Source organism: Sporosarcina gallistercoris (assembly GCF_014836415.1).
Taxonomy (GTDB): Bacteria; Bacillota; Bacilli; order Bacillales_A; family Planococcaceae; genus Sporosarcina; species Sporosarcina gallistercoris.
In genome coordinates, this window is sequence record NZ_JACSQY010000010.1 from 57,672 (window position 1) to 115,342 (window position 57,671).

The 57,671-nt window shown below is 47.3% G+C and carries 59 protein-coding genes (1 of these 59 only partly in view); 6 read left to right on the top strand and 53 right to left on the bottom strand.

What is annotated here, in order from left to right; all coding sequences use genetic code 11:
- From H9659_RS12470 to H9659_RS12480, 3 genes are all read left to right on the top strand, one after another.
- Positions 1–218: the final stretch of a helix-turn-helix domain-containing protein gene (locus tag H9659_RS12470; protein ID WP_191691055.1), read on the top strand. Its footprint begins 280 nt before the window's first position; only the last 218 of its 498 coding nucleotides appear in the window; the start codon falls outside the window, past its left edge; its stop codon occupies positions 216–218.
- Positions 219–311: 93 nt separating this feature from the next.
- A complete protein-coding gene (locus tag H9659_RS12475; RefSeq protein ID WP_191691057.1) occupies positions 312–1,892 on the top strand; it encodes a hypothetical protein in 1,581 nt (526 codons plus the stop codon).
- Positions 1,889–4,630 (top strand): DEAD/DEAH box helicase, encoded by a 2,742-nt coding sequence (locus H9659_RS12480; protein ID WP_191691059.1) that lies wholly within the window; start codon positions 1,889–1,891, stop codon positions 4,628–4,630. Before H9659_RS12475 ends, H9659_RS12480 begins: the two co-directional genes overlap by 4 nt.
- 61 nt (positions 4,631–4,691) lie before the next feature.
- Here H9659_RS12480 and H9659_RS12485 read toward each other — a convergent pair whose 3' ends face one another.
- Both H9659_RS12485 and H9659_RS12490 read right to left on the bottom strand, forming a co-directional pair.
- Positions 4,692–4,853 carry a hypothetical protein gene (locus H9659_RS12485; RefSeq protein ID WP_191691061.1) on the bottom strand — a complete coding sequence of 54 codons (162 nt, stop codon included), beginning with the start codon at positions 4,851–4,853 and terminating at the stop codon, positions 4,692–4,694.
- 343 nt (positions 4,854–5,196) lie between these two features.
- Complete coding sequence (locus H9659_RS12490) at positions 5,197–5,625, bottom strand: single-stranded DNA-binding protein (protein ID WP_318240728.1); 429 nt, start codon at positions 5,623–5,625, stop codon at positions 5,197–5,199.
- Between the two features lie 261 nt (positions 5,626–5,886).
- Here H9659_RS12490 and H9659_RS12495 point away from each other — a divergent pair, with 261 nt between their 5' ends.
- On the top strand, positions 5,887–6,312 hold the full coding sequence (locus tag H9659_RS12495; RefSeq protein ID WP_191691063.1) for a YwpF family protein: 426 nt from the start codon (positions 5,887–5,889) through the stop codon (positions 6,310–6,312).
- Positions 6,313–6,356: 44 nt separating this feature from the next.
- Here H9659_RS12495 and H9659_RS12500 read toward each other — a convergent pair whose 3' ends face one another.
- The 41 genes from H9659_RS12500 to H9659_RS12700 all read right to left on the bottom strand — a co-directional run bounded on the left by H9659_RS12500 (position 6,357) and on the right by H9659_RS12700 (position 42,090).
- Positions 6,357–6,761: a hypothetical protein gene (locus H9659_RS12500; protein ID WP_191691065.1), complete on the bottom strand. Its 405-nt coding sequence runs from the start codon at positions 6,759–6,761 to the stop codon at positions 6,357–6,359.
- A gap of 72 nt (positions 6,762–6,833) precedes the next feature.
- Positions 6,834–7,220, bottom strand: a complete 387-nt coding sequence (locus H9659_RS12505) for a hypothetical protein (RefSeq protein ID WP_191691067.1) — start codon at positions 7,218–7,220, stop codon at positions 6,834–6,836.
- Between the two features lie 148 nt (positions 7,221–7,368).
- Entirely contained in the window at positions 7,369–7,800 is a 432-nt protein-coding gene (fabZ, locus tag H9659_RS12510; protein WP_191691069.1) for a 3-hydroxyacyl-ACP dehydratase FabZ, read from the bottom strand.
- Between the two features lie 36 nt (positions 7,801–7,836).
- Positions 7,837–8,280 carry a DNA-directed RNA polymerase subunit beta gene (locus H9659_RS12515; protein ID WP_191691071.1) on the bottom strand — a complete coding sequence of 148 codons (444 nt, stop codon included), beginning with the start codon at positions 8,278–8,280 and terminating at the stop codon, positions 7,837–7,839.
- Positions 8,281–8,300: 20 nt separating this feature from the next.
- The gene (locus H9659_RS12520) at positions 8,301–9,128 is read right to left on the bottom strand and encodes a flagellar hook-basal body protein (RefSeq protein ID WP_191691073.1); all 828 of its coding nucleotides are present in this window, start codon (positions 9,126–9,128) and stop codon (positions 8,301–8,303) included.
- Between the two features lie 36 nt (positions 9,129–9,164).
- Positions 9,165–10,001, bottom strand: a complete 837-nt coding sequence (locus H9659_RS12525; protein ID WP_191691075.1) for a flagellar hook-basal body protein — start codon at positions 9,999–10,001, stop codon at positions 9,165–9,167.
- A 51-nt stretch (positions 10,002–10,052) separates the two neighbouring features.
- Positions 10,053–11,048, bottom strand: coding sequence for a rod shape-determining protein MreB (gene mreB / locus H9659_RS12530; RefSeq protein WP_191691077.1), 996 nt, complete (start codon positions 11,046–11,048; stop codon positions 10,053–10,055).
- A gap of 188 nt (positions 11,049–11,236) precedes the next feature.
- Entirely contained in the window at positions 11,237–11,524 is a 288-nt protein-coding gene (locus tag H9659_RS12535; RefSeq protein ID WP_116017965.1) for a sporulation transcriptional regulator SpoIIID, read from the bottom strand.
- Positions 11,525–12,076: 552 nt separating this feature from the next.
- Entirely contained in the window at positions 12,077–12,736 is a 660-nt protein-coding gene (locus tag H9659_RS12540) for a M23 family metallopeptidase (protein WP_191691079.1), read from the bottom strand.
- A 32-nt stretch (positions 12,737–12,768) separates the two neighbouring features.
- The gene (spoIID, locus tag H9659_RS12545; protein WP_225217828.1) at positions 12,769–13,656 is read right to left on the bottom strand and encodes a stage II sporulation protein D; all 888 of its coding nucleotides are present in this window, start codon (positions 13,654–13,656) and stop codon (positions 12,769–12,771) included.
- Positions 13,657–13,888: 232 nt separating this feature from the next.
- Positions 13,889–15,190: a UDP-N-acetylglucosamine 1-carboxyvinyltransferase gene (gene murA, locus H9659_RS12550; protein WP_191691083.1), complete on the bottom strand. Its 1,302-nt coding sequence runs from the start codon at positions 15,188–15,190 to the stop codon at positions 13,889–13,891.
- 365 nt (positions 15,191–15,555) lie between these two features.
- Positions 15,556–15,789 (bottom strand): DUF1146 family protein, encoded by a 234-nt coding sequence (locus tag H9659_RS12555; RefSeq protein WP_404828983.1) that lies wholly within the window; start codon positions 15,787–15,789, stop codon positions 15,556–15,558.
- Between the two features lie 107 nt (positions 15,790–15,896).
- Positions 15,897–16,295, bottom strand: a complete 399-nt coding sequence (locus H9659_RS12560) for a F0F1 ATP synthase subunit epsilon (RefSeq protein ID WP_318240731.1) — start codon at positions 16,293–16,295, stop codon at positions 15,897–15,899.
- 21 nt (positions 16,296–16,316) lie between these two features.
- Positions 16,317–17,732: a F0F1 ATP synthase subunit beta gene (atpD, locus tag H9659_RS12565; RefSeq protein ID WP_191691089.1), complete on the bottom strand. Its 1,416-nt coding sequence runs from the start codon at positions 17,730–17,732 to the stop codon at positions 16,317–16,319.
- 43 nt (positions 17,733–17,775) lie between these two features.
- Positions 17,776–18,633, bottom strand: a complete 858-nt coding sequence (gene atpG / locus H9659_RS12570; protein ID WP_191691091.1) for an ATP synthase F1 subunit gamma — start codon at positions 18,631–18,633, stop codon at positions 17,776–17,778.
- Between the two features lie 48 nt (positions 18,634–18,681).
- Positions 18,682–20,193: a F0F1 ATP synthase subunit alpha gene (atpA, locus tag H9659_RS12575; RefSeq protein WP_191691093.1), complete on the bottom strand. Its 1,512-nt coding sequence runs from the start codon at positions 20,191–20,193 to the stop codon at positions 18,682–18,684.
- A 27-nt stretch (positions 20,194–20,220) separates the two neighbouring features.
- Positions 20,221–20,757: a F0F1 ATP synthase subunit delta gene (locus tag H9659_RS12580; protein WP_191691095.1), complete on the bottom strand. Its 537-nt coding sequence runs from the start codon at positions 20,755–20,757 to the stop codon at positions 20,221–20,223.
- Entirely contained in the window at positions 20,754–21,305 is a 552-nt protein-coding gene (gene atpF, locus H9659_RS12585; RefSeq protein WP_191691097.1) for a F0F1 ATP synthase subunit B, read from the bottom strand. Before atpF ends, H9659_RS12580 begins: the two co-directional genes overlap by 4 nt.
- Positions 21,306–21,562: 257 nt before the next feature.
- Complete coding sequence (gene atpE / locus H9659_RS12590; protein ID WP_040287550.1) at positions 21,563–21,787, bottom strand: F0F1 ATP synthase subunit C; 225 nt, start codon at positions 21,785–21,787, stop codon at positions 21,563–21,565.
- A 64-nt stretch (positions 21,788–21,851) separates the two neighbouring features.
- Complete coding sequence (atpB, locus tag H9659_RS12595) at positions 21,852–22,562, bottom strand: F0F1 ATP synthase subunit A (protein WP_191691099.1); 711 nt, start codon at positions 22,560–22,562, stop codon at positions 21,852–21,854.
- 29 nt (positions 22,563–22,591) lie between these two features.
- The gene (locus tag H9659_RS12600; protein ID WP_191691101.1) at positions 22,592–22,963 is read right to left on the bottom strand and encodes an ATP synthase subunit I; all 372 of its coding nucleotides are present in this window, start codon (positions 22,961–22,963) and stop codon (positions 22,592–22,594) included.
- A 735-nt stretch (positions 22,964–23,698) separates the two neighbouring features.
- Complete coding sequence (wecB, locus tag H9659_RS12605; protein ID WP_404828986.1) at positions 23,699–24,802, bottom strand: non-hydrolyzing UDP-N-acetylglucosamine 2-epimerase; 1,104 nt, start codon at positions 24,800–24,802, stop codon at positions 23,699–23,701.
- Between the two features lie 41 nt (positions 24,803–24,843).
- Positions 24,844–25,473 (bottom strand): uracil phosphoribosyltransferase, encoded by a 630-nt coding sequence (upp, locus tag H9659_RS12610; RefSeq protein WP_025785593.1) that lies wholly within the window; start codon positions 25,471–25,473, stop codon positions 24,844–24,846.
- A gap of 542 nt (positions 25,474–26,015) precedes the next feature.
- Positions 26,016–27,269, bottom strand: coding sequence for a serine hydroxymethyltransferase (gene glyA / locus H9659_RS12615; protein WP_318240729.1), 1,254 nt, complete (start codon positions 27,267–27,269; stop codon positions 26,016–26,018).
- A gap of 58 nt (positions 27,270–27,327) precedes the next feature.
- Complete coding sequence (locus tag H9659_RS12620) at positions 27,328–27,873, bottom strand: TIGR01440 family protein (protein WP_191691105.1); 546 nt, start codon at positions 27,871–27,873, stop codon at positions 27,328–27,330.
- Positions 27,874–27,890: 17 nt separating this feature from the next.
- Positions 27,891–28,331 carry a ribose 5-phosphate isomerase B gene (gene rpiB, locus H9659_RS12625; RefSeq protein WP_191691107.1) on the bottom strand — a complete coding sequence of 147 codons (441 nt, stop codon included), beginning with the start codon at positions 28,329–28,331 and terminating at the stop codon, positions 27,891–27,893.
- A gap of 172 nt (positions 28,332–28,503) precedes the next feature.
- Complete coding sequence (locus tag H9659_RS12630; RefSeq protein WP_191691109.1) at positions 28,504–29,796, bottom strand: methyl-accepting chemotaxis protein; 1,293 nt, start codon at positions 29,794–29,796, stop codon at positions 28,504–28,506.
- Complete coding sequence (locus H9659_RS12635) at positions 29,793–30,239, bottom strand: low molecular weight protein arginine phosphatase (RefSeq protein ID WP_225217829.1); 447 nt, start codon at positions 30,237–30,239, stop codon at positions 29,793–29,795. The genes H9659_RS12630 and H9659_RS12635 overlap by 4 nt, the downstream gene beginning before the upstream one ends.
- 51 nt (positions 30,240–30,290) lie before the next feature.
- On the bottom strand, positions 30,291–30,791 hold the full coding sequence (locus H9659_RS12640) for a manganese efflux pump MntP (RefSeq protein ID WP_191691111.1): 501 nt from the start codon (positions 30,789–30,791) through the stop codon (positions 30,291–30,293).
- A gap of 111 nt (positions 30,792–30,902) precedes the next feature.
- Positions 30,903–31,931 carry an L-threonylcarbamoyladenylate synthase gene (locus tag H9659_RS12645; RefSeq protein ID WP_191691113.1) on the bottom strand — a complete coding sequence of 343 codons (1,029 nt, stop codon included), beginning with the start codon at positions 31,929–31,931 and terminating at the stop codon, positions 30,903–30,905.
- A 60-nt stretch (positions 31,932–31,991) separates the two neighbouring features.
- Complete coding sequence (locus H9659_RS12650) at positions 31,992–32,576, bottom strand: stage II sporulation protein R (protein ID WP_191691115.1); 585 nt, start codon at positions 32,574–32,576, stop codon at positions 31,992–31,994.
- Positions 32,577–32,623: 47 nt separating this feature from the next.
- The gene (prmC, locus tag H9659_RS12655) at positions 32,624–33,475 is read right to left on the bottom strand and encodes a peptide chain release factor N(5)-glutamine methyltransferase (protein WP_191691117.1); all 852 of its coding nucleotides are present in this window, start codon (positions 33,473–33,475) and stop codon (positions 32,624–32,626) included.
- Positions 33,468–34,544 carry a peptide chain release factor 1 gene (gene prfA / locus H9659_RS12660; RefSeq protein WP_191691119.1) on the bottom strand — a complete coding sequence of 359 codons (1,077 nt, stop codon included), beginning with the start codon at positions 34,542–34,544 and terminating at the stop codon, positions 33,468–33,470. The genes prmC and prfA overlap by 8 nt, the downstream gene beginning before the upstream one ends.
- Before the next feature lie 161 nt (positions 34,545–34,705).
- Complete coding sequence (locus H9659_RS12665) at positions 34,706–35,308, bottom strand: thymidine kinase (RefSeq protein WP_191691121.1); 603 nt, start codon at positions 35,306–35,308, stop codon at positions 34,706–34,708.
- Positions 35,309–35,409: 101 nt separating this feature from the next.
- Complete coding sequence (gene rpmE / locus H9659_RS12670) at positions 35,410–35,622, bottom strand: 50S ribosomal protein L31 (protein ID WP_191691124.1); 213 nt, start codon at positions 35,620–35,622, stop codon at positions 35,410–35,412.
- 618 nt (positions 35,623–36,240) lie between these two features.
- Complete coding sequence (gene rho / locus H9659_RS12675; RefSeq protein ID WP_191691126.1) at positions 36,241–37,524, bottom strand: transcription termination factor Rho; 1,284 nt, start codon at positions 37,522–37,524, stop codon at positions 36,241–36,243.
- A 114-nt stretch (positions 37,525–37,638) separates the two neighbouring features.
- On the bottom strand, positions 37,639–38,604 hold the full coding sequence (glpX, locus tag H9659_RS12680; RefSeq protein ID WP_191691128.1) for a class II fructose-bisphosphatase: 966 nt from the start codon (positions 38,602–38,604) through the stop codon (positions 37,639–37,641).
- 98 nt (positions 38,605–38,702) lie between these two features.
- Positions 38,703–39,986, bottom strand: a complete 1,284-nt coding sequence (locus H9659_RS12685; protein ID WP_191691130.1) for a UDP-N-acetylglucosamine 1-carboxyvinyltransferase — start codon at positions 39,984–39,986, stop codon at positions 38,703–38,705.
- Between the two features lie 19 nt (positions 39,987–40,005).
- A complete protein-coding gene (gene fsa, locus H9659_RS12690) occupies positions 40,006–40,653 on the bottom strand; it encodes a fructose-6-phosphate aldolase (protein ID WP_025785577.1) in 648 nt (215 codons plus the stop codon).
- A gap of 104 nt (positions 40,654–40,757) precedes the next feature.
- Positions 40,758–41,615 carry a class II fructose-bisphosphate aldolase gene (locus H9659_RS12695; protein ID WP_191691132.1) on the bottom strand — a complete coding sequence of 286 codons (858 nt, stop codon included), beginning with the start codon at positions 41,613–41,615 and terminating at the stop codon, positions 40,758–40,760.
- Positions 41,616–41,727: 112 nt separating this feature from the next.
- Positions 41,728–42,090 (bottom strand): response regulator, encoded by a 363-nt coding sequence (locus H9659_RS12700; protein ID WP_191691134.1) that lies wholly within the window; start codon positions 42,088–42,090, stop codon positions 41,728–41,730.
- A 150-nt stretch (positions 42,091–42,240) separates the two neighbouring features.
- Between H9659_RS12700 and H9659_RS12705 the strand changes: the two genes are divergently transcribed.
- Together H9659_RS12705 and H9659_RS12710 are read left to right on the top strand one after the other, a co-directional pair.
- Positions 42,241–42,756 carry a DUF2529 family protein gene (locus H9659_RS12705; protein ID WP_191691136.1) on the top strand — a complete coding sequence of 172 codons (516 nt, stop codon included), beginning with the start codon at positions 42,241–42,243 and terminating at the stop codon, positions 42,754–42,756.
- Between the two features lie 26 nt (positions 42,757–42,782).
- Positions 42,783–42,983, top strand: a complete 201-nt coding sequence (locus H9659_RS12710; RefSeq protein ID WP_191691138.1) for a hypothetical protein — start codon at positions 42,783–42,785, stop codon at positions 42,981–42,983.
- A gap of 84 nt (positions 42,984–43,067) precedes the next feature.
- Here H9659_RS12710 and H9659_RS12715 read toward each other — a convergent pair whose 3' ends face one another.
- The 10 genes from H9659_RS12715 to H9659_RS12760 all read right to left on the bottom strand — a co-directional run bounded on the left by H9659_RS12715 (position 43,068) and on the right by H9659_RS12760 (position 57,148).
- Positions 43,068–44,669 carry a CTP synthase gene (locus tag H9659_RS12715; RefSeq protein WP_191691140.1) on the bottom strand — a complete coding sequence of 534 codons (1,602 nt, stop codon included), beginning with the start codon at positions 44,667–44,669 and terminating at the stop codon, positions 43,068–43,070.
- Between the two features lie 182 nt (positions 44,670–44,851).
- Complete coding sequence (gene rpoE / locus H9659_RS12720) at positions 44,852–45,409, bottom strand: DNA-directed RNA polymerase subunit delta (RefSeq protein WP_191691142.1); 558 nt, start codon at positions 45,407–45,409, stop codon at positions 44,852–44,854.
- A gap of 51 nt (positions 45,410–45,460) precedes the next feature.
- Positions 45,461–45,628, bottom strand: coding sequence for a hypothetical protein (locus H9659_RS12725; RefSeq protein ID WP_191691144.1), 168 nt, complete (start codon positions 45,626–45,628; stop codon positions 45,461–45,463).
- 272 nt (positions 45,629–45,900) lie between these two features.
- A complete protein-coding gene (gene icmF, locus H9659_RS12730) occupies positions 45,901–49,170 on the bottom strand; it encodes a fused isobutyryl-CoA mutase/GTPase IcmF (protein WP_191691146.1) in 3,270 nt (1,089 codons plus the stop codon).
- Positions 49,171–49,212: 42 nt separating this feature from the next.
- Entirely contained in the window at positions 49,213–49,845 is a 633-nt protein-coding gene (locus H9659_RS12735) for a TetR/AcrR family transcriptional regulator (RefSeq protein WP_191691148.1), read from the bottom strand.
- A 15-nt stretch (positions 49,846–49,860) separates the two neighbouring features.
- A complete protein-coding gene (locus H9659_RS12740; RefSeq protein WP_191691150.1) occupies positions 49,861–51,000 on the bottom strand; it encodes an acyl-CoA dehydrogenase in 1,140 nt (379 codons plus the stop codon).
- A gap of 321 nt (positions 51,001–51,321) precedes the next feature.
- Complete coding sequence (locus H9659_RS12745) at positions 51,322–52,458, bottom strand: acyl-CoA dehydrogenase (protein WP_191691152.1); 1,137 nt, start codon at positions 52,456–52,458, stop codon at positions 51,322–51,324.
- A gap of 14 nt (positions 52,459–52,472) precedes the next feature.
- Complete coding sequence (locus H9659_RS12750; RefSeq protein WP_191691154.1) at positions 52,473–53,324, bottom strand: 3-hydroxybutyryl-CoA dehydrogenase; 852 nt, start codon at positions 53,322–53,324, stop codon at positions 52,473–52,475.
- 290 nt (positions 53,325–53,614) lie between these two features.
- Positions 53,615–54,808, bottom strand: a complete 1,194-nt coding sequence (locus tag H9659_RS12755) for an acetyl-CoA C-acetyltransferase (protein ID WP_191691156.1) — start codon at positions 54,806–54,808, stop codon at positions 53,615–53,617.
- 189 nt (positions 54,809–54,997) lie between these two features.
- On the bottom strand, positions 54,998–57,148 hold the full coding sequence (locus H9659_RS12760; protein ID WP_191691158.1) for a heterodisulfide reductase-related iron-sulfur binding cluster: 2,151 nt from the start codon (positions 57,146–57,148) through the stop codon (positions 54,998–55,000).
- Between the last annotated feature and the right edge of the window lie 523 nt (positions 57,149–57,671).

A 57,671-nucleotide genomic window follows, 5' to 3' on the forward strand; every position in this document is an offset into this window, starting at 1 on the left:
GAGAGCGCTATCGTGACCAATTCATCGAACACCACCGCCAGTTGTTGGAAGAGAGCAACGAATTACGGGAAATGATCGCAATCGCCGCCTCCCTTTCTGAAAAACAACGTCGCATCTATTTCAATTCGATAAAATCCAACCTTGCCGTATTTAAAAGTCTTGTCGCAAAAAGTGAGCAATCTGACGCTTCCCTTCCTCGTCCTGAAAAAGAACGATGAAGGGTTTTTTCTTTTCCTGCGTGTGATGATTTACGAAGGCCGCTGAACTGATGTATAATAGAAAGAATGCTTTGTCTAGGGAGTGGTTTTATTTTGCGCGTCGCTGCAGAACGTATTTCGTATTTGCATGAACGAGAAATCGAAAAGATGATGAATGATATCCACTATACATTCCGTCCGGATCATCCGGATCAGTCGGAGCTTATCCGAAGCGCCATTACAGCAGTTCGAAGAGGTGCTATTTCGTCGTATCGTTATTCACAAGATGACAGTGAAGTGCTCGCCCAACTCAATGATCGTGCTTCGGAATTTGTACGTTTTTCGTTTAATGAGCAAACGTTAAGTTGCACGTGTGGTCGTAAGGGGCGCTGTGCCCACCAACTTACGGTCGTGTTTGACTTGTACTCACAGTTCCATTCGTTAACTGAATGGTTTCAAGAATGGCGGACGTCTGAAAAAGAGCAGCTTGCTTTGAAAGTGACTGAGCGTACACCTGAAGCATGGGATGGCGTCTTAACGCGAGTGACCGCCCCTCTTCGTAAACTCACCTTATCGACCAACTCTTCCGTGTTCACATATGAATGCGCAGAGATTGAGAATCGCGTCAAGCCGCTCATGCCTTTTGAATATGAGTGGAAGCCTCTGTTCGACTTATATTATCGACTGCACCTAGTCGATTCAGCTTTTGAGTATGCCTCTTCAATACTATCATCAGGACAGTCCCAGCATTCCTACGGGACTTGGCAAATCACTACATGGCTTAACGACCAAATTTCCGATATTGAAAAATTGGCGGGGACGTTCAGCAACAAACCGAAGTTGTTTGAAACGGATCCTTTCATGACACGTCTGAAAGAACTTGTCCATTCAGTTTGTGTCCATCAAATAGGGCTGTTCCCGTATCGTTTCCGAATCTATGAAGCCATTTGGGGACAGTTGTTCACAGGCCGTAACGAGCGCGATGAAGAGAAACAGCTGCTTGCTCAGGATGCTTCGACTGACGCCCGTCTGTTTGCCATGTATTTCGCGATAATCGAAGGACGCGGGGATGTTCTTGAAAGTGCCCTTGCTGAAGAACAGCAGCCCGATTTCGGCAGCTGGATGACGCTTGCACGATTTGCGCTCACTGAAGCGCTTGCCCCTACTGCAGCTTCTATTGCGCGCGGTCTTTACCCGGCTATCGAAGGCTACTTCAGCCAGAAGAAGAGCCGCAGTGAGCAATTAGCAGCTGCGCACGAGATCGACATGCTCCTTGCGAACGGTGATTTTTCTGATGAAGAGCGGGAATCCGTCTTTGCTATGTACGGCAAGATCGGGATACCGCGTTATTCCGCTTTCTTGATGGAACGGAAACGTTATCAGGAATGGGCAGCACTCCTGCATCGCTTCAACGTACCGTATGACAGTGTCGAACAAGAGGATTTGAAACTTGTGTTAGCTGAGCAACCTACTGCTGCACTCCCCTTGCTGCATGATTATGCCCAGCAATTCATCGCTGAAAAGAATCGGCTCAGCTATCGTCGTGCAGTGAAGCTGTTCAAGCGCATGCGGACAGCTTGTAAAAAAAGCGGTCACACAGATTTCTGGAACCGATACATCCGAACGGTGCGGGATAAGTACCGCCGGCTGCGCGCTTTAATCGAAGAAATGGAGAGGGGGAGTCTTGAATTATGAGACCTGCACATCGACTCGCACGTGAGTTACAACTGACCATCCAGCCTACAGATCGTGGCACTTTTGCGATTTCAGCTGCAGATGACTATGGAACAACGATACCTGCTGATCGACTCGTCTCCTTCTTCTTCTTTGCCGATGATACGTCCTTGTTCGGATTAACCGTGCCAACTGAAGATAACACCATCCTTTTGCATCCACATGAGTGGGTCCAGGCATTGAGCGGAAATCGCCACCCTTTCGTCGAATATACAGGCGCGACTGAGAAGGATGCTAAGCAATTGGAAGCGGCTGAAGAAGCTGCCAAACTGTGGCTGTCCAAGGACTTGTGGTCCTATACCGAACCTGATGCCGAGCAAGTCATCCACTTCGCAGCTGACGCAGCAGGAATCTCTGAATCAGCTGCACTTCTTACAAAACAAGCGATTGCCAGCAAGTTCCAAGCACTCGGTGTACGTGCCGATATGGTAGCTTCCTTGTTGCCACATCTGAAAACCTACGGATGGCCCGGAGAGACAAAATCGGATATTCCAGTGCGACCTGCGTTCCGCTTAACCGAACCGGACTCTGAGCGGACGGAAGACTGGTTACTTGAGACCGTTATTTTGAACGAACGCGGGACACAATGGGTGCCTGCTAAGTCGAAACGTCACGCAGCTATCGAGAGTGCGTTACCTGCTAAGATGAAACCTTATGCCGCTGCCATTTCGGAGCAGCAATCAGAAATGATTTCGTTCCTGCAGTCCGTCCAACCGGAAAAAGAAGATGCGTTTCTTCATATACCGATGAGCGACCCCGAAGTCCGGATGTTCATCCAGCATGATTTACCGTTATTCCAGTCATTCGGACTCGCCGTTCTCCTTCCTTCATGGCTGAAGACCGTGACCGAGTCTAAGATGAAAATTCGTACGGATGCAGGGGTTCAATCATACAAATCTGCTGCAGGATTAGATGAAGTGCTCTCATTCAACTGGAGTTTCTCACTAGCCGGCAATGAAATCGACCGGGAGACGTTTCAAAAAATGGTCGATGAGAATCGTGAATTCATCCGCACGGGAGATGAATGGTTCCACATCGATCCGACTTGGTTAAAGCGCATTAAAGAATTGATGGAGCAAGCGGATAATGGGGAGTGGACTGTGAAAGACCTTTTGTTCCAAGAGCTCCCTGAAGAGATTGTCCCGAGCGAAGACGATGAGTTGGAAGACGATCCGTTACTTGCGTTTACAATGCAGCAGTCACTCCGTCAATATGTGGATCAAGTAATGGACAAAAAAGGCTTACCTCATGTACAAATACCTGAACTGTTACAAACCGAGTTGCGTCCTTATCAGCAAGAAGGCTTCAACTGGCTCATGTTCATGCGTGAACAGCACTTCGGAGCTTGTCTTGCAGATGATATGGGACTTGGAAAAACGGTACAGCTTATCAGTTATTTGCTGAAGGTGCATGCCGAACCTGATGCGACGCCTTCGCTGATCATTTGCCCGACCAGCGTGCTCGGTAACTGGCAAAAAGAGTTGGAACGCTTTGCACCTTCTTTGAAAGCGGCCATTCACTACGGACCCGGCCGTTTGAAAGAAGGTCAGTTCAATGCATTTTTAGCACAGGAAAAGCCCGATGTCGTGCTGACAACTTACGGGACAGCTACTCAAGATAGTGAATTCCTTGTTGAGTTTCCATTTGCTAGCATCACGCTGGATGAGGCGCAAAATATAAAAAACATGCAAACGAAGCAATCCAGAGCCATCCGTCAACTTCGTGGCGGTCATCATATCGCGTTGACCGGGACGCCGATCGAGAACCGGCTTGCGGAGTTATGGGCGATTTTCGACTTCATCCATCGCGGGTATTTCGGAAGTTTCAGGAAGTTCACGGATGACTTCATAATTCCGATTGAGCGGGATGATGATGAGCGTATCAAGAGTCGTCTGCGCTCTAAAATCCACCCATTCTTATTGCGGAGAACGAAAAGTGATCCAGACTTGCAACTCAATTTACCGAAGAAGCTCGAGCAAAATGAGTATGTGCCACTTACAAGTGAACAGGCTGCCATTTACGAAAGCTTCATTGAAGAAACGAAATTCAAGCTGCAGACACTCTCAGGATTTGAACGTAAGGGACTCATTTTAAAGATGTTGAGCCGGCTGAAGCAATTGTGTAATCACCCTGCTTTGTTCTTGAAAGAACCATTTACAGAGGCCGACGAAATGTTGTCGAGATCTGACAAACTGGAGCGGATTGTGAAATTGGCTGCTGAAATCGCTGCCAATGGGGAGCAATGCTTGATATTTACACAATATATCGGAATGGGCCAGCTCATTCGACAATGTCTGACAGAGCTTTACGGATTCGAAGTCCCTTTCCTTACAGGAAGTATGCCGAAGGGACAGCGCGATCACCTTGTGGAAGCGTTCCAAAAAGGTGAATTCCCGATTTTCATCCTTTCGCTCAAAGCGGGTGGCACCGGGCTGAACTTGACAGCTGCAAATCATGTGTTGCACGCAGATCGCTGGTGGAACCCGGCTGTTGAAAACCAGGCGACTGACCGAGCATACCGGATCGGTCAGGAAAAATTTGTTCACGTTCATAAGTTTGTGACGATTGGAACAATCGAAGAAAAAATCGATAAGATGCTTGAAGAGAAAGCAGCACTGTCTGCTGATCTTATCCAATCCAGTCAGTGGCTGACGGAACTATCTGATCGGGAACTGGATGACCTGCTGTCATTCGGATGACCCACATTCTACATCCGCAAATCACTCGCGTGGTTTGCGGTCTTTTTATGTACATCCCCGGTTAGATACGACTGATCCGGTTCATTTGCAACACTTTTCGTATCTCTTTATCTTTCGCCTTCTGCTCGAGCACATCCAAGCGTTCGTTCAAATTCGCAACCAATCGGATCAGTTGTCCAATTTGTAATTCCATACGCAGTATTATTTTATGGTGTGATTCCATGCGCTTCTCTCCTTTGAGGCGATTTCGCTGCCGGACCAGTAAGAAGCGGTCTCTTCTGATCCGACGGTAAAATCGCGATTTGTTGGTGGCTGAAACAACCACTCCTCTTCGTACTGCTACACCGTTAACCGTGCCTGACCACTTGTAACAGCGTTTATATGTCATACTTGCTTCCTAGGATCAGAAGGAATCCCCACTCCCTCTGGCCCTGTTCTTACCCCCGGTACTTGTACGTGCTGCTCTTTCCACGGGCAACACACGCACATCTTGACTATTCCATGTTTTTTATTATCTACCTCCTTCACTAACGCTTTTCTAATGCCCTATGTAACTGGTGAATGCATTAGAAAATTGGCAGCGTTTCTTTTTCGTGACCTTGTGAAGGCAATTCAAAATGGTCAGCCGCAGTAGAAGCTGCTTGCGTTCGGACAGTTGGTTGCCCTTCGGAAGACGGCTTTTTCGTAATCAGGAAACGGACATCTTCTCCTGCGACTTGGGTTACAAATGCACGGGTCCGGTCGTCCCGCTCGTACGAACGTGTCTGAATACGTCCGCTGACACCGATTAAAGATCCTTTTCCGCAATGTTTCGCCGTATTTTCCGCAGTACGCCCCCAAATGGTAACGAAAATGAAGTCCGCATCGATGTCGCCTTGCTGATTCTTGAAACTGCGATTGACAGCCAGTGTAAAACTCGCTTGCATCCTTCCATCACCGATCATCCGGACATCTGGATCTTTCGTCATTCTTCCGACAAGTGCCACATGATTCACCTAGTTCCCTCCTCTCTTTGAATTGCTTTCATCATACGGATAAGGTTCAGATTGGACAAATGTGCATTTCCTCGATTTGAGGGTGATTGAATAGCTGAACATGAAGTTTGAAACATGAGTATTTTCGCTCATACGCTGTTTACCGTTGGAGGGACTGCACTTTCGAATTGTGTTATTTTGTCGATAATTCGGCTTTGCCCATATTAGAAAGAGTTTTGAATGACTGTGGTATACTGGGTGAAAAAGGGGGATTCGGACGGGATGAAAACGTTTAAAATGATTTCTTTCGGTTTGCTTTCCGGCGATACAGCTGATTATCTACCCATGCACGACGGTATTATCATCAACCAGGAGAACAGTCATCGCATGTGGATATTGGAAATGTTTTTGGATGTCGAGTATAAAGAACGATTCGAAAAACTGCAGGCGGAAGAAGCACTCGTGGAAGCGAAAGTCGTGATTTCTTATCCTGAAAACGAACCTGCCGCCTTTGTGCTTGCAGTAGATACCGTACAGGAAATAGGAAACCGGGTTTCCGTCTTATTGAAAGGTCGATTGAAACGTCAGCGTTCCGAATATGCGGAACAGCTGTTGAGTGAGTTGCTGGACCGTGGTTTCGAAGGCCAAGCCTTACTTGAACGTTTTGAAAGTGACATGCGTTCACGGCCTCGGTTAAAAAAGAAATAAACAAGCAAAAACCACGGATTGTTGATCCGTGGTTTTTGCTGTCATTATTTTCCGCCTGACATACCTTTGTCATCTTTCTTTGGAGAACCGCCATTGTTACCAGTTCCAGCCGTATTTCCGCCGTCGGGAGTGCTGTTTTCCCCCATCGTCCCGCCTTCTCCGTTACCTGTACCTTCTAACGTGTCGTCCGTGACACCATCACGGTTCAAGACACCATCGTTCATCCCGCCGTTACGATCTTCTTCCAATCCATCGAGATTAGGACCTGTCGTACCGTCGGGCGCATTGCCCTCCATATCCGGAGTCCAGTCACGTGCACGCTCGTCCATACCGTCGTTCAAGTCTTCCATCGGTGTCTCATTTTTGTCTGGAATATCGTTGTTGTTGTTACCACATCCAGCCAGTACGAATCCTGCAACAAGTGCTGCCGGCAATACTTTCTTCAACATGAAAAATTCCCTCCTTTCAAGTAGCTATCCATCATAGCTTGGCTTGAAAAGAAGGAACTATCCATTCTTTCTTTATGCGTTATAACGTTTTTTGAGTTCGGCTTCGACGAATGTCGCTTCAGCCTTACATTCATAGACGTATTGCGTATTGAGCTTTTCCTGCATTTGTTGAATCGTTGCAATCTGCTCTTCTGACGGCGGCTCACTTAGCACTTTCTGAATGACTTCATTGATACGACTTGCAATTTCCTCATGAAATTGAGTAGCGTATTTGACGTCATCCGGAATTTTTTCGTACCAGAGTGCTTTTTCTGTAATATATTCGCTCCAACGCTTCATGAAGTCTGTCATGTCATAGCGATCCGGGTCCCATTCGATCTCCGTCATGTATTGTTCAAAGGTCTGTGTAATAGACCTCGTGATGCTGCTCTTTAAATTGGGTGAAAGACTTTTGAACATACTCGTTTAGTACCTCCCACGATATACATGCTACGTTGACCGCATGTTTAATTGGCTTGTTGTGCAATTTTGCACTTGCCAAAGTGTGTAAACACACTATGTAAAATTTTAGCGGATTTTTCTCCCAGTTGCAACTTTTAACTGAAAATCAATCTTTAGCACCAAGTGCGAATGTGATTTCCGCTTCACATGCGATGTCACCATCAACTGTTGCTGTCGCTCTCCCTTTTCCAATGGAACCACGTATACGTGTAATTTCCACTTCAAGTCGGATGACATCTCCAGGAACCACTTGTCGCTTGAACCGGCAATTGTCAATTCCTGCAAAAAATGCAAGGCGGCCTTTATTCTCTTCTTTTTGCAATATCGCAACAGCTCCGACTTGTGCCAAAGCTTCTACAATCAGTACTCCCGGCATGACCGGGTAACCTGGAAAGTGACCGTTAAAGTAGTTTTCATTAATGCTTACGTTTTTAAGTCCCACGGCACGTACGCCTTCTTCAAGTTCAAGAATGCGATCGACCAATAGGAATGGATAACGATGCGGGATGATCGCTTGGATTTGTTCAGCTGTCAGCATAGTGATTCTCCTTTCCGGTTCGTCTGAAATTTATAGTTATTTCTCTTTTCCACTCATGATATCAAAAATATGTGTCCATGTTTCCTTTTGGAAAATACCGCTTGCAGTTCCGTCACCGAGGACACTGTAACCGATCAGTGCACCGAGTATTGCAGCAACAACTAGCAACACGATCACCAGAATGACGCGAACGTAAATCGGAAGAATGCGGATCTGTACCCAACGGACCTGTTTAGTCTCCGTCTCTTCTTCCGTTTCTTTTTTCACTTCTCGCTTTGTCCGTGTTTTTTGTACAGTTTCTTGTTGTATGGGGTTCGCTTGTGTTTTTCGCTTACTGCGCGTCACTTGTTCGTTGTCCGACGTGGCTTGGGCCGTTGCTGCAAGGGCTGCCCGAGCTTCTGTCCGACTTTTAGCAGCTGATTGTTTCGGCTCCGAAGACGCCTGGGACGTGATGTCTGTATTTCTTTTTTCATCTGTCATATCAATACTCCCCACTCAGCTCACCGGATATTATTGACCAGACCGAGCATCTGATCAGCGATCGAAACCGTACGTGAGTTGAATTGATACGCTCGCTGGACGTTGATGAGGTCTGTCATTTCTTTTTGATAGTCAACATTGGACCCTTCAAGAGCTCCTTGCTGTATACCGACTTCCGGGCCTGCAATTTCTGTTAATATATCGGCTTCCGTTACATTCAGTTCTTCCCAGTTAGACGGAAGTGTAAAATGCGTTGAGGACAGCCGTGTCAAAAGGTTAGGGCGCTCAATTAAGGTAACCGCCATTTCAGCTGTCTGCTCTGCTCCATTTGCGGATTGCGCAACCAACGTACCGTCCGCTTTCAGTTCAATTGAATCTACAGGACCATTGAACGTGATGCCGTTTCCTGCACGGTCTGCAACCGCATTCCCTTCACCGTCAACGAGTGCTACCCGGTTTCCTTGAGCTGGCGAAAGGTAGAAGTTCCCTTGACGTGTATACACCGTCTCCGGACCATCCGGGCCTTGTACGATCACATTGAAATAGTTTTTCGGTTCAGTGAGTGCAAAGTCGAGATTTCTTCCAGTCTGCTGTAGTGTACCCACTTTCCAGTTCATCTGCGTTTGACCAAGCATCGCTCCGACGCCGTACCGGATTCCTTCAGGGGATTGTCGCGGCGCTGTGTCCGCTTTGTCGTTGTTGAATTGCTGATACAACATTTCCTGAAAGCTTGCCTGATTGGATTTGTACCCGTGTGTTCCTATATTAGACAAGTTGTTGCCGATGATATCCAGATTATTTTGCAGCTGGTTCATCGTATTGACAGCTGTCGTCATCGTACGAATCATTTAGTTTGACTCCTTCCGCTTATGCGAAGCTTGCGATTATCCATTGACACGACCGATTTCCGATACCGCTTTTTCCATACTGCGGTCATAGGCTTGCAGCACTTTCTGATTGGCTTCGAATGCTCGGTAAGCCGTCATCATATCCGTCATCGTTCGAGACGTATCCACGTTCGATTGCTCGACGAACCCCTGTTTGAAAGAATAGCTGACTCCTTGTGCATCATTTGCGTCGGGCAGCTCTTCCAGAGCGTAAAACAGTCCATTATCACGCTTCACAAGCGTTTCCGGATTCACAGCGTAACTGATTCCAAGAGCGGCTGCTACTTGTTCACCGTACTTGATGATGCCGTCTTCCGTCACTTGGAAATCGTCGTTCGGCAACTGGATACGCTGTCCGTCTGCATCGAGCACATAATTCCCGGACGGGGTTGTGAGATACCCTTCCGGATTCAGTGCGAAATTCCCATTCTTCGTATACGCTCGTTCCCCATCCGATCCTTCAAGCGTATAGAAAACGGCACCACGATTGCCCGTTTCCGGATTGACCGGCAATACTCCGTCTACAAGTGCAATGTCTGTTGTGAGTTCCGTCTCTCGCAGTTGTCCCTGTGTGAACAGCGGCATGGTCTCTTGCATATACGTTCCTGTCGACAGTGCGCCGATCGGGTCCAAGCCTTTCATCTGAAAGCTATTTTGGACTGGCACTTTGGCTGCCTCCAAGTTGGACAAGAACATTTCAGGAAATGACCGGATCGATGACTGATCTGTCTTGAATCCTGGAGTATTGGCATTGGCCATATTGTTTGAGAGTAATTCCGTTCTGCGCTGTTGCGCAATCATTCCTGATCCTGCTGTATAAAATCCACGGAACATGTGCCCCGCCTCCTTTTTAGGTTTGTTGCATATGATCCAGTGGCGAACAGATTAAGATCGGTTACGTTTTTTATCTAAGCTATCCAGCATAATGCCTGTCCCTTTAGCGACACACCCAAGCGGATCGTCTGCTATGAAAACTGGTACTTTCAATTCTTCTGCCAGCAATTGGTCCAATCCACGAAGGAGTGCACCGCCACCCGTTAAGATGATGCCTCTATCAATAATATCCGCAGATAGTTCCGGTGGTGTTTTTTCCAAAACATTTTTAGCTGAATGAAGGATCCACGCAATGGACTCTTCCATCGCTTTCGTGATTTCCTTTGAATTGACTGTGACAGTTCTAGGAAGTCCTGATACCATATCTCGCCCACGAATGTCCATTTCGTCATGATGGCTATCCGGAAACACTGACGTGACGGTCATTTTAATATTTTCAGCAGTGCGTTCGCCGATTAATAGCTTATGATTTTTCTTTATGTGATTTACAATGTCTTGATCGAACGTATTGCCTGCAATTTTAATGGATTCGGATGTGACAATGTCTCCCATGGAAAGAACCGCGACATCCGTTGTGCCGCCTCCGATATCAATGACCATATTTCCACTAGGCTGGTAAATGTCCATTCCTGCTCCAATTGCAGCCACTTTAGGTTCAGCTTCAAGAAATACTTGTCGGCCGCCCGATTTCTGGACAGCTTCTTTAATGGCTTTCTGTTCAACGCTTGTGACGTCAGTGGGACAGCAGATCAAGATGCGCGGTTTAGAAAACCATCCTTTGACATTCAAACGATCGATGAACCCTTTCAGCATCGCTTCTGTGCTGTCAAAGTCAGCAATGACACCGTTTTTCAATGGCCGTATCACCTGGATATTGCTAGGGGCCCGTCCGATCATCAGTCTTGCTTCTTCTCCAACTGCTATTAATTCACGTGTTTTAGTGTCAACCGCAACTACTGATGGCTCGTTAAGCTGAATCCCTTTTCCTTTTACATGTATTAAAACGTTAGCTGTTCCCAGGTCAATACCGATATCTTTCGCAAACATCTCATCGCTGCCCCTTCCATTCGTTCAGGCGTTATCTCGTACGTTTACACGTTCTCCTAACTTAACATTTTATCACAGTGTTCCGAAAAAGAACATAAAAAATCGCTATTTTCCGTGCTTTCCCTCGGTTTCAAGGAGCATAGTTCGTTTTTTAATATCACCATAGAAAAAACGGACTGCGCAAGTCGCTAGTCCGTCTCTGTTGCTGCTGTCTCATTCAGTTTACGTTGTTCAATTTTCCATTTTTGACGAGTCGCTTCCCCACCTCGTAAATGGCGAATCGATTTGTGGTAAGCCAAGATTTTCGCGACTTCCTCTGATAATTGAGCATCGATATTAGGCAGACGCTCTGTCAAGTCTTTGTGTACTGTACTTTTCGAGTAGCCCGTCGCTTTTGCGAGCGCTCTCACAGTGAGACCGGTTTCGATGAGCAGGTTGCCGAGACGTACGCAGCGTCTCCGAATTTGTTCGTGCACACCCTCTTCCTTTCCCGTCAATCCATTTGTTCTTTCACTGTATGCGAAGGGACGGCAGGCTATTCCTTTTGAATGTAGAGGTGTGCTTTCTGCGGGCACGTTGTCGATCAGTTAGTGGATGTTGCAGGACGCTTGGCGCGTGTTCCCGATCACGAAGTGCACTTTACCAATCAGCACTTAGGGTTCTTTGCGGAGGTTCTCGAAAGGGGGCGCATCGCTTATTGGAAAGGGTATCTCATTTGGATCTGAAGGGCAGGAGGAATCCATTGATGTTTCAGTGGAGATTTATGAGCGTTTCGCATGGTTTATGATCACTTACAGAGTTTTATGAGCGCTTCGCACGGTTTATGATCACTTCCTGAGTTTTATGAGCGCTTTGCATGGTTTATGATCACTTCCAGAGTTTTATGAGCACTTCGCACGGTTTATGATCACTTCCTGAGATTTATGAGCGCTTCGCACGGTTTATTGCTCCTTTCCCAAGCTTCCGCCCTCTGTTCTACCCGCAAAAAAAAACCTGCCGGGGGATGGCAGGTTGGCTCAAAGAGTTATTTAAAAGGCCAAGAAAGAGCGGGGATTCACAGCGACGTCGTCTTTTTGTACTTCGAAGTGTAAGTGGACGCCTGCTTGCGGGTTCCATTCGTTTTCCGCAGTCATCGCTAGCGCTTCACCTTGTTGGATCTCGTCACCCTCTTTTACGAGAATGCCAGTGACGGAGCGGTAAATCGTTTTCAATCCATCCTTGTGAGAGATGACGATTTCACTGCCTTTAAATGGATCTGAGACGATTTCTTCCACTTTACCACTCATCGCTGCGACCACTTCGAACGGTTTCCCATCGACTGCAATCGACACTCCTTCATTTGTAACGTATGTCTGTTTAAATACGAGGAGTGCGTTTTCTCGACTAGCTGCATCGGCTTTTGCGTCATAGAAGTCCTGGATAATGGCAACTTGGTCAAGAAGTTCTTCATCAAACGGGTACTTCAGTTGTTCGTTTGCTGCGTTTGTTTCCAATGTCACTTCGTCTTGCGGTTTTTCTTTGTCCACAGCTGCCTGCTCACCGGCATCTGGTTTCGTCAATGCATTATATCCCCAAACCATTCCAACGAACAGCAGGGCGAAGCTTGCATAGATAGATGGCCAGAACCAGTTGCTTTTCGTGCTCTTGTTTTTCTGAGAAGGGGCTTTCGGTTTTTTTTCTTCTCTCATTTATGATCACCTCACTCGCTATTCTCTGCAAGTTAAGGATTTTTTAAACATTCCTCTTTCGATTTTTCAAAAGATTTTATTTCGGTGCCGGTATAATAGTGTTTGACGATCTGTTCTGCGGTCCACCCCTTCTTTGCGTAAGCTTCTGCGCCGTTCTGACTCATACCGACGCCGTGACCGTATCCTTTCGTCGTGATGTGGACGATCTTGTTTGTTACATCGAACCCGATATTGAAGTCGGTGGAAGGGAGTTTCAGCTTTTCCCTCATTTCGCGACCGCTTGTTTCAAAGCTGTCTGACAGGACGCTCTGGACACGTCCTGTCTCATTGCGGACGAGTTGGAGTGCACGGAAATCATCTTCTTTCCATGACGTGCCTAGTTTTTCATTCCACTCGGCGAGAGGCATGTTGAGTGTTCGTTCCACTTCTTCAGATACGGTTTGTTCGTCCGGGCTGTCCACGCTTTGTAAATATGGAATTGGATTGCCCGTGAAGTTCTCAGCAGTTTCCGTCTGACCGTTGGAAGTTGAGAAGAACATGGCGGTAATCATTTGTTCGTCGTGTACGATGACGGAGCCTGCTGTTTCTTCAACTGCTTTCCGTATCTTCTGTTCGTTTTCCTTGAAATTTTTTCCCCAGCGTTCTTTACGTTCTTTTTCGTTAGAATAGACTTGTGCTGTAACGTCCCGACCGATCGGTTTTGTGCCTTCTGCCGTTTCTTTGAGTGCATACGTGCGTGCTGCAATCGCCTGTGCTTTGAGGGCTTCCAGTGAGTAAGCGACTGGCATTTCAGACGCGACGACTCCGATGATGTACTCTTCGAGCGGCAGTGGCTTGTCCTCTCCTTCTACTGTAATTTCGGTCTCACAAGCTAGTTCCTCGGGTGGCTTAGTGGCGTCTAGTGTTCTGTTGTACTTCAAGTTTAGGAGTACAGGTATAAAAAACAGGAAAATGATGAATACTACTAATAGTCTTTTGTCCATGTTGCATGGTATGTGTTATTCCAGACAATTATGAGGCTATTTTTGACTTTCTCCTAGTCGTAGTCTTCTATGACATGAATCGACATGATTTTTCAATCATAATTGACTTTCATTTGAATTCATCCACAAAAAAAACTGCCCCTCATGTAAGGGGCAGTTGTGATCGATATTATGAATGAACGACTTCTGTGTCTGCTGTTTCAGATTCGCTGGAGACACGGCTGATGTCTGCGCCAAGTGCTTTCAGTTTCTGATGGAAGTTGACGTAGCCACGATCCAAGTGAATAAGCTCAGTGACTCTCGTAACGCCTTCTGCGACAAGTCCTGCAAGGATGAGTGCAGCTGCAGCACGAAGATCGGTTGCTGCTACTTCAGCGCCTTGAAGGTCTGAAGGTCCGTTCATGATGACGGAACGTCCTTCGATTTTAATATCAGCATTCATGCGACGGAATTCTTCCACGTGCATGAAGCGGTTTTCGAAGACTGTCTCTGTCAATACACCAGTACCTTCTGCTTTCAACATGAGTGCCATCATTTGTGACTGCATGTCTGTCGGGAATCCAGGATGAGGCATCGTCTTCAAGTCAACCGATTTCAATGGGTGCTGCGCTGTAATGCGAAGACCTTCATCGAGTTCAGTAATGACAACGCCCATTTCCTGCAGCTTGGAAATCAATGCCGCGTTGTGCTCAGGCAATGCGTTTTCAATTGTCACGTCTCCGCCTGTAATCGCTGCGGCAACCATGAATGTACCTGTTTCGATACGGTCCGGGATGATGTTGTGCACAGCACCGACTAATTTTTCCACGCCTTCGATGCGGATAACGTCCGTACCAGCACCGATGACTCTGCCGCCCATTTCGTTGATGAAGTTCGCAAGGTCAACAATTTCAGGCTCTTTAGCCGCATTTTCAATCAATGTCGTTCCGTTAGCGAGCGCAGCTGCAGTCATGATATTCTCCGTTGCACCGACACTTGGGAAATCGAGATAGATTTTTGCGCCTTGCAGACCGTTTTTAGCTCGTGCTTCAACAAAACCGTGACCAAACGAAATGTCCGCGCCCATTGCTTCGAACCCTTTCAAGTGCTGGTCGATCGGACGGGATCCGATTGCACATCCGCCTGGCATTGCCACGCGTGCAAAGCCATTGCGCGCAAGGAGCGGACCCATCACTAGAATGGATGCACGCATTTTACGCACGTATTCAAATTGCGCTTCACTCGTAAGTGTTTCCGTGGAATCAATGATCAGCTCGCCAATTTCAGGTTTATATTCTGTTTTTGCATATAAGCTCTTCAGTACTTCATTAATTGTGCGGACATCCGAAAGATTAGGTACTTCACGGATGACATTGACGCCCTCAGTAGCAAGCAACGCAGCCGCGAGTATCGGCAACACTGCGTTCTTAGCTCCTTCTACCCGCACAGAACCGTGCAGCTGTCGCCCACCATTAATAATAATTTTATCCAAAACAAGCCCCTCCGACTCAAAGTTATAATTCGTTCTTAAGCGTAACAAGTTTACATATCCAAAAGTCAGTAAATTATAGTAGTAAAAATCATCCAAACTCAGTCCATTGTACAACGACGCGCTGCAATTCACAAGCGCCATTGTGACCCTTTCCGACAAAAGATAGCTGTAGTCTAAATTATGTACAGTCGGGATGTCCTGTGTGGGTATTTTACAATTTCTTTATGACTGCCATATTACGAAAAGGTTACATTCAACTTGGTTCCCTTGTGCTGATTCAGGTAAACCTCTCTCATCAAATTATAATGAAAGTATTCGTCTCATTGCCCCAGAGGCATCAAATGTCTATGCGGCGATAAGACGGATCATCCAAAGATGAAAGGAAGTCTTCCCGACCAATAGGATATGTCTAAAAAGAAATTTGATACCGAAGAACCGATGGCAATACTCAACATAATAAATAATAATTGTGTTTGAAATACGCGATTTTTACGGATGATCGCTTGCGGCATGATCGCTTGCAAAGCAAAAAACGAGACACCTATGAAAAAAATATGTGATCCGAGTGCCAATAATGGATTAACGCCTAGTGCGTCCATAGTCATCTACTCCCGATGCGTACTTTTAACGATAAAGTACGTTTTTTGTCAGCGTTAAAAAAAATCGGACAGAAGAACCTCCTCTGTCCGATTTGCTCGTATCCGACTTACATGCCGGAAACATTAATACGGTTAATGGCCCTACGTAAATTAAGTTCGGCCATTTGACGCTCCAGTTTGTTCGTAGTCTGCTGGAGTTCAACTTCTGCCTTACGTTTCGCAAGTTCAGCACGTGCCAGGTCGATGCGAGAAGCAAGTTCCGCACTTTGCGCAAGCACTGTGACAACATCCGGACGGACTTCCAAGAATCCGCCGTTCACTGCCACGTGTTCTGTTGAATTGCCGTTTTTCAGGCGAAGTGCGCCGATATCAAGTGGAGCTACCATCGCGATGTGTCCCGGTAAAATACCAAGCTCACCCGTTTCGGTAACAGCTATCACCATATCCGCTTCAGTTTCGCTGACAGGGCCGTCGGGAGTGACGATATTAACTTTTATCTTCATAATTTCCCCTCCTGGTCCCTTTTATTAGACTTCTACGCCCATTTCTTTTGCTTTAGCCACAACTTCTTCAATGCGTCCAACAAGTCGGAATGCATCTTCAGGAAGGTGGTCGTATTTGCCTTCAAGGATCGCCTTGAAGCCTTGTACAGTTTCAGCAACCGGTACATACGAACCTTTTTGGCCCGTAAATTGCTCGGCAACGTGGAAGTTTTGTGACAGGAAGAACTGAACACGACGTGCACGATCAACGATCTGCTTGTCATCTTCACTCAACTCATCCATACCTAGGATGGCAATGATGTCTTGAAGTTCACGGTAACGCTGCAACGTTTGTTGTACTTGTGTCGCAACTTCATAGTGTTCTTTACCTACGATATCCGCACTAAGTGCACGTGACGTCGAAGCAAGTGGATCCACCGCTGGGTAGATACCCATCTCAGATAGTTTACGCTCAAGGTTCGTCGTTGCATCAAGGTGAGCGAACGTCGTTGCAGGAGCTGGATCTGTATAGTCATCGGCAGGTACATAGATCGCTTGGATCGATGTAACAGAACCTTTGTTAGTTGAAGTGATACGCTCTTGAAGCTGACCCATTTCAGTCGCCAATGTCGGCTGGTAACCAACCGCAGATGGCATACGTCCGAGCAAGGCAGAAACTTCAGAACCGGCTTGTGTGAAACGGTAGATGTTATCGATGAAGAGCAGAACGTCAGCGCCCTGTTCGTCACGGAAGTGCTCCGCCATTGTCAAACCAGTCAAGGCAACACGCATACGTGCACCAGGCGGCTCGTTCATCTGACCGAAGACCATCGCCGTTTTCTTAATAACGCCTGAGTCCGTCATTTCATAGTACAAGTCGTTTCCTTCACGAGTACGCTCTCCAACACCAGCGAATACCGAGATACCACCGTGCTCTTGTGCGATGTTGTTGATCAATTCCTGGATCAGAACGGTTTTACCTACACCCGCGCCGCCGAAGAGACCGATTTTACCGCCCTTGATGTAAGGAGCAAGTAAGTCAACAACTTTAATACCCGTTTCAAGGATTTCCACTTTCGTAGAAAGGAATTCGAATGATGGTGCTTCACGGTGAATCGGATCGCGTTGGACATCTGCCGCTAGCGGCGCTCCAAGGTCGATTTCCTCACCAAGAACATTGAATACTCGTCCGAGAGTAACGTCTCCAACAGGTACTGAGATTGGCGCGCCCATATCTATTACTTCTTCGCCGCGTCTCAAACCATCTGTAGAGGACATTGCAATCGTACGTACAGAATCGTCTCCAAGGTGCAAGGCCACTTCAAGTGTGAGCGTTTCCGCTTCAGCACCCGGGCGATTGATTTGGACTTTCAGGGAGTTGTAGATCTCTGGAAGTTGGCCATCCGCAAAGCGAACGTCAACAACTGGACCCATTACCTGAAGAATTTGTCCTTTACTCATGCTTTTCCCTCCTGTCGTACTGGTACGTTCGTTTTCGTTACGCCTATTCGAGCGCTGCAACGCCGGCAACGATTTCAGTGATTTCCTGGGTAATCGCAGCTTGACGAGCACGGTTGAATACAAGCGTCAAGTCATCTATCAAATCAGTAGCATTATCTGTAGCAGTCTTCATCGCAGTCATACTGGAAGCATGTTCGCTTGCTTTCCCGTCAAGGACCGCTCCGAAAATGAGGCTCTCCGCATATTGCGGCAATAAGGATTCAAGAATCACTTCAGCAGAAGGTTCGAATTCATATGACGAGCTCACTCCAGACGGTTCAAGATCAGTTAGCGGAAGCAATTTCCGTTCCGTCGGCTCGTTGGAGATGGCGGAGACGAAATGGTTGTAATAAAGGTACAACTCATCGTAATTGCCTTCCGTGAACATGCCAACAGCTTTATTCGCGATGTTTTTTATCTCTTCGAACGAAGGGTGATCGGTCACACCGACAAGGCTCTCTTGTACGTTGAATCCGAGACGTTCAAAAAACTCAGTTCCTTTACTTCCGATTACGAAGAGCACGATTTCATCTTTAGATGCATGGCGCGCTTCGATTGCACGTTTCGCTTTACGCAGTATGTTGGCGTTGTATCCTCCAACAAGTCCACGGTCAGATGTGACGATAATATATCCCGTCTTTTTGACTGGGCGAGTGACTAACATCGGATGTCCGGAGTTTTGAGTCACAGAAGCGATGGATCCAACCACTTCTTCAATCTTGTCCATATACGGTACGAATTTCTTCGCGTTTGCTTCCGCACGGCTCAATTTTGAAGCAGAGACCATTTGCATCGCTTTTGTGATTTGACGTGTACTCTTCGTCGATTTAATGCGTTGTTCCACCTCGCGTAATGAGGCCATTGGCTATTCACCACCTTTTTGTTTTAGTCCCGTAATCCGTTACTTAACTTATTGTCCTGAAACCGCGAAGTTCTTTTTGAACTCGTTGATAGCCGCTGCAAATACATCATCTGCAGGAAGACCTTTCGTAGTACGGATCGTTTCCAATACGTCTGTGTGGTTGCTTTCAAGCCAAATATTGATTTCACTTTCAAAGCGAAGAATATCTTTAACTGGGATATCGTCAAGGAATCCACGAGTAAGTGCGTAAAGGATTACGACTTGGTGTTCTACCTTAACCGGTTTGTTCAAGTCTTGTTTCAACACTTCAACAGTACGGTGTCCACGGTCAAGTTTCGCCTTCGTTGCTGGGTCAAGGTCTGATCCGAATGCAGAGAACGCTTCAAGTTCACGGAACGCAGCAAGGTCAAGACGCAGTGTACCTGCAACCTTTTTCATTGCTTTGATCTGTGCAGATCCACCTACGCGGGATACGGAAAGTCCAGCGTTGATCGCTGGGCGTACGCCTGAGAAGAATAGATCCGACTGAAGGAAAATCTGACCATCTGTGATGGAGATTACGTTCGTTGGAATGTATGCAGAAATATCGCCTGCTTGTGTTTCAACGAATGGCAATGCTGTAATTGAACCGCCACCAAGGGAGTCGTTCAATTTTGCAGCACGCTCGAGTAAACGGGAGTGTAGGTAGAATACATCTCCTGGATATGCTTCGCGACCTGGAGGACGGCGCAGCAACAAGGAAAGCTCACGATACGCAGCAGCTTGTTTTGAAAGATCATCATAAACGATCAAAACGTGCTTGCCTTGGAACATGAACTCTTCAGCCATTGTAATACCTGCATAAGGAGCAAGGTAAAGAAGTGGCGATGGTTGAGAAGCAGATGCAGTTACAACGATTGTGTAGTCTAGTGCGCCGTTTTCACGAAGCGTTTCAACAACACCGCGAACTGTGGATTCTTTCTGACCAATTGCTACATAGATACAAATCATATCCTGATCTGCTTGGTTAAGAATTGTATCGATCGCTACAGTAGTTTTACCTGTCTGGCGGTCACCGATGATCAATTCACGTTGTCCACGACCGATCGGTACAAGTGCGTCAATCGCCTTGATACCTGTCTGAAGCGGCTCATCAACTGATTTACGAGCCATGACGCCTTGCGCCGGGCTTTCAATCGGACGAGTTTTTGTAGTATGAATCGGACCAAGTCCATCCACTGGCTGCCCAAGTGAATTGACAACACGTCCAATTAATTCTTCTCCAACTGGAACTTCCATGATACGGCCTGTACGACGTACTTCATCGCCTTCTTTAATGTCTTTGTATGGCCCGAGGATAACGATACCTACGTTGTTCGCTTCCAAGTTTTGTGCCATACCAAGTACACCTGTAGAGAACTCAAGAAGTTCTCCGGCCATGACATTGTCGAGACCATGAGCACGGGCGATACCGTCACCTACTGCGAGAACAGTACCTACTTCGCTAACTTCCATCTCAGACTGATAGCCAGCAATTTGCTGCTTAATCAGTGTGCTGATTTCTTCAGCTTTGATGCCCATGTATGTCACCCCTCATCTTTCAAGATTTTAACCGATCAACGTACGCTGCAATTTAGTAAGCTTGCTGCTAATGCTGCTGTCGAAGATACGGTTTCCGATCTGAAGGCGGATGCCTCCGATCAATTTCGGTTCAATGATTGTCTTAAGTTGAAGCGACTGTTTGCCGACTTTATGAGCAAACGCGCTGGAAATTGCTGTTTCTTCCTGCTCAGTCAAAGGACGGATTGCATACACTGTCGCTTCCGCAACACCGGATGCAGCGTTCGCTAACTGATGGAAATCTTCGAGAACGTCGCTTAGTTCATCCATACGGTCCGCATCGAGCATCACGTATAGTGCATTGAGCAATAATGCTTGCGCACCTGGCAGGATATTAGCGATCAATTCACGTTTTTTGTTCAATGACAGTTGTGGTAAGCTCATAAGCTCCTCGAAGCCTTTGTTGCCGCTGAGTGCTGCTTGGAGCTCTCGAACGTCAGTGTGGACTGCGAGCAAGACGCCTTGTTCCTGAGCTGCTTTGAACAACCCAGTTGCATAACGTTCCGCTACGATAGAACGGCTCATCGGCCTTCCCCTGCCTTCACAATCGTTTCTTCGATCAATGCGCGGTTATCCTCCTCGGATACTTCTTTACCGAGTACTTTAGACGCTGCCATGATTGAAAGAGATACGAATTCTTCGCGGACAGCCGCAATTGCTTTTTCTTTCTCAGTGGCGATTTCAAGCGCTGCGTTCTCTTTCATACGGCCCACTTCTGCGCGTGTCGTTTGAATGAGTTCCTCACGTTGAGCTTCGCCTTGCTTTTTCGCATTTTCAACGATTGACTGTGCGTTTGTATGTGCTTCTTTTAAAAGAGCGCGTTGCTCTTCCAACAATTTCTGTGAGTCTAGACGGCTTTGTTCAGCCGCATCGATTTCATTTGCAATCATTTCAGCACGCTGATCCATGATCCCCATCAACGGTCCCCATGCGAATTTCTTCAAAAGAAGCATGAGAAGAGTGAAGAAGAACACTGTTGCAATGATATCACCTAAGTTCAGCCGTTGGTTCAGGCTGGATAAGAATCCCGAGTCAGCGTTTGCTGACAAAAGGACGAAGGTATCCAAAAACACGATTGTTTCACTCCCTTCAAAAACTTACGTCTGATCTACAAACGTTTTGGTTAGAATGATTGGCTCGAGCACATGACATGCCCGATATACGCTGACATAAACGAATGGCGAAGGATCGATCTTTTTCCATTCTTCGCCATTGTTTAAAGTTCTTATAAAGTGGTTAGATAACAGAGGGAGTCATACAGGCTGGCAAGACCGCTTTGCAGCCCAGGCCCTATCCAACTCGTTAACTACCTGGATCGGTTCTGATTGAATTACTTGTTCATAACGATGAAAGCGATAACTGTAGCGATGATTGGCAAAGCCTCAACCAACGCAACACCGATGAACATTGTTGTTTGAAGAACGCCGCGTGCTTCTGGTTGACGAGCAATCCCCTCAACTGTACGTGAAACGATCAAACCGTTACCGATACCAGCGCCGAGTGCGCCAAGACCAACTGCGATAGCTGCTGCTAATAGACCTAATGAACCTGTCATAGTGTTATTTCCTCCTAGTATTGTTTAGTTTGGTAGTGCGTATTCCCGCAAGCGGGTTTTATGTTTAGTGGTCCGCCGACACTTTGTGCGACATATAAACCATCGTCAACATAACAAAAATGAATGCCTGGATTGCCCCGATGAATACCGAGAACCCTTGCCAAGCAAGTGCTGGAACGATTGCTCCGATAAAACCGCCGAAGCTGCCGGCAGCAAGTGTTGCGAGAAGCCCAATCAAAATCTCACCCGCAAAGATGTTACCGTAAAGACGTAGACCGAGTGTCAACGTGTTTGCGAATTCTTCAATGACTTTCAGTGGTGCCAAGAACGGCATCGGCTGGATATAGGTTTTGAGATATCCTTTCATGCCGAGCATCTTCACGCCATAGAAATGCGTCAAAACTATGACAGTAGCTGCCAATGTCAATGAAATGACTGGATCGGCTGTCGGTGATTTCCACCACAACTGATGATCCCATTGGATGGAGAAAGGCAGACCGAGCATATTGGCAACAAACACGAACATAATAAGCGTGATGCCGAGTACGTGGAAACGGCCGCCTGTTTTCCAGTCCATGTTGTTTTTAATGATTCCCTTCACGAAGTCCATGATCCATTCCATGAAGTTCTGCATGCCTGTAGGTTTCATCTGCATTCTCCGTGTTGAAAGCACTGCAATGATGAAAACGATGAGACATGTAACGAAGAGCATCATAATGTTAGCCGGGTTAAAGCTTATACCGAAGAGGACAAGTTCCGGATTTTCATGTTCCACGTTTCGTTCACCTCCCTTTTGTGATCAGTTTAAGAATGATGCTTCACATGGTAAAAGATCCTATCAATCAGCAATAGGGCATATGGAATCATCAAACCAATCACAGTACTGATCAGATTGAAGTATTCTGGCATCGACATCGCGATGGCGGCCGCAGCCACTCCGGAAGCGAAACGCAATCCCGAACCGAGCGAAACCTTTTTGCCCTGATCCAGTTTCTTGTCGAATTGTTCCATTCTACGGATAAGTATCCAGAAATTATACAATCCGAAGATTAATCCTAGCAAAAGACCAGCAAAAATCTCCTTCGCTCCCGTAAAGGCCCAGCCTAGAATCAGCAATGCGAGCAAAAAAAATAGAGCTCTCTTTTGCCTTGTGAAAATTTCCTGCATTGTCTGCATGGTAGGTGAGTCTCCTATTACGATAAGTTTAGTTAGAAACTGAAGCGCTCGACTTTCGGTTTAGAAGTCGAACAATGAGCGGGTTCGCAGGTTGGTGCGCATTGGCTTGTCCGAGTTGTACGGCAACCACTTACTGATCAGATGTCTCGGGAAGTACCGGGACTAAGAATGGTAAGAAAAGTGCCGCCTGCTTGGCGTTCACCAGGACACGTTGTCCAACGTATCGCACTGATGCCCATATACTTTAGTGCGATAGGCTACGAGTGATGATAGAACTTAGCCAAAAAATCAAGCGGTTTCAGCTGATTTATCTATGTATAAACCCTATCATTATTACCCTCTGTAAGCATACAATAGCGATATTTTGATGTCAATTGATTCCCGTGAAATTCTTCACAAACTATAGGTACTGTCAAACAATCGACACACTTTCATAAAAAATTGTTGTGTTTCTGAAAATCAGGGAATTCCCTTATTTTTCGTGTGCGGATTTCTTAGGCATTTTCATTGTATGATAGAGAGTTTTTCTCCGCATGTAGAGCACCCCACTTATCGAACATAAGGGTAGCTGCTGTCTAGGCTTCTAGGGTGACGGACTCGATTGCATAGAATGCAGGCTCGCCACTTTGTCATTCTAGTTCGATCTAAAAGAGAGGGCAAAACCATGTGCTCGTAAAAAAATCTCAAAAAGCAGAGGAATGTCAGCCTCTGCTTTTTCGGTGTCTTTTATTCAATTTACTTGGTTTGTTCGTTTAAATATTTTTTCAAAGCCTCTACGATCCGTTCCGATGCGTGGCCATCTCCGTATGGATTGGACGCTTTCGCCATGGAATCGTAGGCGTTTTGGTCAGATAGAAGTTCGTCCGCCAAGTTGAAGATCGTATCTTCGTCGGTTCCCGCTAGTTTCAGCGTTCCTGCGTCGATTCCTTCCGGGCGTTCCGTTGTGTCACGGAGGACAATAACAGGTTTACCAAGTGAAGGGGCTTCTTCTTGGATGCCGCCAGAATCGGTTAGGATAATGTGCGAACGTGCTGCAAAGTTATGGAAGTCCACAACTTCAAGCGGTTCAATCAGGTGGATCCGGTCGTTATTCCCAAGCAATTCGTCCGCAACTTCACGTACAGCAGGGTTCATGTGTACGGGATAGATCACTTGAATGTCGTCGTGTTTTTCAAGCAGGCGATTAATGGCGCGGAACATGTTGCGCATCGGATCCCCTAAGTTTTCACGACGGTGCGCTGTGAGTAAAACAAGACGGTCATCACCGATTTTTTCGAAAATCGGATGCGTATACGTGTCGTCGACCGTTGTATGCAACGCATCGATTGCCGTATTCCCTGTGATGAAAATCCGGTCTTCCGGCTTTCCTTCATTGATGAGGTTTTGCGCAGATTTCTCAGTTGGTGAGAAATGAAGGTCTGCCAGGACGCCCGTCAGCTGACGGTTCATCTCTTCAGGATATGGTGAGTACTTGTCCCATGTACGAAGACCCGCTTCGACATGACCGACTGCAATTTTGTTATAAAATGCTGCGAGACTGCCGACGAATGTCGTTGCTGTGTCCCCGTGAACGAGTACGATGTCCGGTTGTGCTTCTTTCATGATTCCGTCAAGTCCTTCTAGGCCGCGAGTTGCGACGTCGATAAGGGTTTGACGATCTTTCATGATGTTCAGGTCGAAATCAGGTGTGATGCCGAACGTTTTGAGCACTTGGTCCAACATTTCACGGTGCTGTGCCGTTACGGTTACGATCGATTCGATGTCTTCTTCATGCTTCTGCAATTCAAGAACGAGCGGAGCCATTTTGATGGCTTCCGGACGCGTTCCAAAAATCGTCATTACTTTCCATTTACGTTTCAAAGTGTTCACGCCTTCCCCAATTATTTGGTTCCGAACAAACGGTCCCCAGCGTCGCCGAGTCCAGGTACGATGTAGCCGTGATCGTTCAGTTTTTCATCAAGTGCAGCGATGTAAACGTCTACGTCAGGGTGTGCATCTGTAAATACTTTCACGCCTTCAGGAGCGGCAATCAGGCACATGAACTTAATGTGCTTCGCTCCGCGTTTTTTCAATGAATTGACAGCTTCCACTGCCGTTCCGCCTGTAGCAAGCATCGGGTCGACGACGATCAATTCACGTTCGGAAACGTCCGACGGCAGCTTCACGAAATATTCGTGTGGTTGAAGAGTTTCAGGATCGCGGAATAACCCGACGTGTCCAACTCTTGCTGCAGGGATCAGTTTCAGAATCCCATCCACCATTCCAATACCTGCGCGTAAAATCGGTACAATTCCGAGTTTCTTCCCTGCAAGTACGTTCGATTTCGCCATGCAAACCGGCGTTTCAACGTCTACTTCCTGGAGGGGCAGCTCTCGTGTGATTTCAAAGGCCATCAATGTTGCAACTTCATCAACGAGTTCGCGGAATTCTTTTGTTCCTGTGTTAACGTCTCGGATGAATGTGAGTTTGTGCTGGATGAGCGGGTGATCGAATACGTGTACTTTAGCCATTAGAATCGCTCCTTTTACTTTATCCAATACAGTATAACAGAATGATGGCGCGAGTGGTTGCTTGGCATGAAGTTTGGAATTCGCGGAAGATTTACACGGTTGCGGAGCGGAGTTTTTGTGTTTTCAATCAGTTGGACGGGGTTGACCATCATCGGCGCCAGGTTACCGATCAGTCACAGCGATTTCTCCGACACTTCCGACGTTTTCTCCGACACCTATCCGAATTTGTCGATAACGGGATACAATTCACCCTCGTTAAGGGATTTATTGATAGGGCTACCTCTCTGGACTGCGCCATATCACGTAATTTTGTGTTCTTGATCAGTTGGGCGAAGTTGGCCATCATCGGCGTCAGGTTACCAATCAGTCACAACGACTTCTCCGACACTTACGACTTTTTCTCAGACACCTAGCCGAATTTGTCGATAACGGGACACAATTCCACTGCGTTCAGGGATTATTGGTCGCCTTCCACTTAGTGAAACCTCTTCGCCCTTCCGCAAAAAAAACCGCCATCATAGAGATGGCGGCCTCGTTACCAATTACGCATACAATGCATGCTGATCTGTCAAAGCTTTGACGCGTTGTTTCGCTTCTTCTTTTACAGCATCGTCTTCGTGGTTTTTCAAGAGTTTCGCGATAATCGCGCCGACTTCTTTCATGTCGTCTTCTTTGAATCCGCGTGATGTCACTGCTGGTGTACCGATCCGGATACCCGATGTGACGAATGGGCTTTCTTTATCGAATGGAACCGTATTTTTGTTGACAGTGATTCCGCATTCATCCAATACGTGCTCTGCCACTTTTCCTGTTAAACCTAGGCTCGTCAAGTTCAATAGGAGCAAGTGATTGTCTGTGCCGCCAGAGACGATGTCGATGCCTTCAGCAACAAGTGTTTCACCTAGAGCGACTGCATTCTTTTTCACTTGTTGAATGTAGGTCTTGAACTCGGGCTTCAACGCTTCGCCGAATGCAACCGCTTTCGCAGAGATGACGTGCATTAGCGGTCCGCCTTGGACGCCAGGGAAGATGGTTTTATCGATTTTCTTACCATATTGTTCTGCAAATTCTTCGTTGACTAGAATGAGTCCGCCGCGTGGCCCGCGCAATGTTTTGTGTGTTGTGGACGTCACGAAATGCGCGTGAGGTACTGGGCTATTGTGTTCACCGACTGCAACTAGTCCAGCGATGTGCGCCATATCGACCATTAGGAATGCGCCGATTTCATCTGCAATTTCACGGAATTTCTTGAAATCGATTTCGCGTGGGTATGCACTCGCACCCGCTACGATCATCTTCGGCTTATGTTCGAGTGCTTTTTGGCGGACGTCTTCGTAGTCGATACGCTCGTCCTGCTCGCTCACACCGTACTCCACGAAGTTGTACAACTTTCCAGAGAAGTTTACGGGACTTCCGTGTGTCAAGTGACCGCCGTGCGATAGGTTCATGCCAAGAACGGTATCACCTGGCTCGAGTACTGTGAAGTAGACTGCCATGTTCGCTTGGGCGCCAGAGTGTGCTTGAACGTTTGCATACGCTGCACCGAATAGCTCTTTCGCTCGGTCACGCGCGATGTTTTCAACGACATCGACGTGTTCGCAACCGCCATAATAGCGCTTGCCCGGATAGCCTTCTGCATATTTGTTCGTCAAGTAGGAGCCTTGTGCTTCCATGACCGCTTCAGAGACAAAGTTTTCTGATGCAATCAATTCGATATTAGCGTTCTGTCGATTCTTTTCTGCCATTATTGCTTCAAAAACAGCACTATCTTCGCGTTTCACATTGCTCAAATCCATGTTCATTTCCCCTTTAGCGTCTAGTAGTCTTACTTTCTCAAAGCTTGTTGGCCTCGAGTTATTCGTACTGCGCGCGGACTCCGCCGATGAGTTTCGGACGAGTGGTTGCACAGGTAACGACAGCTTCACCAATCTGTTTAACGGATGTACGGATAGGTACTGCGACCGGCTTCAATTGCATGCCGATCAAGGTCTGTCCGATGTCGATTCCGGCGTTTGCACGGACGGATTCGACGACGACCGCATCATCCAAATGTTCGTAAGCGTATGCGGACATTGAGCCGCCTGCCGTCCGGACAGGCACGACAGAAACTGGTTCAAGCGCAAACTTTTCCGCTGCTTTCCGCTCAATCGTCAGGGCGCGGTTTATGTGTTCGCACCCTTGGAAAGCGAGGTGCAGCTGGTGGGTTGAAGCGAATTGGGAGAGGGGTTCATATAGCGCTTGAGCTACTTCAAGTGCGCCTGCAGTCCCGATACGTTTACCAGCCACTTCAGAAGTCGAACAGCCTACGACAAAAAGTGTCCCTGGAACAGGTGGAGCCAGTTCCGCCAGTTCTGCGAGTGTTTGTTCCAGCTGCAGTCTCCATAAGATATACGCGTCCATGTCGCTCCCCTGCTTTCTCAGTTGTTTTCGAGTTCCATTAACTTTTCGATGCGGCGTTCGTGCCGACCGCCTTCAAAAGGCGTTTCCAACCATGTTTGAACGATTTCGCGGGCAAGTCCCGCGCCGATTACGCGTTCGCCCATTGCCAATACGTTTGAATCGTTATGTCCTCTCGTTGCTTTGGCGCTGAAAACGTCGTGGACGAGCGCACAACGGATGCCATTCACTTTATTGGCCGCAATGGACATACCGATACCGGTTCCACAGATGAGGATGCCTTTATCGAATTCACCTGATGCGACGCCTTTCGTTACAGGTGCGGCGTAGTCAGGGTAATCGACGGACTGACCCGATTCCGGACCGAAGTCTTCAAATTCAATATTTAGTTCCGTTAGTAGTTGTATGATTTCATGGCGCAAGTTGTTCCCGCCATGGTCTGAAGAAATCGCGAGTTTCATGTGCGTCCCTCTTTTCTTAATATACTTACAACTTATTCTATCATTGTTCCCCGGAAAAACACAGCGCAAAGTAAGATGAGAGATTCTTCTGTTTTGTGGATGAATCCGAAATTTTGAATTTCGGATTACCCAGTTTTTATCCACACAAAAAGCCGGCACGCAGCCGGCTTTGTTATTTGGAAGTATCGAATTGTCGGATGACGTCGTAAAGAGCTTCGGATTGACCTTTTAGTTCGCTCGCTAGGACACTTGTTTGTTCGATTGAATGTGCTTGTTCTTCCGTAGCCGCTTGTACTTCTTCAGCCCCTGCGGACGTCTCTTCTGCAATTGCGGCGACTTCTTGCGACTGGTGAGCGGTTTGTTCAATCTTACTGAGCTGATGTTCCACAAGTTCGGTAATCCCAGTAATGGAACCCGCCATGTCCGTGACAGTCGTTGCCATTGCAACAATGCTTTTGTTTGTTTCGTCTGCTCGTCCCGCTTCTTGAGCAGCGGTTTTCACTTGTGCTTCCATTTCTTTCACGACTTTCGTGACGTCAGCTTGAATGGTGCTGACAAGACCGCCGATCATTTGAACGGATTTTGCACTTTCATCCGCTAGGACACGGACTTCTTCCGCAACTACCGCGAAGCCTTTTCCGTGCTCTCCTGCACGAGCAGCTTCAATGGAAGCATTCAGTGCCAGCAAATTGGTCTGATCCGCGATGTTGCCGACGAGTTGAACGATTTCACCGATCTTTTGCGCGTTCCTATCGAGGTCACGTATCGTCGAAAGGGAGTCTTCGCTTTGAGTGGACATTTCACGAATTCCACCTACAAGCGTCCGATAGGCATCTGTTGTCCGTTTTAGTTCAGCGAGCATGTCGTTCGACTGCTTGGACGATTGATCGGCACGATGATTGACATCCGAAGCAAGTGTGCGGATATCTTCCATCGCTTCTGCCGTCTCTTGGATTGCGATGGCGGATGCTTCTGCCCCCGAAGAAATTTCAATGATTGTTGACGCAATCGCATCTGCTTGGTTCGAAGCGGATCCTGTTTCCTTATGCAAAATATCAACAGAGCGCGAAGTTTTTTCAAAGTTGGTTTCAATCTGTCCAACAATTCCTCGTAAGTTGACAACCACTTGCTGGAACGCTTCAGCTACAGAACGGATTTCATCGGAAGAGTTCGGCAATTCTATGTCCGTACCGATTTTCCCATCAGCAATCCTCATCGCTTCCTGTTCAAGCTGTTGAAGCGGTTTCGTTAAGATCGTACTGAAAAGCGCGGCGAGTACCGCAGACCAAAAAATTCCCATTCCATATGTCATGATTCCGAACCATACCGGATTTGCATTCGGGAAAAATTGCGGCTGTAAAATGTTAATGAAAACTGCACTTGTTGAATACGTCACCATCGCAAGAATTGTCACGAATATGACCAATTTCCATTTCAACCCGAACTTTTTCTTTGTCTCTCTCATCTCTGTTCCCCCATTAACTTGCGCGCTAGCACATCAATCTGATCGGACAACTCTTCAAAGGTCTGTTGATAAACCCCGAAATTACCACCGTAAGGATCTTGGACATCGAATTCGGCCGATCCTACGTACTCTTTCAATGTAACGATTTTGTCAGCCCGGTCAGCAAAAGCCCTTCGCAGTGTATCGCGGTGGGAAACCGTCATTGTGAGAATGAGATCCGCCCACTCCAAATCCTGTTTTGTAAAACGCCGAGACGTTGGCGTAACTGGCATTCCATACTCCTCTAATAGGCAGCGGGAATGATTGGAAATGGGTGCGCCATCTGTTGCATAGACACCAGCCGAGCGAACCGAAACACCTTTTAGCTGCTTCGCTTTCAGTATCCCTTCCGCCAGCGGACTTCTACATGTATTTCCTGTACAAATAAAGCAAATATTCATCATAATCACCTATCACCATCATAACCGATTTGTCCCGAAATCGAAACAGTTATTTTAAGAAATCCATGACAATATCCCCATTCCCATTAACACAATTCCGGCAAATCGACGTAGGTTTTTTCTGGAATTCCGCGTCATTGTCAAGTTCGTCCGCAATGCGAAGTAGGAAAGGACTAAGGACATCACCCCTGTTGAAACGATGAAAAGCCATTTATTGAGATGCATTAATCCAAAAGACATGCTTACAGAAAAACTATCCAAACTAACAGCAACCGCAATTAGAAGAGGACCCGTTACTTTGGTATCGTTCGGGTCTTCTTCTTGCAGTATCATATGTAAACCGATCAGTGCCAGCAGGATACTTGAGAGGATTCCGCTCCACTCGGAAAACAGTTGGGCAGAAAGTTCTCCCGCCATAAATCCAAGTAGAGGAAACGCGACATTCAAGAACGCTGTCCATAAGGCAATCAGCCATTTCCTTTTCCGAACGTGCAGCAATGTGTAGATGACGAGGATATCGATTGTTGTCACACTAGCCGCAATGATTTCTACCAATAGAAGAACCTCCCCGAAGTTTACGCCAGTCCATCTTATGCGGCGCCCGGGGAGGCCATGCACGAAACTTATTTAAAGTGTTTTGACATTCTTACTGGAAGCCTCCACTGCTCAATCAAAAAAACGTTTTCCGTCTGCCGCCTTTTTCAGTCGGTTCATAACAGCTACACCCATGCCTTGCGCAGGGGCTTCGACTGCCAAGATGACATCAGCTTCTGTTTCATCGCATTTACGGAGGGCATCATATAGATGCGTTGCCAGCTGCCGCGGGTCTGCATAGGCCCCTGTTGCAAAGTACCAGGATGGCTTATCCGTTTTCAGCTCATCCGGTCCGATGACTGCAACTTTTAATCCTTTATCCGTCAACGTGCGCACAGCCTGTTCAATCTGGATCAGATCCGGTCCGATCAACCAGACTGGTGCATCCGGAGAATAATGCATGTACTTCATGCCGGGAGCACGCGGCGCTTCCGCCTCTTCAGCACGCATTTCCGATCGAACAGGACCGATGACAGCTTCAATCATTTCAACGGTTACACCGCCAGGACGCAAAATTGCAGGTGGCGTTGACGTCATATCGATGACGGTCGACTCCACCCCGACTCCTGTTGCCCCCCCGTCCAAAATAAACGGAATTCTTCCATCCAAGTCGCGCGCGACATGACTCGCTTTCGTAGGACTCGGTTTGCCGCTTCGATTTGCGCTCGGTGCAGCGAGAGGGCCACCTAGAAGCCGTAACAATCGTAACGCAACTGGATGATCCGGCATACGCAATCCGACTGTCCCTCTTCCAACCGTGACATTTTCCGCAATGATACCTGGTTTTTCATTGAAAACCAATGTAAGGGGACCGGGCCAAAATGCGTCCATTAGTCGGAGCGCACTTTCAGGGATTTCTGCCGCGTACGTGCTCACTTCTTCTTTAGTTCCTATATGTACGATCAGTGGATTGTCAGATGGACGGCCTTTCACTTCAAAGATCCGTTTTGTAGCATCCTGGTCTGTTGCGAGTGCACCAAGTCCGTAGACGGTTTCTGTCGGAAACGCTACAAGACCTCCATTCCGCAAACAATCCACAGATTGTTGATAACCATCATCGTTATCCACACCTTTATCCACTTTTAACGTTCGGGTGTTCATAAGTTCATCCTCCTTTTCAACGCCTCTATCAAAGTTATCCACAAATTCCGGTGGATAACCTTATTCGAACAAAGAAGTTATCCACTCCCACAAGAAGAATTTTACCTCTTCTTCGCTCTCTGCAGCTTCTTCTTCTGCGTAACACACTTTAGGGAAAATGGAGCACCACCAGTTCGCTCCACGTCCGCTTCCAATTGTTAATACGTAGGCTTCATACACGTCTTGAGGAAATATTTCGAAGCCTACCCTCTTTGCCGGGAACAGCGCATTTTTACGTTCAAGAGTCACGACACGATCCGGCGAATGTAAGTTCGCTGCAGCGAGCATCTCGGCTTCAAGATCTTCAAGCTCACTGAGCAACTCCTCTTCAGTAGTTGTTCGTGCAATCGCTCCCGCAATCATTGGCTCAATTTCTTTTTGAATACGGGCTTTGATCGCTTGATCCGCCGGGGCATCCGAGTGCGCGAGAATACGATAGCGAATCGGCTCGTCACTTGTGTGCTCTTGAAAGAGTGTGAGAATCGCTTGAAGCATTACAAGTATCAGAATGAATTCTATGAGAGCAATCAGTCGTTTTCTCCATTTATGGTTCGGTTCAGTTGTCAATATCGGTTGTTGTACGAACTGTGGATAATCTGGTAACATGTCATCCCCTCCTGACCTTCATTGTTGACAGGTTAGGAGACGTTTATTCACTGAATCTCACAAAATATCATTCGATCTTTGCCGTTCATGTCTTGGACGACTTCAATCTTGCTTTCCGGGAAAGCATTTTGAAAGAGTTGCCGCACCGCTCCCCCTTGCAGATAGCCGATTTCCAGCCCGATCAATGCAGGTTTCTTCATAATCGCAGGGAGTGTTTCTGCAAGCTTCCGATAGAGTACGAGACCATTTTCATCAGCGAAAAGCGCTCCATGCGGTTCGTACTCCAGTACAGTGGACGACATCGACGACGCTTCGTCGCGACCTATATAGGGTGGATTGGATAAAATGATATCCCATTTCCCGTTTTGCAGGGGCTGCGCTAAATCTCCTTGTAAAAAGGTGATAGTTGCATTGTTCCGCTCTGCATTCCTTCGTGCAATCATGAGTGCCGCTTCACTAATATCCGTCGCGGTCACCTGTGCACTTGGGAATTCCAACTTGAATGTCACCGCTATTGCACCACTTCCTGTACCAATATCAGCTATTTGTATCGGCTTGTTTCTGAATAACTTAGACGCCCGATGCAATGCACCTTGAACGAGTTCTTCCGTTTCAGGTCTCGGGATGAGTACGTCTTTTGAGACGCTAAACGGTCTTCCGTAAAACCATTCTTCACCAATGATGTGCTGGATAGGCTTGCCGGTTAACAAGTCTGACGCGAGTGATTCAAATTGACGTTTCTGCTGTTCAGTGAGCGGTTCCCGCAAATCCGCGAGAAGAGAGGCCCGGGATTTTTGCGTCACGTGCTCCAGCAGGAGAAACGCTGCGTTGACGTCGAGTTGTTCATGAGCAAGCTGCGCTTCTAAGTTCTTAAGTGTCTGATGGATCGTCTCAGTCATTGGCTTCCAAGCTTTCTAACCGACGGGCCTGGTCTTCGAGCGTCAGCGCTTCAATCAATTCATCCATTTTCCCTTCGATGATTTGATCTAATTTTTGAATGGTCAATCCGATGCGGTGATCGGTAACGCGATTTTGCGGGAAATTGTACGTACGGATCCTTTCAGAACGATCTCCTGTACCGACAGCCGATTTCCTCTTTTCATCGTATTCCGCTTGCGCTTCGGATTGGAATTTATCGTAGACGCGGGCACGTAAGACTTTCATCGCTTTCTCTTTGTTTTTGATTTGCGATTTTTCATCCTGACACGAGACGGTGATACCTGTTGGCAAGTGAGTGAGGCGGACTGCAGACATGGTCGTGTTGACGGATTGGCCACCGGGACCGGATGAAGCGAATGTATCGGTTCTGATATCCTTATCATGCAGTTCGATTTCGACTTCTTCCGCTTCAGGCAGGACCGCTACAGTTGCAGTGGATGTGTGGATACGACCGCCAGATTCAGTTTCCGGTACGCGTTGGACACGGTGTGCACCATTTTCAAATTTCAGTTTGGAGAATGCACCATTTCCGCTGACCATGAAAATAATTTCTTTGAAACCGCCCAGTTCAGTCGGCGCCGAGTCCATCACTTCAATTTTCCAATGGTTGAGTTCAGCAAATCGGCTATACATCCGGTAAAGTTTCGCGGCAAATAGTGCAGCTTCGTCTCCCCCTGCGGCACCGCGGATTTCCATGATGACGTTCTTGCTATCATTCGGGTCTTTCGGTACGAGCAATAGTTTAAGACGTGCTTCCAGTGTTTCAATGGTTTCAGCAAGCTCGGAGAGTTCGGACTTGATGAGCTCTTCCATATCAGCTTCTATCGATTCTTCAAGCATTTCCTTGGCGTCCCGTTTCGCTTCTATTGCTTGTTTGTATTCCCTGTAGGCATCTACAGTTTCCTGGAGGTCCGATTGTTCTTTGGAATAAGTACGGAGTTTGTTCAAGTCGCTGACGACATCGGGATCACTCAGCAGTTCGTTCAGTCGTTCGTATCGGTCTTCGACGGCTTGGAGTCTGTCATACATGATCGATTCACCTCTAATTAGTTTGGTCTTAGTAGTATTGTACGGTATTCCTGCTCGCAAATATACAGTGCAAGTAGTGTAAGCAGTTTGTGTGGAACCATTTTTTAAACAAAGCAAACAAAGAGACAATCTGCCAGGCAGCTTGTCTCTTTGGCGTGTCGTTATTCTGCGTGCATTTGGATGGAAACCCCTTTTGGTACGTCGTGATGCATGCGGCATCTCGGTTCGTATGCTTCGGATGCCCCGACCAGGATGATAGGATCGTCAAATCCTGCAGGTTTTCCATTGATGAGACGCTGCGTTCGGCTTGAAGGGGAACCACACACGGTACAGACCGCTTGCAGTTTCGTGACGATTTCCGCAATCGCCATCAGTCTAGGCATCGGACCGAATGGTTCTCCACGGAAGTCCTGATCCAGCCCCGCTACGATTACACGGAAACCGTGGTTTGCAAGTTCCATGACGGTATCGACGATTCCGTCATCGAAAAATTGCGCTTCGTCGATTGCGATGACATCGCAGTCGTCGGTCACTTGCGCCACAATATCGGCGGAACAGGCGACAGGCATCGCAATAACAGTGGTCCCATTGTGGCTGACGACCGCTTCTTCACTATACCGGTTATCGAGTTCCGGTTTGAATACAGCGATGTTTTGTTTGGCAAATTGAGAGCGGCGGATTCTTCGGATGAGTTCTTCCGATTTCCCGGAGAACATACTTCCACAAATGACTTCAACCCATCCGCCTTGCATGGAAACGTACATGGTGAATCCCCTTTCGTCTATCTGAAAAATAAGGAGTAGTGCTCGTTAAACCAAAATTCCCGCCCGGCGCAATGCACCGGACGGGAACTGGAAAGCCGTTCTTACTTGCCTTCTTCTTTGAGGCCATATTTCTTGTTGAAGCGGTCGATACGTCCGTCCGCTGCAGCAAATTTCTGGCGTCCAGTGTAGAATGGGTGGCATTCTGAACAAACTTCTACTTTAATGTCTTCTTTGACAGAACCTGTTTCGAATGTGTTACCACATGAACATGAAACAGTTGATAGTTTGTAATCTGGGTGAATTCCTGCTTTCATCGGTCTCTCTCCTCTCGCCCTGGACCATCTGGTACAGAGTTTTTATTCTGGTTAGCTCTCGCCTTCCCAGTAAAAGACAGATGCCTTACACGACCCGAGTATGTCAGTCGTATATGAATCATATGAGTTAATCTTATCAAATTGTATGGATGTGCGCAAGGTTTTTGTTCGAGAAATTTGATGAGTTCACTGAGTTAATTTCAGTTTTAGATAGATGCTTTCTACAGAGATGTTGAAAGGATTCGCATCAGGTATTTCGTTGCGCAAATGTTGCTGTAACGCTCGGCTTTTATTCGCATAAGCTGATCCGCGCGCCGCCTTCCGCTTCAAGAGGAGTCTTTGTTAAAGATATGAATTCCGGACCTGAAAAAGCTGCTCATAAATCTCGGAAAGTGATCATAAAAACGTTATTTTGCTCATAAACGCTAGAAAGTGATCATAAATCTTGGATTCCGCTCATAACTTCAGAAAAGTGATCATAAAACCAACATAGTGATCATAAATCACGAAAAGTGCTCATAAACTCACGAATATCTATTCGTACGGCGAATTCATCTCTATTTTCCCTATCTCCCAAAGAAAAACAGGCAGCCATCCATCGGCCGCCTCCGCTTTTGGTTAGATGAGTCCTTTTCCATTGCGTTGGTTTTTCATGTCGCCGTTCAGTTTTTCGAAGAATTCGATGTTGGATTTGGATTGCCGCAATTTTTTCAGGAAACGTTCGGCAAAGTCTGGAGCGTCTGAGAATGTTTTTCGGATGGCCCATAGTTTTTCGAGCTGACCGGCTGGGACGAGAAGTTCTTCTTTCCGGGTTCCGGAGCGGCGGATGTCGATGGCCGGGAAGATTCTGCGTTCCGCGAGTGTTCGATCCAGATGCAGTTCCATGTTGCCGGTTCCTTTGAATTCTTCGTAGATGACTTCGTCCATGCGAGAGCCTGTGTCGATGAGGGCTGTCGCGAGAATGGTCAAGCTGCCGCCTTCTTCCAAGTTACGCGCCGCACCGAAGAATCGTTTCGGACGATGGAATGCCGCTGGATCGATTCCTCCGGATAACGTACGTCCGCTTGGCGGGATGATCAGGTTATAAGCACGGGCGAGTCGTGTGATGGAGTCCATGAGAATGACGACATCGCGTTTATGTTCGACGAGCCTCATAGCCCGCTCCAATACTAACTCCGCCACTTTCACGTGGTTTTCTGGAACTTCATCGAATGTGGAACTGACGACGTCTGCATCCACGGAACGCTCGATATCTGTTACTTCTTCGGGACGTTCGTCAATGAGTAAAACTATCAGTTCGGTGTCAGGATGATTTGTCGTAATCGCATTTGCAATTTCTTTCAGCAGCATCGTCTTTCCTGCTTTTGGCGGTGCGACGATCAAACCGCGTTGACCGAAACCGACTGGCGATACTAAGTCCATGATTCTTGTGGATAGATTGTTTGACTCCGTTTCCAGCTTAATGTGACGTGTCGGATAGAGCGGCGTCAATGCTGGGAAGTGGACGCGTTCGCGCGCGACTTCGGGGTTTTGCCCGTTGACTGCTTCGACTTGCAGGAGACCGTAATACCGTTCGTTCTCTTTTGGCGGACGCACTTTTCCAGTTACTTTGTCCCCGTTACGTAAGTCGAATCGTCGGATTTGAGATGCGGAAATGTAGATATCTTCAGAACTTGATGAGTAATTGATCGGCCGTAAGAACCCATACCCTTCGGATTGGATGATTTCAAGGACACCTTCCATGAAGAAGAAGCCTTCTTGTTCAGCGCGTGATTTCAGTATGGAAAAGATGAGTTCTTTTTTAGTCAGTTTGCTGTAATAGCTAATTTTATATTCCTTGGCTAGTGCATAAAGCTCTTTGAGCGTCATGTTTTCCAAGTCAGCTAAGGTTATCATTGTCATTATTGGCACCACTCTTTTAAAGTTTAGGGTAAGTATTTTTTTGGGGGTGCAGCGATCGGCTGCCGGGGTTCAAAAGAATTGCCCGGCTTGAAGTGCCGGGCAGTTTGAGGTCTATCAGTCTTTCATTACAAGGTGAGGTTTTTTGTCCATGCTATGGCGTCCCTCTACAAAGCGGATTGTTCCAGACTTCGATCGCATAACAAGTGAATGTGTTTTGGAGTGGCCTCCTGTGAATTGTACGCCGCGAAGGAGCTCACCATCTGTTACACCTGTTGCTGCAAAGATTGCGTCGTCCCCTTTCACGAGGTCGTCCATGTAAAGGACTTTGTCCACATCAATGCCCATTTTCACGCAACGCTCACGTTCTGCGTCATTCATCGGAATGAGCTTCCCTTGGATTTCTCCTCCAAGACATTTCAAACCGACTGCTGAGATGACACCTTCCGGGGCGCCGCCGAGTCCGAAGAGGATATCGACACCAGTGCCTTCGAATGCCGTGTTGATGGCACCTGCTACGTCTCCATCGTTGATCAGCTTAATACGTGCACCTGCAGCACGAATCTCATCGATAATTGCTGCATGACGTTCACGATTTAGAACTGTCGCAGTCACTTCGTTCAATTTCTTGTTTTTCGCTTTTGCAACAGCATTCAAGTTGTCAGTGACTGACGCATTGATGTCAATTTTACCAACACACTCAGGGCCTACTGCAATTTTGTCCATATACATATCAGGAGCATTCAGGAGATTTCCTTTGTCCGCGATAGCGATGACCGCGAGTGCATTCCAGCCGCCCGAGGCTACGATGTTTGTCCCTTCAAGCGGATCGACTGCAACGTCTACGAAAGGTCCTTGGCCTGTTCCAAGCTCTTCTCCAATGTATAACATCGGGGCCTCGTCCATTTCGCCTTCACCAATCACAACGACGCCCTGCATCGGAATTGTGTCAAACACCGTACGCATCGCTGTTGTTGCTGCGTCATCCGCTTCGTTTTTCAAACCTCGTCCCATCCAGTGCGATGCGGCAACTGCCGCCGCCTCTGTCACACGTACCAGTTCCATCGATAAACTGCGTTCCATCTCTAGAATTCCTCCCGTTTTCTGCTAGTTGCAGATTGTGTAACTGTTTCAATCGTTCGCTCTATTATAGCACACGTTTGAATGAGCACTAAACTGTTTTATGAATTACTCTTCGCGTCATCTTCATCAGGAACTTCCACTTTTTGGATCGTCGCACCGAGTCCCCGCAGTTTTTCAATCAAACCGCCATAACCGCGTTCAATATGGGAGATCCCTTGGATTTCAGTTTCCCCTTCTGCGATCAGACCAGCAATTACTAGCGAAGCACCTGCGCGCAAGTCACTCGCTTTCACTTTAGCCGCATGGAGCGGTGTCGGACCGTGAATGATTGCAGAACGTCCTTCGACTTTGCTGCTTGCATTCATTCTACGAAGTTCGTCAATCTGTTTGAACCTCGCGGAATAGATTGTATCGGTCAGCATCGATGCTCCGTCCGCTTGAGTGGAGAGTACACAAAACGGCTGTTGCAAGTCTGTCGGGAACCCAGGATAAACAAGCGTTTTCACATCAACCGCTTTGAGTGTCTCTGTTTTCGGAATGAAGATTTTTTCTTCGTCCTCTTCCACAACAACTCCCATTTCACGGAGTTTTGCTGTTACTGCTTCTACGTGCAGCGGAATGACGTTCTCGATAGTGACGCCATCTCCTGCTGCTGCCGCCATAATCATGAACGTCCCGGCTTCAATCCGGTCCGGAATGATCGTGTGGCGTGTTCCGTTTAAGCTTTCGACACCTTCGATGCGGATCACATTCGTACCCGCTCCCTTAATGTTGGCCCCCATATTGGATAGCAACGTTGCAACGTCAATGATTTCGGGCTCTTTCGCCGCATTTTCAATGACGGTTTTCCCTTTTGCGAGAACCGCAGCAAGCATGATGTTGATGGTCGCGCCAACACTGACAATATCCAGGTAAATTTTTGCGCCTTTCAATTCGTCAGCACGCAAGTAGATCGCGCCGTGTTCGTTCGTGACTTTGGCTCCGAGCGCTTCAAAACCTTTAATGTGCTGATCAATCGGACGTGGGCCTAAATGACAGCCACCAGGCAGACCGATGACCGCTTTTTTGAACTTCCCGAGCATTGCGCCCATCAAGTAGTACGAAGCACGTAACTTTTTCACGTTGCCATTCGGGAGTGGCATCGAAATCATTTCGGAAGGATCAATCGTCATCGTTCCATCTTGAAAGTCTACGTCGCCTCCGATATCTTCGAGCAAATTTTGTAACGTATGGACATCGGAAATTTCGGGCAGCCCTTCTATCGTAACTGGGGAATCCGCTAAAATGGACGCAGGAATGAGTGCGACTGCACTGTTTTTCGCTCCGCTAACTTTAATGTTTCCCTTTAGAGGGGTGCCGCCTTGTATTTTATATACTTCCATTTCAATCTCCTTTACACAATCACTTGTTGTCGCGGGCTTCCCAATCCTTCAAGAATTGTTCAATCCCTTTGTCTGTCAGTGGATGGCTGAACAGCTGCTGCAATACTTTAAACGGAACCGTTGAGATGTGCGCGCCTGCAAGCGCACCATTTGTAATCTGTTGCGGGCTGCGGATGGATGCTGCAATAATTTCCGTGTCGATATTATGGATTGTAAAGATGTCCGCAATCGTTTCGATCAACGCTAAGCCATCTTGACCGATATCATCGAGCCTGCCGATGAAGGGAGACACATATGTAGCTCCAGCACGTGCTGCCATCAGTGCTTGGTTCGCACTGAAAATCAATGTCACGTTCGTCTTAATACCTTCTGCTGCGAAAACTGAACATGCTTTCAAGCCTTCAGGAGTCATCGGCAATTTCACAGTGATATTTGGTGCAATTGCTGCAAGTTCACGACCTTCTTTAATCATACCTTCCGCATCGAGAGCAATGACTTCAGCACTTACCGATCCCGGAACGAGTGCCGTGATTTCTTTCAAGCGATCGTGGAATGAGATATTCTCTTTCGCAACGAGTGAAGGGTTTGTTGTGACCCCCGACAAAATCCCCCAGCTATGGGCTTCTTTAATCTCTTCGAAATTTGCTGTATCTATGAAAAATTTCATAATCCGTGTTCCTCCTTAAAATTGAAAAGGAGGAGATTCATCCGTTACCGGGATGTCTCCCCCTATAGGTTGTGTCTAGTCATTCACGCAAAAAGCTCAGTGAATCACGCTTTTTGGGAGCTTCCGAATTCACGCATTTTCCCCACAACTGTTGCTTGAATCGCTTCACGCATAGGTGCTAGGAATTTACGTGGATCGTAAACTTCCTGATCAGCCGCAAGTACTTCACGCACTTTTTTCGTTCCTTGAATTTGGTTTTCTGTGTTAACGTTGATTTTTGATGTCCCTAGTGAAATGGCACGTTGGATATCTTTTGTCGGAATCCCGGTGCCACCGTGTAAAACTAATGGCAGATCGGATTGATTCGAGATTTCTTCCATTTCCTTGAATCCGAGATTCGGTTCACCTTTGTACGGTCCGTGAACGGATCCAAGTGCAGGTGCAAGGCAATCGATATTCGTTTCATCCACAAGACGTTTACATTCTGCAGGATCCGCGTACATGACCCCTTCAGCAATGGTATCGTCTTCCTGACCGCCAACTAGGCCGAGTTCCGCCTCAACGGAAACATTTTTAGCATGTGCATATTCCACAACTTGTTTAGTAATTGCTATATTTTCTTCGATAGGTTTTGCAGAAGCGTCAATCATGACAGATGTGAATCCAGCGTCAATTGCTTCCTTACACTTTTCAAGACTCGATCCATGATCTAAGTGAATCGCAACCGGTACTGTGATTTTGTAATCGTGCATAAGACCTTTCACCATATGGACGACCGTTGTGAAACCACCCATGTAACGTGCAGCGCCTTCAGATACACCTAGGATAACCGGAGAGTTTTCACTTTGAGCTGCTTGTAAGATCGCTTGCGTATACTCCAAGTTGTTCAAGTTGAATTGCCCGATTGCATATCCTTCACGCTTACCTTTAATCATCATTTCTTTCATTGATACGAGTGCCATGTGTAGTTCCTCCTTCGAATATGAAAATGGACTGTGCTAGGTTTATATTTAGATGTATTCCATTCCCATCATATCAAAAAAACCGATCCACTTCCACTTAGGGGAACAGGCACTATCGTTCTCGCAACAACTTATCGATTGTCTGTCGCACTTCATGGATGTCAAACGGCTTCGTGAAATAGTGGTCTGCACGATGTAGCGGTCCCGGATTGGCAGACCCGATTTCGTCGTATGCCGTCATCATGACCACCGGTATCTCAGGCCTGTCACTTTTCACTTGTTGAAGTACTTCAGCCCCATCCATTCCTGGCATTTTCATGTCCAATAGGATACAGTCGGGGGCGTCATTCTCCACGCGAAGTAACGCCTCTTTACCATTTGAGGCGAGGAGGGTTTCATACCCTTCTTTTTTAAAAACTTCATCAAGCAACAGGCGTATACCAGCCTGGTCGTCCACGATCAACAACTTTTTCAAACTGCCCACTCCTTTTAAATTTAATCAATACTTTCGTCCGAATATAATAAGTTTGAATATTAATAGTAATTAGACAAAATAGCTTTAATTCCTGCTTTTATCGCGAAATGATTTCATTTTCACTATACTACTAGTTATGGAGGTGGAGTTATGAAAATGTTAACGACACAAATTGCTGGTCTCTTGCAGCGGATTGCAACGAACCATGAAGAGGCAATTGAAGATACTGCGCGGCTTCTGGCACAGGCATCTGTTGGAGACGGTCGCGTAGTGATGGCTGGACTGAACGAATTGAATGGTGTGGTGACCAATGCGCTGGAAGGAGCCGAGTCTTTTGCGAATACGATCCGGTATTCTGCTGATCTCGAATTAGGTTCAATGGATCGCGTTTGGCTCTTCACCCGGAGTTCGGTGAATGCAGAGGCACTTGAATTTGCAAGACTTTTGTCGAAACAGAATGTCACGTTTGCGGTTGTTTCATCAGAAAAAGCATCTGAAGAAAATGAACTTTCCGAGCTTGCAGATGTCTACATTTCAACAGGGATTTCCAAGGGATTGCTACCTAACGATGAGGGCGGACGTGTTGTGGAACCTCACTTGCTCGCGTCATTGTTCATTTACGAAGCAGTGAAACTTTCTTATGATGAAATGTTGATGGATTTGTAATGGGTTGGAGATTGGATACGTTTTAGTTGATAGACGCTGGGATGAGCGGGTTCGGAACGGAAATGAGCGGGTTCGGGCGCGAAACGGGCGGGTTTAGACCGGGAATGAGCGGGTCTGGACGCGGAACGAGCGGGTTTGCGCCAGGAACGAGCGGGTTCTGGCGTGGAACGGGCGGGTTTAGACCGGGAATGAGCGGGTCTGGACGCGGAACGAGCGGGTTCCGCTGAGCTTGAGTGAATTTCCTGCTTGCCATCTTATTCAACGAAAAACGCCCTATTCTGCATGATGCAGAATAGGGCGTTTTGATTTTTTTAATTTTGGTGCGCAAGTGCAGCTTCCACGAAACTTTTGATAAGCGGTTGTGGACGGGTTGGACGTGATTCGAATTCAGGGTGGAACTGACATCCGATGTAGAATGGATGACTTGGCACTTCGATAATCTCTACGAGGCGCTCATCCGGGCTGATTCCTGAAATCACCATACCTGCTTCTTCAAACTTCTTTTGGTATGCCGTGTTGAATTCATAACGATGACGATGACGCTCTTCAACTAGATCCTTACCGTATGCTTCGTGCGCTTTGGTACCTTTTTTCACTTCACATGGATAGCTGCCTAGACGCAAAGTGCTTTCGTCTTCACGGCCATTGCGGTAGTCCGGGTGCACTAAGAAGATCGGGTCGTTCGTGTGTGCATCGAATTCAACAGAGTGTGCCTGTCCTAGTCCCATCACATTACGTGCATATTCCACTGCTGCGAGTTGCATGCCAAGACCTGTACCAAGGAATGGAAGATTGTTTTTGCGTGCATAGGCAATCGCATGGACCATGCCATCTACGCCGCGCTCTCCGAAGCCTGCTGGAACGAGCAAGCCGTCAACGTCCGCTAACAATTCCGCTACGTTATCTGCAGTGACCTCTTCGGAATTAATCCACTTGATGTCAATATCCGCATCAAATGCATAGCCTGCGTGGTACATCGCTTCTACTAGTGAAATGTATGCATCCTGCAATTCCACGTATTTTCCAACGAGGGCAACACGAACCGTTTTGGATAGATTTTTCACGAGGCTGACAAGTTCTTTCATTTCGTCAATTTCAGGTTGCTTGACATCTAGACCGAGGAACTCAACGACAAGATCATCCATCTTTTGTTCGTGCAAACGCAGTGGCACTTCGTATAATGTTTCTGCGTCTCTCGCTTCGATGACTTCTTCCGGCTTAATGTTACAGAACAACGAAATCTTGTCTTTCATTTCTTGTGGAACTGGATATTCACTTCGCAACACGATCATGTTTGGCTGGATACCGAGACTGCGCAGCTCTTTCACACTGTGCTGTGTAGGTTTTGTTTTCAACTCGCCTGCTGCTTTCAAGTAAGGGACGAGTGTATTGTGGATGTACATGACATCATTTTTGCCTAAGTCCGTTTTCATCTGACGGATCGCTTCGAGATACGGTAAGGATTCGAAGTCACCTACACTGCCGCCGATTTCCGTGATGACGACGTCTGCGTGCATTTCTTGTCCAGCACGCTTGATGAGTGTTTTGATTTCGTTCGTAATGTGCGGGATAACCTGGACAGTCGCTCCGTTATACTCGCCGTTACGCTCTTTTTGAAGGACAAGTGAGTACACTTTACCCATCGTGATATTGGAATAGCGGTTCAAATCGATGTCGATGAAGCGCTCATAGTGTCCGATATCAAGATCCGTTTCTGCGCCGTCTTGTGTGACGAATACTTCACCGTGCTGAAGCGGACTCATCATTGTCGGATCGATGTTGATGTATGGATCGAATTTTTGCATCGTCACTTGTAAACCGCGATTTTTAAGAAGTCTACCTAGAGATGCTGCGTTTATGCCTTTTCCGAGTGAGGAAACGACACCGCCTGTAATGAATATATATTTCGTCATGAATGATTCCTCCAATGTGTGTAATGGTCGGGAAAAGCTGACTTTCAACCGGCGGAATAACGAAAAAACGCCCCTGCTGCAGTATTCTCTGCAGAAGGAGCGCTTAAACATCCGTTCGTTTGTCCTTTAAAAAGGAGCCCAATTAGATTGTATAGCGGAGGACTTTTAAAGTCAAGAAAAGATTATAATTCTTCTTCCTCTTCCTCTTCGTCCTCGTCGTCCTCATCTTCTTCGTCTAAATCGATGTCTTCATCAGGAATGATTTCGAGACCTTCTGCAGGATCTTCAACTTCGTCTTCGTCAGGATCCACTTCATCTTCGTCGTCATCCACGTCTTTTTCATCGCCGAGTTCTTCGTAGTCTTCTTCGAAGATTTCATCCACGTCCAAATCGTCCAGATCGTCCAACTCGTCATCGTCGTCATCCGAAGCTTTTTTCTTTTTCTTACGGGTTTTAACGACCGGTGCTGTTTCCTCTTCAATCTGATCGACTGGGTACCACTCACGAAGTGCCCATCCGCCGTCATTCATCGCCATGAAGCGACCGTCGATATTGAGGTCTGTGTAGAACTGGGGAAGGCGTTCTTCCATTACTTTTTTGCTGATGCCTGTAAGACTACGGATTTCATCCATTAGTTTCTGAAATGTAATCGCTTCTCGACGATCTTCAAAAATTGCAAAGGTGATGTCGATCATTGACTCCTCTTGTAGTTGTTCTTTTGTCATGTTTTTATAATCCATGAGATGCACGCCCTTTCTGAAGCTTCTTTCATGTATTCGACTAGTGCTTTGTTACTGTGTTTTTCTATTCGTGCGGAATCGCTTGAATTCTTTCCAGCTGATCACGAGTAAGTAGACGGCCGCGAGCAGGAAGGGAACTGCACCCAATCCTTCTCCATAGAGGAGATAGGTCAGTACGATTAGTATGATTATAATAACAAGATGAAGTGCCATCTTCAACTTCCGCACCCCTTTTCGGCCATTCTTTATAGTATACTCGGGTTTTGGGTTTAAAATCCACTGAAATTCGTTTTGTTTGTGAATAAATTCGGTTGGGCTATAGAGGGAGCTATTTTAAACTCTTGATAAACATAGAAACTAAATATTGTATGCAGCTTTCACGTTACGCGTATGGATAGTAGATAGTCTCTCTAATTCCAATTCAACAAATCAAAAATGAAAAAGCACAAAATAGAGCGAGGGGATTTCCCCCGCTCTTTTTGGTGTGTTCGTTACATGTTGCGGCGGTATTGGCCGCCTACTTCGTATAGGGCGTTGGTGATTTGTCCGAGACTTGCGACTTTCACGGTTTCCATGAGAGCCTCGAAGATATTGCCGCCAGAGATCGCAAGTTGTTTCAAGTCGGCTAGCGCTTGTTCCGCTTCACTACTGTGAGCGGATTGGAACGCGCGCAAGTTTTTGATTTGCGTCTCTTTTTCCTCTTGTGTTGCGCGTGCGAGTTCCATACTGTCGATGTCGTCTTCAGATGGCGGATTCGGGTTCAAGTATGTGTTGACGCCGATGATCGGAAGTTCGCCTGAGTGTTTTTTCATCTCGTACAGCATCGATTCCTCTTGGATTTTACCGCGTTGGTACTGGGTTTCCATTGAACCGAGGACACCGCCACGGTCGTTGAGCTTATCGAATTCCTGCAGCACAGCTTCTTCGACGAGATCTGTCAATTCTTCAGCAATGAACGATCCCTGGAGAGGGTTTTCGTTCTTCGACAAACCGTGTTCTTTCGTGATGATCATCTGTATTGCCATTGCGCGGCGCACAGATTCTTCAGTCGGTGTTGTAATTGCTTCGTCATAGGCATTTGTGTGGAGCGAGTTACAGTTATCCTGCAATGCCATAAGCGCTTGCAACGTTGTCCGGATGTCATTGAAATCGATTTCTTGAGCATGCAGCGATCGCCCTGACGTCTGGACGTGATATTTCAGCTTTTGGCTGCGGTCATTTGCGCCGTATTTCTCACGCATGGCAACTGCCCAGATGCGGCGTGCAACGCGGCCTATAACTGTATACTCAGGATCCAGTCCGTTCGAGAAGAAGAACGACAAGTTCGGAGCAAAGTCGTCGATGTTCATCCCGCGGCTCAAGTAGTACTCGACATACGTGAAGCCGTTTGCGAGAGTGAATGCAAGCTGTGAAATCGGATTGGCACCTGCTTCGGCGATATGATAGCCCGAAATGGAAACAGAATAATAATTACGCACTTTTTTATTGATGAAATACTGCTGGATGTCGCCCATCATGCGAAGTGCGAATTCTGTAGAGAAGATACATGTGTTCTGCCCCTGGTCTTCTTTCAGAATATCAGCTTGCACCGTTCCGCGGACTACTTTCAATGTCGCTTCCCGGACTTCCGTGAATTCGTCCACTGATAGGGTCCGGCCCAATTCTTCTTCCTGTTTCTTCACTTGCTGATCGATCGCAGTGTTCATGAACATCGCTAAGATAATCGGTGCCGGTCCGTTGATGGTCATCGAGACGGAAGTTGCCGGCGCACATAAGTCAAATCCATCATAGAGTTTCTTCATGTCTTCCAATGTACAAATATTGACGCCGGACTCCCCTACTTTTCCGTAAATGTCCGGACGTTCATCAGGGTCTTCTCCATATAAAGTTACGGAGTCGAATGCTGTGGACAAACGTTTCGCATCGTCGTCTTTCGACAGATAATGGAACCGTCGATTTGTACGTTCCGGTGTCCCTTCACCAGCAAACTGGCGCTTCGGATCTTCCCCTTCACGTTTGAATGGGAATACGCCTGCTGTGTACGGATACGATCCCGGGACGTTTTCTTTATAGACCCAACGAATGATTTCACCGTAATCTTTGAATTTCGGCAACGCGACTTTAGGGATTTTCAATCCGGATAAACTCGTTGTCGTCAGTGCTGTGCGGAGTTCTTTGTCCCTGACCTTCGTCACGAATTCGTCTTGAGCATACGCGTCTTTCAACGTATTCCAGTTATCCAGAATGCGTCTGGATTCAGCCGTCATCTCATCGCGCACGTTGTCGTGCAGCGTTTCAAGTGATTTCACGAGTGCATCATCGGGTGTTTTCTCACGTACTTCCGAGAGCGCCCCTTCTAGCTGATACAATCTCGTTGCAAGGTGCGCCTGCTGTTCTGCGTGTTTATGGTAACCGCGGACTGTCGTTGCAATTTCACGTAGATATTGCAAGCGGTCGTTCGGGATGATGACGTTCTGCTTCTGTGTTTTTACGAACTCGGTATAAGACGTCGTCCAGTCCGTTCCGCATTTTTTGTTGAGCGTGTCAACAATTGCTGCAAACAAAGTATTCGTCCCCTTGTCATTGAACTGACTTGCGATTGTGCCATACACCGGCATCGAATCCAGCGGTTCATCAAAAAGAAGGCGACTGCGTTGGTATTGTTTTTGGACTTGATTCAACGCGTCTTCAGAGCCTTTGCGTTCGAATTTATTGATGGCGATCAAGTCCGCAAAGTCGATCATATCGATTTTCTCGAGCTGAGAAGGTGCGCCGAATTCGCTCGTCATGACGTACATCGATACGTCTGAAACCTCATCGATTTCCGCGTCCCCTTGCCCGATTCCGCTTGTTTCCACGATAATCAAGTCGTAACCCGCCACTTTGACGATATCGAGCACGTCTTTCAATGCACCTGATAGTTCAGTACGGGACCCGCGAGTGGCCAGACTGCGCATGAAAACGCGTTTGTTGAAGATGGCGTTCATCCTGATCCGGTCACCTAGGAGCGCTCCGCCCGTTTTCTGTTTCGTCGGGTCGATCGATAGGATTGCGACTTTCCGATCCGGGAGTTCGTGGAGGAATCTGCGGATCAATTCGTCAGTCAACGAACTTTTACCTGCCCCCCCGGTTCCGGTAATCCCGAGAACCGGCGTCCCTTTGGATAGTTCACGTGCACGATCCAGCAGCGTTTTCGCTTTCTCGTCTTGGTCGTCATAATGCTCTTCGGCATACGTGATAAGGTTCGCTAACAGCTCCGGTTTCGTCGTTTCAACTTGTTCCAAATAGGCCATTTCGTCCTTCACTTCCGTTGCATAGTCACACTCTTCGACCATGCGGTTGATCATCCCTTGAAGGCCGAGTTTGCGACCGTCTTCCGGAGAGAAGATCCAGGCGATGCCGTATTGGTGCAGCTCTTTAATTTCCTTCGGGATAATGACCCCGCCTCCGCCGCCATAGATTTTAATATGGCCTGCGCCACGCTCTTTCAATAAGTCGTACATGTATTTGAAGTACTCAACGTGTCCCCCTTGGTAGGATGAAATCGCGATACCTTGCACGTCTTCCTGGATTGCCGCGTTCACGACTTCTTCGACAGAACGGTTATGGCCGAGGTGGATGACTTCTGCACCCGTCGACTGTAAAATGCGTCGCATGATGTTAATGCTCGCATCGTGTCCGTCAAATAGACTTGAAGCAGTGACAAACCGAACGTGATGTGTCGGTTTGTAAATCTCTTGTTGCATTTCAGCTGTTGCCATATTCGTACACCCCTTTTGCTTTGTTTTCCATTTCCCCATTCGTTAATTGCAGACCGGTTTGACCAATCCGTTCAGAAGCTGATCGGTTTGAAATTCAATATAGCCGTCCAATTCATACATCTGTTGCAGTTCCCATCTGCGGAATGCCCACATCTGTCCTTGGATGACGATGTGGTGTGCCGCAAGCTTGACACTGCTATCCTCAATGCGGAGCTCCCCAGCGTCCGCGCATGCACGCAGTAAGGTTTCGAATAATCCCGTCATGGCCCGTTCTTTTTCAAGTACATAGTCAAGAGCATTTTTCGGCAGCGACTTCGACTCCTGATACATGACGACGAATTCATCAGACAAGTCATCGACGAGCCGGTAGTAGACATCTATCGCGCGCGTCAGTCCGTCAATCGTCGCTTCCTCGTCTGCAATCCCCGAAAGACGGTGCTGCACTTCGTTGTAGATGGTGTCACAGACGAGGTACAGCACGTCTTCTTTCGTGCGGATATATTCGTAGAGGGTGCCGATACTGAATCCGGCTTCTTTTGCGATTTCACGCGTCGTCGAGCGGTGGAATCCTTTTTGTTTGAATAACCGAACAGCGCCTTGAATGATCTGATCACGACGTTTTTCGATTAAGTCGCCATCTTTTACAGACGACTTTACTTGGTGTTTCAGTTCCATCATCTGACCCCCTTTTTACTTCGTCAGCATACGGGAGATGACGAGTCGCTGCACTTCTTGCGTACCTTCGTAAATTTGTGTGATTTTTGCGTCGCGCATGAAGCGCTCGACCGGATAGTCTTTCGTATATCCGTATCCGCCATAGACTTGAACCGCTTCTGTTGTGACTTTCATTGCCGTGTCGCCTGCCATCAGTTTCGCCATTGCCGATGCTTTTCCGTACGGAAGGTTGTTGGACTCGAGCCACGCTGCCTGGTACGTGAGCAGACGGGATGCTTCAGTTGAGGTTGCCATGTCTGCAAGTTTGAATCCGATTCCTTGGTTGGCTACAATCGGCTTGCCGAACTGTACGCGCTCTTTTGCATAGTCTGTTGCATGGTCGAGTGCACCTTGAGCGATCCCGACTGCTTGTGCAGCAATTCCGTTCCGACCGCCGTCGAGTGTTTTCATCGCGATGATGAACCCTTGCCCTTCTTCACCGAGCATGTTTTCTTTCGGTACGCGGCAGTTGTCGAAAATGATTTCCGTCGTTGGCGATGAACGGATGCCGAGCTTTTTCTCTTTTTTGCCGACAGAAAAACCAGGATAGTCCGCTTCGACGATGAATGCCGTAGTTCCTTTGTGCTTGGAATCCGCATCCGTGACCGCAAATACGATGTAGATATCTGCAATTCCGCCGTTTGTGATGAAGATTTTCGAACCGTTCAACACATAGTCATCGCCGTCCAGTTTAGCGGTTGTTTTCATGCCGCCAGCGTCAGAACCTGAACCCGGTTCAGTAAGTCCATATGCACCGATTTTCGTACCTTCTGCCATCGGACGAAGGTATTTTTGCTTCTGTTCTTCAGTTCCGTATTTGAAGACAGGCCATCCTGCGAGTGATGTGTGCGCAGAAAGTGTGACTCCAGTTGATGCACAAACGCGTGACAGTTCTTCGACTGCGATCACGTATGCGAGATAGTCACTGCCGATGCCGCCGTATTCTTCCGGCCAAGGAATTCCTGTCAATCCGAGTTCCGCCATCTTTTTGAATAAATCCATATCGAAGCGTTCTTCTTCGTCACGTTCTGCAGCAGTCGGAGCGACTTCTTTCTCTGCAAAGTCGCGAACCATCTTGCGGATCATTTCGTGTTCTTCAGAAAGTGTAAAGTTCATGGTGAGTTCCTCTTTTCTTTTGGATTCATTGATTAGGGTATTCATGTTTTCGGGTCGCTTGAGCGGATTCGCTGGATGCTTGATCACTTTTGGCTGCGCTTGAGCGGATTCACCTGTTGCTTGATCACTTTCCGCGCCGCTTGAGCGGATTCACCTGCTGCTTGATCACTTTCCGCTGCGCTTGAGCGGATCCACCTGTTCCTTGATCACTTTTCGCGCCGCTTGAGCGGATTCGCTGGGTGCTTGATCACTTTTCTCTATTTGGAGAGGGGATGAGATTGCTAGGATTGATTCCCACTCATTCCCTTTCTGTCTCGCTAATCATTTTGTAAGATTCTTAGAAATTACGATGCGCTGGATTTCGCTTGTGCCTTCATAGATTTGAGTGACTTTGGCGTCGCGGAAGTAACGCTCGACGGGATAGTCTTTTGTATACCCATAGCCGCCGAATACTTGGACGGCTTCAATCGCGTTGTCCATTGCCGTTTGGGAGGCGAACAGTTTTGCCATGGAGGCTTCTTGTGCGCACGATTTCCCTTCAGCACGCAATTGAGCTGCTCGGTAAACGAGTAAGCGGGATGCTTCTGTAGCGGTGGCCATGTCAGCAATCTTGAAGCCGATGCCTTGGTTCGCAGCAATCGGTTTGCCGAATTGGACGCGTTCCTTCGCATAGTCAGTAGCTGCTTCGAGCGCCGCTTCCGCGATTCCGAGCGCTTGTGCTGCGATTCCGATTCTGCCGACGTCGAGGTTTGCCATCGCAATTTTGAAGCCTGCATTTTCTTCGCCTAGCAAGTTGGATTCAGGTACGAACATGTCTTCGAATGTGAGCTGAACGGTACGAGAGCCATGCATGCCCATTTTGTCTTCGTTTTTCCCGATGACTAAACCAGGAGTATCGCCATCCACGATGAATGCCGAGATGCCATAGGAACCTTTGGACGGATCCGTGGCGGCGAAGACGATGTAAACGTCCGCTTCCCCTCCATTTGTGATGAATACTTTCGAGCCGTTCAGGACGTAACCGCCGTCCTTTTTCACAGCGCGTGTTTTCAGGGATCCCGCGTCCGAGCCCGATGCAGGTTCTGTCAGACAGAACGCACCTAGTAATTCGCCAGCTGCCATTCTCTTCAGGTAGCGTTCTTTCTGCTCTTCTGTTCCGAAGTAGAGAATCGGATTGGTACCGACGGATGTATGTACGGAAAGGATGACTCCGACCGTTGCGTGCACTTTAGAAAGTTCGTGGATTGCACTAATGTACGAGACGAAATCCATACCAGCGCCGCCATATTCTTCAGGGACGGTGATGCCCATAAGTCCGAGCTCACCCATCTTCTTGACGATTTCTGTTGGAAATTCATCCGCCTCCAAGTTAGGAATGAACGGTTCAATTTCTGCTTTTGCAAAGTCTTTGACTAGTTTGCGCATCATCTGTTGTTCTTCGGTGAATTGGAAATCCATAGGTTAATCCCCTTTTATGAGTACGAGTAGAAGCCCCGTCCTGATTTTTTGCCGAGCCAGCCGGCGTTTACGTATTTACGCAGCAATGCACACGGTCGATATTTAGGATCACCGTAGCCTTCTTGCAGCGTTTCCATGATGTAAAGGCATGTGTCAAGTCCGATAAAGTCTGCGAGTTGAAGTGGTCCCATCGGGTGGTTCATCCCAAGTTTCATCACTTCGTCGATCGCTTCCTTCGTTGCGACCCCTTCTTGCAATGTGAAAATCGCTTCGTTGATCATCGGCATAAGGATGCGGTTTGCGACAAATCCAGGGAAGTCGTTCACTTCTACAGGCACTTTTCCAAGTTTGTTCGTCATGTCTTCGACCGATTGATAAACGGAGTCCGATGTGGACAAACCACGGATGATTTCAACGAGTTTCATGACTGGCACCGGGTTCATATAGTGCATGCCGATGACTTGTTCCGGCCGCTTCGTTGCCGCTGCAATTTCCGTGATCGGGAGTGAGGATGTGTTCGTTGCAAGAATTGTGTGCGCCGGTGCAATTTCGTCTAATTGTTTAAAGATGGATTTTTTGATGTCCATATTTTCAACTGCTGCTTCGATGACGATATCTACATTTTTAGCGTCGTGGATATCCAATGATTTCGTGATGCGTCCGAGGACTGCTTGCTTTTCCTCTTCTGTCATTCGTTGTTTTTCAACGCTGCGTGCCAAGTTCTTTTCGATGACGGCGATTCCTTTTGCATACGATTCCTCTTTCACGTCATTGAGGGTCACATTGAATCCCGCTTGTGCGCAAACTTGTGCGATGCCGCCGCCCATTTGACCAGCGCCGATTACCATTACGTTTTGAATGTTCATGTCTATTCATCCTTTCCGTGTCATGTTGATAGATGGTGCAAGCTTTTAGTGGCTCAGCTGGAGTTTTTCAACCTCGTTACTTGGAGATGCTCATAAAGTTGAGATTGTGATCATAAACTTGTGATTCCGCTCATAAATCTCGGATTGTGATCATAAATCAGGAATTACGCTCATAAATCTCGAAATGTGATCATAAAATCACAAAACTGCTCATAATCCCCGAAAAATGATCATAAATTCCGAATTCCGCTCATAAACTATCAGCGCAACAAGTTGGTTCGCCTTGCTAGTTATTGCTTCGGTACTTCGATCATGATTGCGTCGCCTTGACCGCCGCCTGAACAGATGGCTGCGATACCGATTCCTCCACCTCTGCGTTTCAATTCATACGCAAGTGTCAGAATGATACGAGCTCCACTTGCACCGATTGGGTGTCCGAGTGCGACTGCACCGCCGTTGACGTTCACTTTTTCCGGGTCTAGCCTTGCAATATCCGAACTGGCAAGTGCAACCACTGCGAATGCTTCATTGATTTCAAATAGATCGATGTCTTCAATCGATTTGCCTGTTTTCTTCAAGATTTCATTGATGACGAGGCCTGGAGTTTGCGGGAAGTTTTCAGGCTCGACTGCGACTTCTGCGTGGCCGATTACAGTTGCGAGGACGTTTTTGCCTTCGCGTGCTGCCCGTTCATCGCTCATCAACACGAGTGCGCATGCGCCGTCGTTCACTCCAGGCGCGTTTCCTGCAGTGACGGTGCCATCTTTACCGAATGCCGGCCGAAGTTTCGCGAGCACATCGAGTGACGTATCTTTACGCGGCGCTTCGTCTCTGTCGACTACGATTGGATCACCTTTACGCTGCGGGATTTCCACGGGTGTGATTTCATCCGCAAATAATCCTTTTTCCATAGCGGTCACAGCACGTTGGTGACTGCGAAGCGCCCATTCGTCTTGTCGTTCACGCGTCACATTGAATGCTTCTGCAGTTGAATTCCCGAACGTACCCATGTGCACATTTCCAGGAGAGAACGAATCGGAAAGTCCATCGTAGATCATGCCATCAACGAGTGTCGCGTCTCCCATACGTAAGCCGAAACGACCTTTTGGCAAGTAGTACGGCGCGTTCGACATCGACTCCATACCGCCTGCAACGATGACTTCTTCGTCCCCAAGTCGGATAAGCTGATCACCTAGCGTCACACTTCGCATACCCGATGCGCAAACTTTGTTGATAGTCTCCGTTTTCACATTCCACGGGAGTCCTGCTTTTACCGCAGCTTGTCTTGAAGGAATCTGTCCTTGCCCCGCTTGTAAAACCGTTCCGAAAATCACTTCGTTTACATCTGTAGCCTCAACGTTAGAGCGTTCCAGAGCGGCCTTGATTGCTGCTCCGCCTAAATCACTTGCAGAGAGGGTTTGGAGTGCTCCGCCCATTTTCCCAAAAGCAGTTCGTGCGCCGTCAATCAATACTGTTTTAACCATTTTCATCATCCTCCAGTTTTTTGATAGCGTTTACATTTCGGCTTAGCAGGAGCGACTGAACGCTCGCTCGGTAAGGGTTCATCAGAAAGGGGAAGCATTAGTGCTCCCCCTCGAATGATTTAATTCATAATTCTGTTCTGTTCGACTGTCTTAATTGTAGGACAAATCTGGCAGTCTGGCAAACTTTTTTCACTGTAGAACGGGTTCCAGCTCAGATTCGGAACCATCTGCAATTTCTTCCCCGAATACAGAACGTTCGAGAAGTTCTGCAATGTCATACGTTCCTACCGTTTCTTCCACTTCGATCGCTTTCGTTCCGTCAGACAGCATCGTCAAGCAATACGGACATCCGGAAGAGATGATTCCCGGTGTCACTTCCATTGCTTGCTCCGTCCGAGCGACGTTGATGCGGTGACCAGCGTCTTCTTCCATCCACATAAGACCTCCGCCGGCGCCACAGCACATGCCGTCTTGTCGGTTTCGTTTCATCTCGACCAGGTTGACGCCTGGAATGGATTTCAAAATTTCGCGTGGTGCATCGTAGACGTCATTGTAACGACCGAGGTAACACGAATCGTGGAACGTGATCGTTTCGTCGATTGAATGCTGCGGTTTCAAGCGCCCTTGTTGGACGAGTTCATGTAACAGTTCGGTATGGTGAAGCACTTCAGCGGTGAAGCCGAAGTCAGGATACTCGTTTTTGAAAATGTTGAACGCATGCGGGTCGATGGTGACTATTTTCTTCACTTCCGCTTTTTCGAATTCCGCGATATTCGCAGTCGCAAGTTCCTGGAATAGGAATTCGTTTCCGAGACGACGCGGAGTATCTCCGGAGTTCTTTTCTTTGTTGCCAAGAATTGCGAAGGAAACCCCTGCTTCATTCAACAAGTGGGCGAAGGACAACGCGATTTTCTGTGAACGGTTGTCGAATGCTCCCATTGAGCCGACCCATAGCAAGTATTCGAATGATTCGTCTGCTTTTTTCAGTTCCTTCACCGTTGGAATCTTAAGATCCGGACGTGCGTCACGCCAGTTCTCTTTCTCTTTACGGTTCAGTCCCCATGGATTTCCTTGGCGTTCAATGTTCGTCATCGCGCGCTGTGCATCCGCATCCATTTTCCCTTCCGTCATCACGAGATAACGGCGGAGGTCGATGATTTTATCAACGTGTTCGTTCATAACCGGACATTGGTCTTCACAGTTACGGCACGTCGTACATGCCCAAATCTCTTCTTCAGTGATCACATCGCCAATCAATGATGGATTGTAGATATCGTCCATTGTTGCACCTTCGAGACCAGCAGCCAGCGCAATCTGGTTCCCTTTTGTATGACTGAACATGAATGAAGGCACCCAAGGTTTCTGTTTCGTTGTCAATGCCCCCGTGTTCGTCAAATTATCGCGTAGTTTTGTGATCAAATCCATCGGTGACAGCATTTTTCCTGTTCCGGTGGCTGGACACATATTCGTACAGCGACCGCATTCCACACACGCATACAAGTCGATCATTTGCAGCTGTGTGAAATCCGTGATTTTACCGACACCAAGAGTTGGCATCTCCTCTTCATCTTCAATTTCTTCAAGCGCTTCAAAATCGATTGGCGCAAGTTTCCCGCGACGATCGAAACGCATCATGTACGTATTGACCGGTCCGGCGATCAAGTGTGCGTGCTTCGATTGCGGCACATACACGAGGAATGTGAGCAATGTAAGCAAGTGAACCCACCATGCAACGAAGAAAATCGCTGCTGCCGCCGTCGGTGACAGGAAACTGAAAACGATTGCAATTCCTGACGCCATAGGTTCAGTCCACGTCGTTGCGTGGCCATGCCAAATCATGTTCATGCCGTTTGCGACAAGTGTGGAAATCATAAGCGATCCGATGAAGATCAAAACAAGCCCTGACTTCCAGCCGCGTTTCAGGCGTACAAGTTTTTCCATGTAACGACGATAGAATGCCCATACAACCGCTACTAAGATGACCGCAACCACAATCTCCTGGAAGAAAGTGAAGAATGGATAGACCGGGCCGAATGGTAAGTGTGAATCCGGTTTCAATCCTTTCCAAATCAGATCGATTGCACCGAATTGAACGAGCAGGAATCCATAGAAGAACATGACATGGATCGTACCGCTCTTTTTATCTTTCAATAATTTCTTTTGTCCGAATACGTTTACCCATACTTCTTTCAAGCGTTTTTGAACGTTGTTGTCAAAGTCTTCTTTTTGCCCGAGTCGGATGAATTGTGTGCGTGTTTTGATCAAATATGTAAACAGCGCCAGCCCATATGCGACAACACCTAGGAACAAAACCCAGTTGGCGATTAATAAAGGTGTCATGATGTCCTCCCCTTTGTGTGTATGTAGTGAATGTTCTTACTAGTCTAGACGAATTAAAGCGTTTTGTCGATGCATTACTTACTAGTTTAAGATATGAATGAGCATTCAGTCAATGAAAATTTTGAAATGGTAGTGAATTCTGATGAAGAGGTTATCGGACGTGAACGAAGCTGGGTATTCGTGAATGAATTGCTATATGAGTAGCTTGAGCGGGGTGAGAATACGACTTGGATTTTGATATTTATGAGCATTTTGGTGGGTTTATGAGCTGTTTTTCTGGGTTTATGAGCACTTTGATGAGTTTATGAGCGGTTTTCTAGATTTATGAGCACTTTGACGAGTTTATGAGCGGTTTTCTAGATTTATGAGCACTTTGATGAGTTTATGAGCGATTTCCAAGATTTATGAGCACTTTGACGAATTTATGAGCGATTTCCTAGATTTATGAGCACTTCGACGAGTTTATGAGAGGTTCCAAAAATTATGAGCACTTCGACGAGTTTAGTACTTTCTCGTCCGGTGA

Coding starts and splice junctions, on each gene's coding strand:
- H9659_RS12480 (WP_191691059.1), top strand. CDS start 1,889: ATGAGACCTGCACATCGACTCGCACGTGAGTTACAACTGACCATCCAG.
- H9659_RS12485 (WP_191691061.1), bottom strand. CDS start 4,853: ATGGAATCACACCATAAAATAATACTGCGTATGGAATTACAAATTGGA.
- H9659_RS12495 (WP_191691063.1), top strand. CDS start 5,887: ATGAAAACGTTTAAAATGATTTCTTTCGGTTTGCTTTCCGGCGATACA.
- H9659_RS12500 (WP_191691065.1), bottom strand. CDS start 6,761: ATGTTGAAGAAAGTATTGCCGGCAGCACTTGTTGCAGGATTCGTACTG.
- H9659_RS12505 (WP_191691067.1), bottom strand. CDS start 7,220: ATGTTCAAAAGTCTTTCACCCAATTTAAAGAGCAGCATCACGAGGTCT.
- fabZ (WP_191691069.1), bottom strand. CDS start 7,800: ATGCTGACAGCTGAACAAATCCAAGCGATCATCCCGCATCGTTATCCA.
- H9659_RS12515 (WP_191691071.1), bottom strand. CDS start 8,280: ATGACAGATGAAAAAAGAAATACAGACATCACGTCCCAGGCGTCTTCG.
- H9659_RS12520 (WP_191691073.1), bottom strand. CDS start 9,128: ATGATTCGTACGATGACGACAGCTGTCAATACGATGAACCAGCTGCAA.
- H9659_RS12525 (WP_191691075.1), bottom strand. CDS start 10,001: ATGTTCCGTGGATTTTATACAGCAGGATCAGGAATGATTGCGCAACAG.
- mreB (WP_191691077.1), bottom strand. CDS start 11,048: ATGTTTGCGAAAGATATCGGTATTGACCTGGGAACAGCTAACGTTTTA.
- H9659_RS12540 (WP_191691079.1), bottom strand. CDS start 12,736: ATGAGAGAAGAAAAAAAACCGAAAGCCCCTTCTCAGAAAAACAAGAGC.
- H9659_RS12555 (WP_404828983.1), bottom strand. CDS start 15,789: ATGGACGCACTAGGCGTTAATCCATTATTGGCACTCGGATCACATATT.
- atpD (WP_191691089.1), bottom strand. CDS start 17,732: ATGAGTAAAGGACAAATTCTTCAGGTAATGGGTCCAGTTGTTGACGTT.
- atpG (WP_191691091.1), bottom strand. CDS start 18,633: ATGGCCTCATTACGCGAGGTGGAACAACGCATTAAATCGACGAAGAGT.
- atpA (WP_191691093.1), bottom strand. CDS start 20,193: ATGGGCATCAAAGCTGAAGAAATCAGCACACTGATTAAGCAGCAAATT.
- H9659_RS12580 (WP_191691095.1), bottom strand. CDS start 20,757: ATGAGCCGTTCTATCGTAGCGGAACGTTATGCAACTGGGTTGTTCAAA.
- atpE (WP_040287550.1), bottom strand. CDS start 21,787: ATGACAGGTTCATTAGGTCTATTAGCAGCAGCTATCGCAGTTGGTCTT.
- H9659_RS12600 (WP_191691101.1), bottom strand. CDS start 22,963: ATGCAGACAATGCAGGAAATTTTCACAAGGCAAAAGAGAGCTCTATTT.
- wecB (WP_404828986.1), bottom strand. CDS start 24,802: ATGACGATTTTTGGAACGCGTCCGGAAGCCATCAAAATGGCTCCGCTC.
- upp (WP_025785593.1), bottom strand. CDS start 25,473: ATGGCTAAAGTACACGTATTCGATCACCCGCTCATCCAGCACAAACTC.
- glyA (WP_318240729.1), bottom strand. CDS start 27,269: ATGGATTTGAGCAATGTGAAACGCGAAGATAGTGCTGTTTTTGAAGCA.
- H9659_RS12620 (WP_191691105.1), bottom strand. CDS start 27,873: ATGGACGCGTATATCTTATGGAGACTGCAGCTGGAACAAACACTCGCA.
- rpiB (WP_191691107.1), bottom strand. CDS start 28,331: ATGAAACTCGCGATTTCTTCAGACCATGGCGGGAACAACTTGCGCCAT.
- H9659_RS12630 (WP_191691109.1), bottom strand. CDS start 29,796: ATGAGAGAGACAAAGAAAAAGTTCGGGTTGAAATGGAAATTGGTCATA.
- H9659_RS12635 (WP_225217829.1), bottom strand. CDS start 30,239: ATGATGAATATTTGCTTTATTTGTACAGGAAATACATGTAGAAGTCCG.
- H9659_RS12645 (WP_191691113.1), bottom strand. CDS start 31,931: ATGAACACCCGAACGTTAAAAGTGGATAAAGGTGTGGATAACGATGAT.
- H9659_RS12650 (WP_191691115.1), bottom strand. CDS start 32,576: ATGTTACCAGATTATCCACAGTTCGTACAACAACCGATATTGACAACT.
- prmC (WP_191691117.1), bottom strand. CDS start 33,475: ATGACTGAGACGATCCATCAGACACTTAAGAACTTAGAAGCGCAGCTT.
- prfA (WP_191691119.1), bottom strand. CDS start 34,544: ATGTATGACAGACTCCAAGCCGTCGAAGACCGATACGAACGACTGAAC.
- H9659_RS12665 (WP_191691121.1), bottom strand. CDS start 35,308: ATGTACGTTTCCATGCAAGGCGGATGGGTTGAAGTCATTTGTGGAAGT.
- rpmE (WP_191691124.1), bottom strand. CDS start 35,622: ATGAAAGCAGGAATTCACCCAGATTACAAACTATCAACTGTTTCATGT.
- rho (WP_191691126.1), bottom strand. CDS start 37,524: ATGACAATGATAACCTTAGCTGACTTGGAAAACATGACGCTCAAAGAG.
- glpX (WP_191691128.1), bottom strand. CDS start 38,604: ATGGAACGCAGTTTATCGATGGAACTGGTACGTGTGACAGAGGCGGCG.
- H9659_RS12685 (WP_191691130.1), bottom strand. CDS start 39,986: ATGGAAGTATATAAAATACAAGGCGGCACCCCTCTAAAGGGAAACATT.
- fsa (WP_025785577.1), bottom strand. CDS start 40,653: ATGAAATTTTTCATAGATACAGCAAATTTCGAAGAGATTAAAGAAGCC.
- H9659_RS12695 (WP_191691132.1), bottom strand. CDS start 41,615: ATGGCACTCGTATCAATGAAAGAAATGATGATTAAAGGTAAGCGTGAA.
- H9659_RS12705 (WP_191691136.1), top strand. CDS start 42,241: ATGAAAATGTTAACGACACAAATTGCTGGTCTCTTGCAGCGGATTGCA.
- H9659_RS12715 (WP_191691140.1), bottom strand. CDS start 44,669: ATGACGAAATATATATTCATTACAGGCGGTGTCGTTTCCTCACTCGGA.
- rpoE (WP_191691142.1), bottom strand. CDS start 45,409: ATGGATTATAAAAACATGACAAAAGAACAACTACAAGAGGAGTCAATG.
- icmF (WP_191691146.1), bottom strand. CDS start 49,170: ATGGCAACAGCTGAAATGCAACAAGAGATTTACAAACCGACACATCAC.
- H9659_RS12735 (WP_191691148.1), bottom strand. CDS start 49,845: ATGGAACTGAAACACCAAGTAAAGTCGTCTGTAAAAGATGGCGACTTA.
- H9659_RS12740 (WP_191691150.1), bottom strand. CDS start 51,000: ATGAACTTTACACTTTCTGAAGAACACGAAATGATCCGCAAGATGGTT.
- H9659_RS12745 (WP_191691152.1), bottom strand. CDS start 52,458: ATGGATTTCCAATTCACCGAAGAACAACAGATGATGCGCAAACTAGTC.
- H9659_RS12750 (WP_191691154.1), bottom strand. CDS start 53,324: ATGAACATTCAAAACGTAATGGTAATCGGCGCTGGTCAAATGGGCGGC.
- H9659_RS12755 (WP_191691156.1), bottom strand. CDS start 54,808: ATGGTTAAAACAGTATTGATTGACGGCGCACGAACTGCTTTTGGGAAA.
- H9659_RS12760 (WP_191691158.1), bottom strand. CDS start 57,148: ATGACACCTTTATTAATCGCCAACTGGGTTTTGTTCCTAGGTGTTGTC.